At 43.9% G+C, this 57,671-nt stretch carries 60 protein-coding genes and 1 tRNA gene (1 of these 61 only partly in view); 28 read left to right on the forward strand and 33 right to left on the reverse strand.

Translation table 11 applies throughout. The features are described 5' to 3' along the window. The 25 genes from CXF62_RS10900 to CXF62_RS11020 form a co-directional block, all read right to left on the reverse strand. Positions 1-1,518 carry the 5' portion of a host specificity factor TipJ family phage tail protein gene (locus tag CXF62_RS10900; protein ID WP_102094364.1) on the reverse strand. Its footprint begins 1,239 nt before the window's first position, so only the first 1,518 of its 2,757 coding nucleotides appear in the window; it begins with the start codon at positions 1,516-1,518; its stop codon lies beyond the left edge, outside the window. After that, positions 1,463-1,861 (reverse strand): hypothetical protein, encoded by a 399-nt coding sequence (locus CXF62_RS10905; protein ID WP_102094365.1) that lies wholly within the window; start codon positions 1,859-1,861, stop codon positions 1,463-1,465. Before CXF62_RS10905 ends, CXF62_RS10900 begins: the two co-directional genes overlap by 56 nt. Continuing rightward, positions 1,854-2,369 carry a DUF1833 family protein gene (locus CXF62_RS10910; RefSeq protein ID WP_102094366.1) on the reverse strand — a complete coding sequence of 172 codons (516 nt, stop codon included), beginning with the start codon at positions 2,367-2,369 and terminating at the stop codon, positions 1,854-1,856. The genes CXF62_RS10905 and CXF62_RS10910 overlap by 8 nt, the downstream gene beginning before the upstream one ends. Next, the gene (locus CXF62_RS10915; RefSeq protein WP_102094367.1) at positions 2,366-2,854 is read right to left on the reverse strand and encodes a hypothetical protein; all 489 of its coding nucleotides are present in this window, start codon (positions 2,852-2,854) and stop codon (positions 2,366-2,368) included. Before CXF62_RS10915 ends, CXF62_RS10910 begins: the two co-directional genes overlap by 4 nt. Next, positions 2,854-6,066: a hypothetical protein gene (locus CXF62_RS10920; protein ID WP_102094368.1), complete on the reverse strand. Its 3,213-nt coding sequence runs from the start codon at positions 6,064-6,066 to the stop codon at positions 2,854-2,856. The genes CXF62_RS10915 and CXF62_RS10920 overlap by 1 nt, the downstream gene beginning before the upstream one ends. Before the next feature lie 95 nt (positions 6,067-6,161). After that, positions 6,162-6,659, reverse strand: a complete 498-nt coding sequence (locus CXF62_RS10925) for a hypothetical protein (protein ID WP_102094369.1) — start codon at positions 6,657-6,659, stop codon at positions 6,162-6,164. Between the two features lie 94 nt (positions 6,660-6,753). Next, a complete protein-coding gene (locus CXF62_RS10930) occupies positions 6,754-7,035 on the reverse strand; it encodes a phage tail assembly protein T (RefSeq protein WP_102094370.1) in 282 nt (93 codons plus the stop codon). Positions 7,036-7,109: 74 nt separating this feature from the next. Continuing rightward, on the reverse strand, positions 7,110-7,520 hold the full coding sequence (locus tag CXF62_RS10935; protein ID WP_102094371.1) for a hypothetical protein: 411 nt from the start codon (positions 7,518-7,520) through the stop codon (positions 7,110-7,112). A gap of 75 nt (positions 7,521-7,595) precedes the next feature. Next, positions 7,596-8,033, reverse strand: a complete 438-nt coding sequence (locus CXF62_RS10940; RefSeq protein ID WP_102094372.1) for a hypothetical protein — start codon at positions 8,031-8,033, stop codon at positions 7,596-7,598. Between the two features lie 20 nt (positions 8,034-8,053). After that, positions 8,054-8,416: a tail completion protein gp17 gene (gene gp17, locus CXF62_RS10945; protein WP_102094373.1), complete on the reverse strand. Its 363-nt coding sequence runs from the start codon at positions 8,414-8,416 to the stop codon at positions 8,054-8,056. Between the two features lie 2 nt (positions 8,417-8,418). After that, on the reverse strand, positions 8,419-8,901 hold the full coding sequence (locus CXF62_RS10950; protein WP_102094374.1) for an HK97-gp10 family putative phage morphogenesis protein: 483 nt from the start codon (positions 8,899-8,901) through the stop codon (positions 8,419-8,421). Beyond that, positions 8,898-9,233 (reverse strand): phage head closure protein, encoded by a 336-nt coding sequence (locus tag CXF62_RS10955; RefSeq protein ID WP_102094375.1) that lies wholly within the window; start codon positions 9,231-9,233, stop codon positions 8,898-8,900. Before CXF62_RS10955 ends, CXF62_RS10950 begins: the two co-directional genes overlap by 4 nt. 1 nt (position 9,234) lies before the next feature. Further along, positions 9,235-9,543 carry a head-tail connector protein gene (locus CXF62_RS10960; protein WP_228153223.1) on the reverse strand — a complete coding sequence of 103 codons (309 nt, stop codon included), beginning with the start codon at positions 9,541-9,543 and terminating at the stop codon, positions 9,235-9,237. A 94-nt stretch (positions 9,544-9,637) separates the two neighbouring features. Then, the gene (locus tag CXF62_RS10965; RefSeq protein ID WP_102094376.1) at positions 9,638-10,885 is read right to left on the reverse strand and encodes a phage major capsid protein; all 1,248 of its coding nucleotides are present in this window, start codon (positions 10,883-10,885) and stop codon (positions 9,638-9,640) included. Between the two features lie 78 nt (positions 10,886-10,963). Continuing rightward, positions 10,964-11,710, reverse strand: coding sequence for an HK97 family phage prohead protease (locus CXF62_RS10970; RefSeq protein WP_102094377.1), 747 nt, complete (start codon positions 11,708-11,710; stop codon positions 10,964-10,966). Next, on the reverse strand, positions 11,703-12,938 hold the full coding sequence (locus CXF62_RS10975; protein ID WP_102094378.1) for a phage portal protein: 1,236 nt from the start codon (positions 12,936-12,938) through the stop codon (positions 11,703-11,705). Before CXF62_RS10975 ends, CXF62_RS10970 begins: the two co-directional genes overlap by 8 nt. Before the next feature lies 1 nt (position 12,939). Further along, complete coding sequence (locus tag CXF62_RS10980; protein ID WP_102094379.1) at positions 12,940-14,685, reverse strand: terminase large subunit; 1,746 nt, start codon at positions 14,683-14,685, stop codon at positions 12,940-12,942. Between the two features lie 6 nt (positions 14,686-14,691). Then, on the reverse strand, positions 14,692-15,168 hold the full coding sequence (locus CXF62_RS10985) for a phage terminase small subunit P27 family (RefSeq protein WP_102094380.1): 477 nt from the start codon (positions 15,166-15,168) through the stop codon (positions 14,692-14,694). Between the two features lie 104 nt (positions 15,169-15,272). Further along, the gene (locus tag CXF62_RS10990) at positions 15,273-15,719 is read right to left on the reverse strand and encodes an HNH endonuclease (protein ID WP_102094381.1); all 447 of its coding nucleotides are present in this window, start codon (positions 15,717-15,719) and stop codon (positions 15,273-15,275) included. Positions 15,720-15,854: 135 nt separating this feature from the next. After that, positions 15,855-16,259: a hypothetical protein gene (locus tag CXF62_RS10995; RefSeq protein WP_102094382.1), complete on the reverse strand. Its 405-nt coding sequence runs from the start codon at positions 16,257-16,259 to the stop codon at positions 15,855-15,857. Between the two features lie 352 nt (positions 16,260-16,611). Then, positions 16,612-18,312, reverse strand: coding sequence for a primase-helicase family protein (locus CXF62_RS11000; RefSeq protein ID WP_102094383.1), 1,701 nt, complete (start codon positions 18,310-18,312; stop codon positions 16,612-16,614). Beyond that, positions 18,312-19,328, reverse strand: a complete 1,017-nt coding sequence (locus CXF62_RS11005; RefSeq protein ID WP_185156648.1) for a primase-helicase zinc-binding domain-containing protein — start codon at positions 19,326-19,328, stop codon at positions 18,312-18,314. The genes CXF62_RS11000 and CXF62_RS11005 overlap by 1 nt, the downstream gene beginning before the upstream one ends. Then, entirely contained in the window at positions 19,318-19,509 is a 192-nt protein-coding gene (locus CXF62_RS11010) for a hypothetical protein (RefSeq protein ID WP_102094385.1), read from the reverse strand. Before CXF62_RS11010 ends, CXF62_RS11005 begins: the two co-directional genes overlap by 11 nt. After that, entirely contained in the window at positions 19,496-19,999 is a 504-nt protein-coding gene (locus tag CXF62_RS11015) for a phage regulatory CII family protein (RefSeq protein WP_102094386.1), read from the reverse strand. The genes CXF62_RS11010 and CXF62_RS11015 overlap by 14 nt, the downstream gene beginning before the upstream one ends. 41 nt (positions 20,000-20,040) lie before the next feature. Beyond that, a complete protein-coding gene (locus CXF62_RS11020; protein ID WP_102094387.1) occupies positions 20,041-20,322 on the reverse strand; it encodes a transcriptional regulator in 282 nt (93 codons plus the stop codon). A gap of 127 nt (positions 20,323-20,449) precedes the next feature. Here CXF62_RS11020 and CXF62_RS11025 point away from each other — a divergent pair, with 127 nt between their 5' ends. From CXF62_RS11025 to CXF62_RS11070, 12 genes are all read left to right on the forward strand, one after another. Continuing rightward, positions 20,450-21,124 (forward strand): XRE family transcriptional regulator, encoded by a 675-nt coding sequence (locus tag CXF62_RS11025; RefSeq protein WP_102094388.1) that lies wholly within the window; start codon positions 20,450-20,452, stop codon positions 21,122-21,124. A gap of 2 nt (positions 21,125-21,126) precedes the next feature. Beyond that, positions 21,127-21,252 (forward strand): hypothetical protein, encoded by a 126-nt coding sequence (locus tag CXF62_RS14940; RefSeq protein WP_265734915.1) that lies wholly within the window; start codon positions 21,127-21,129, stop codon positions 21,250-21,252. Between the two features lie 135 nt (positions 21,253-21,387). Next, on the forward strand, positions 21,388-21,612 hold the full coding sequence (locus tag CXF62_RS11030) for a hypothetical protein (protein ID WP_102094389.1): 225 nt from the start codon (positions 21,388-21,390) through the stop codon (positions 21,610-21,612). Further along, on the forward strand, positions 21,609-22,247 hold the full coding sequence (locus tag CXF62_RS11035) for a hypothetical protein (RefSeq protein WP_102094390.1): 639 nt from the start codon (positions 21,609-21,611) through the stop codon (positions 22,245-22,247). Before CXF62_RS11030 ends, CXF62_RS11035 begins: the two co-directional genes overlap by 4 nt. Beyond that, a complete protein-coding gene (locus CXF62_RS11040) occupies positions 22,240-22,602 on the forward strand; it encodes a hypothetical protein (RefSeq protein WP_102094391.1) in 363 nt (120 codons plus the stop codon). The genes CXF62_RS11035 and CXF62_RS11040 overlap by 8 nt, the downstream gene beginning before the upstream one ends. Beyond that, the gene (locus CXF62_RS11045; protein ID WP_102094392.1) at positions 22,602-23,123 is read left to right on the forward strand and encodes a hypothetical protein; all 522 of its coding nucleotides are present in this window, start codon (positions 22,602-22,604) and stop codon (positions 23,121-23,123) included. Before CXF62_RS11040 ends, CXF62_RS11045 begins: the two co-directional genes overlap by 1 nt. Next, a complete protein-coding gene (locus CXF62_RS11050; protein WP_102094393.1) occupies positions 23,120-23,332 on the forward strand; it encodes a hypothetical protein in 213 nt (70 codons plus the stop codon). The genes CXF62_RS11045 and CXF62_RS11050 overlap by 4 nt, the downstream gene beginning before the upstream one ends. Continuing rightward, entirely contained in the window at positions 23,316-23,534 is a 219-nt protein-coding gene (locus CXF62_RS11055; RefSeq protein WP_102094394.1) for a hypothetical protein, read from the forward strand. Before CXF62_RS11050 ends, CXF62_RS11055 begins: the two co-directional genes overlap by 17 nt. A 3-nt stretch (positions 23,535-23,537) precedes the next feature. After that, positions 23,538-23,738: a TraR/DksA family transcriptional regulator gene (locus CXF62_RS11060; RefSeq protein WP_102094395.1), complete on the forward strand. Its 201-nt coding sequence runs from the start codon at positions 23,538-23,540 to the stop codon at positions 23,736-23,738. Then, positions 23,738-24,250, forward strand: coding sequence for a hypothetical protein (locus CXF62_RS11065; protein WP_102094396.1), 513 nt, complete (start codon positions 23,738-23,740; stop codon positions 24,248-24,250). The genes CXF62_RS11060 and CXF62_RS11065 overlap by 1 nt, the downstream gene beginning before the upstream one ends. Beyond that, positions 24,250-24,426, forward strand: a complete 177-nt coding sequence (locus CXF62_RS14755) for a hypothetical protein (protein ID WP_185156649.1) — start codon at positions 24,250-24,252, stop codon at positions 24,424-24,426. The genes CXF62_RS11065 and CXF62_RS14755 overlap by 1 nt, the downstream gene beginning before the upstream one ends. A gap of 301 nt (positions 24,427-24,727) precedes the next feature. Continuing rightward, positions 24,728-25,864: a site-specific integrase gene (locus CXF62_RS11070; RefSeq protein WP_145990557.1), complete on the forward strand. Its 1,137-nt coding sequence runs from the start codon at positions 24,728-24,730 to the stop codon at positions 25,862-25,864. A gap of 154 nt (positions 25,865-26,018) precedes the next feature. Here the strand turns inward: CXF62_RS11070 and CXF62_RS11075 are convergent. The 3 genes from CXF62_RS11075 to CXF62_RS11085 all read right to left on the reverse strand — a co-directional run bounded on the left by CXF62_RS11075 (position 26,019) and on the right by CXF62_RS11085 (position 29,566). After that, a tRNA-Leu gene (locus tag CXF62_RS11075) sits at positions 26,019-26,103 on the reverse strand. Positions 26,104-26,321: 218 nt separating this feature from the next. Next, on the reverse strand, positions 26,322-28,103 hold the full coding sequence (locus CXF62_RS11080) for a sigma 54-interacting transcriptional regulator (protein ID WP_102094398.1): 1,782 nt from the start codon (positions 28,101-28,103) through the stop codon (positions 26,322-26,324). Positions 28,104-28,201: 98 nt separating this feature from the next. After that, the gene (locus tag CXF62_RS11085) at positions 28,202-29,566 is read right to left on the reverse strand and encodes a two-component system sensor histidine kinase NtrB (RefSeq protein WP_102094399.1); all 1,365 of its coding nucleotides are present in this window, start codon (positions 29,564-29,566) and stop codon (positions 28,202-28,204) included. A 135-nt stretch (positions 29,567-29,701) separates the two neighbouring features. Between CXF62_RS11085 and rimO the strand changes: the two genes are divergently transcribed. The 12 genes from rimO (at position 29,702) to CXF62_RS11145 (ending at position 44,877) form a co-directional block, all read left to right on the forward strand. Beyond that, a complete protein-coding gene (gene rimO / locus CXF62_RS11090) occupies positions 29,702-31,288 on the forward strand; it encodes a 30S ribosomal protein S12 methylthiotransferase RimO (RefSeq protein ID WP_102094400.1) in 1,587 nt (528 codons plus the stop codon). A 172-nt stretch (positions 31,289-31,460) separates the two neighbouring features. Then, a complete protein-coding gene (gene pyrH / locus CXF62_RS11095) occupies positions 31,461-32,186 on the forward strand; it encodes a UMP kinase (RefSeq protein ID WP_057759121.1) in 726 nt (241 codons plus the stop codon). A 112-nt stretch (positions 32,187-32,298) separates the two neighbouring features. Next, positions 32,299-32,853, forward strand: a complete 555-nt coding sequence (gene frr / locus CXF62_RS11100) for a ribosome recycling factor (RefSeq protein ID WP_057759123.1) — start codon at positions 32,299-32,301, stop codon at positions 32,851-32,853. A gap of 389 nt (positions 32,854-33,242) precedes the next feature. Next, positions 33,243-34,001: a polyprenyl diphosphate synthase gene (uppS, locus tag CXF62_RS11105; RefSeq protein WP_102094401.1), complete on the forward strand. Its 759-nt coding sequence runs from the start codon at positions 33,243-33,245 to the stop codon at positions 33,999-34,001. Between the two features lie 189 nt (positions 34,002-34,190). Next, complete coding sequence (locus tag CXF62_RS11110; RefSeq protein ID WP_102094402.1) at positions 34,191-35,000, forward strand: phosphatidate cytidylyltransferase; 810 nt, start codon at positions 34,191-34,193, stop codon at positions 34,998-35,000. Positions 35,001-35,176: 176 nt separating this feature from the next. Further along, positions 35,177-36,385 (forward strand): 1-deoxy-D-xylulose-5-phosphate reductoisomerase, encoded by a 1,209-nt coding sequence (gene ispC / locus CXF62_RS11115; protein ID WP_102094403.1) that lies wholly within the window; start codon positions 35,177-35,179, stop codon positions 36,383-36,385. Between the two features lie 96 nt (positions 36,386-36,481). After that, positions 36,482-37,858, forward strand: a complete 1,377-nt coding sequence (gene rseP, locus CXF62_RS11120; RefSeq protein WP_102094404.1) for an RIP metalloprotease RseP — start codon at positions 36,482-36,484, stop codon at positions 37,856-37,858. Between the two features lie 262 nt (positions 37,859-38,120). Further along, positions 38,121-40,520, forward strand: a complete 2,400-nt coding sequence (bamA, locus tag CXF62_RS11125) for an outer membrane protein assembly factor BamA (protein WP_102094405.1) — start codon at positions 38,121-38,123, stop codon at positions 40,518-40,520. A gap of 146 nt (positions 40,521-40,666) precedes the next feature. Next, a complete protein-coding gene (gene lpxD, locus CXF62_RS11130) occupies positions 40,667-41,683 on the forward strand; it encodes a UDP-3-O-(3-hydroxymyristoyl)glucosamine N-acyltransferase (RefSeq protein WP_102094406.1) in 1,017 nt (338 codons plus the stop codon). Between the two features lie 52 nt (positions 41,684-41,735). Continuing rightward, positions 41,736-42,272, forward strand: coding sequence for a 3-hydroxyacyl-ACP dehydratase FabZ (gene fabZ / locus CXF62_RS11135; RefSeq protein ID WP_102094407.1), 537 nt, complete (start codon positions 41,736-41,738; stop codon positions 42,270-42,272). Positions 42,273-42,445: 173 nt separating this feature from the next. Next, on the forward strand, positions 42,446-43,225 hold the full coding sequence (gene lpxA, locus CXF62_RS11140) for an acyl-ACP--UDP-N-acetylglucosamine O-acyltransferase (protein ID WP_057759135.1): 780 nt from the start codon (positions 42,446-42,448) through the stop codon (positions 43,223-43,225). 299 nt (positions 43,226-43,524) lie between these two features. Then, positions 43,525-44,877, forward strand: a complete 1,353-nt coding sequence (locus CXF62_RS11145; protein ID WP_102094408.1) for a sodium-dependent transporter — start codon at positions 43,525-43,527, stop codon at positions 44,875-44,877. Between the two features lie 140 nt (positions 44,878-45,017). Here CXF62_RS11145 and tgt read toward each other — a convergent pair whose 3' ends face one another. After that, positions 45,018-46,169 (reverse strand): tRNA guanosine(34) transglycosylase Tgt, encoded by a 1,152-nt coding sequence (tgt, locus tag CXF62_RS11150; RefSeq protein ID WP_102094409.1) that lies wholly within the window; start codon positions 46,167-46,169, stop codon positions 45,018-45,020. Between the two features lie 417 nt (positions 46,170-46,586). Between tgt and CXF62_RS11160 the strand changes: the two genes are divergently transcribed. Next, positions 46,587-47,180: an SOUL family heme-binding protein gene (locus tag CXF62_RS11160; protein WP_228153224.1), complete on the forward strand. Its 594-nt coding sequence runs from the start codon at positions 46,587-46,589 to the stop codon at positions 47,178-47,180. 64 nt (positions 47,181-47,244) lie between these two features. Here CXF62_RS11160 and asd read toward each other — a convergent pair whose 3' ends face one another. Beyond that, positions 47,245-48,378, reverse strand: a complete 1,134-nt coding sequence (asd, locus tag CXF62_RS11165; protein WP_102094412.1) for an aspartate-semialdehyde dehydrogenase — start codon at positions 48,376-48,378, stop codon at positions 47,245-47,247. 412 nt (positions 48,379-48,790) lie between these two features. Here asd and CXF62_RS11170 point away from each other — a divergent pair, with 412 nt between their 5' ends. Continuing rightward, on the forward strand, positions 48,791-49,921 hold the full coding sequence (locus tag CXF62_RS11170) for an endonuclease/exonuclease/phosphatase family protein (protein WP_102094413.1): 1,131 nt from the start codon (positions 48,791-48,793) through the stop codon (positions 49,919-49,921). A gap of 474 nt (positions 49,922-50,395) precedes the next feature. Here CXF62_RS11170 and CXF62_RS11175 read toward each other — a convergent pair whose 3' ends face one another. Further along, the gene (locus CXF62_RS11175; RefSeq protein ID WP_102094414.1) at positions 50,396-51,787 is read right to left on the reverse strand and encodes a peptidylprolyl isomerase; all 1,392 of its coding nucleotides are present in this window, start codon (positions 51,785-51,787) and stop codon (positions 50,396-50,398) included. 156 nt (positions 51,788-51,943) lie between these two features. Beyond that, complete coding sequence (locus CXF62_RS11180; RefSeq protein WP_102094415.1) at positions 51,944-55,027, reverse strand: LPS-assembly protein LptD; 3,084 nt, start codon at positions 55,025-55,027, stop codon at positions 51,944-51,946. Positions 55,028-55,408: 381 nt separating this feature from the next. Here CXF62_RS11180 and CXF62_RS11185 point away from each other — a divergent pair, with 381 nt between their 5' ends. Further along, positions 55,409-56,512: an aminoglycoside phosphotransferase family protein gene (locus CXF62_RS11185; protein WP_371546792.1), complete on the forward strand. Its 1,104-nt coding sequence runs from the start codon at positions 55,409-55,411 to the stop codon at positions 56,510-56,512. A gap of 46 nt (positions 56,513-56,558) precedes the next feature. Then, complete coding sequence (gene murU, locus CXF62_RS11190; RefSeq protein WP_102094417.1) at positions 56,559-57,296, forward strand: N-acetylmuramate alpha-1-phosphate uridylyltransferase MurU; 738 nt, start codon at positions 56,559-56,561, stop codon at positions 57,294-57,296. Positions 57,297-57,479: 183 nt separating this feature from the next. Here murU and CXF62_RS11195 read toward each other — a convergent pair whose 3' ends face one another. Continuing rightward, positions 57,480-57,596: a DUF2474 domain-containing protein gene (locus CXF62_RS11195; protein ID WP_101206161.1), complete on the reverse strand. Its 117-nt coding sequence runs from the start codon at positions 57,594-57,596 to the stop codon at positions 57,480-57,482. Positions 57,597-57,671: the final 75 nt, after the last annotated feature.

A 57,671-nucleotide genomic window follows, 5' to 3' on the forward strand; every position in this document is an offset into this window, starting at 1 on the left:
GATTCGTTTAGTTAATCGGCGGTAGCGGACACGTAGATTGTCCCCTGGCTTAAGATAAGGGTTCGCCACTCTATAAGTTTTTGCGGCGGTGCGTCTAACCTCATCGTCAGATGTTGTGACATCGCCCCACAAATAACCTCGAATGCGGGTGCCTTGACCATTATTGATTGCATATTGCTCAAATGCTCTCGATTTTATCAGTTCGCTCGATGTGTGTAGTGTGCCTGCTACCGGATCGCCATTTTTATCAACTACTTGTGACTCGACCTCAAAATCTATACCGATAGCTTCCCACTTATCGCCGCCAGTGTTATATAGGCCGTTAGGCGATACTATGTTATACAGCACATCAGTATGTTCGCCGCCATTAGTATAAAAATAATCTGACCAGAGCGTTTGCGATTCTGTCGATAGCGTAATCTCTGTCGGGTTGGTAAAGTCGATATTGTCCGTCAATTGTTGCCAATCAGCATTGATCAGCTCTGGTGACTGCAGCGTGATTTGATTGGTAGAGATTGACTCAATAACATAGTCGCCGTTTAGATTATAAGTGACAGGCGTTGTGGTTGTGGCATCTGGGTCGGTGACGGTTAAGTTGTTGCCGCTAGGTAGGTCTATTGCTTGCTCTATTTTTATCGTCTCACCGACTTTAAACTGTGACGTTAGGTTGATATTGTCATTTGACTCGATAATGTTTGATCCAGAAAAACTGATTTGTTTAAGCGTCAAATAATTGTTTGGTGGCGGCAATACTTGGCCATTTACTGCATCATAACGTTTGGCCACAAGATAGGCATACTCGCGTTGATTAGCAGTCAGTGAGTTGCCAAATTGAGTGGAAGGGTCATCAAGACGTACATCTTGACCAGGGTTGTAAAACTCAGCGGTAGCACCACGTATACGAGAAAAATCAGTTGTGTCATCACGTGCACGCGTCACCTCATATCGCCCCATACCTAATGCCATGGTCGCAAACTCGATTTCGTCGTGGTCGTCATAGACAGAGTAGGTCACTGCTGCGAGGTCGGGATACATCCAGTTTTCACCATAAGCGTCAGCGACTCGGCCATTAATACGCTGCCGGTTGCCACGGCTAGATAGGCTATTATTAGGTGACGGTGGTTGCGAGCTGCCTGCGCTATTTGGTATTTCAGGCTTTGGCATTAACATAGTCACAGCAACAGCTGCTCCAATGCCAACTACGATTGCGATGGTTAATGGATCTGCTGGGTAAGTGACCGCATAAATACGACCAGTTTGCTGATATAGATGCGCCACCTCAGTAGCGTTGCTATCTGGGATGATGTTATCAGCGGTGAGTGTGTCTTTGTAAAACACAGTATTTGTGGGTAGGCCGTCCGAGTAAACCTGGCGCAATAGTTCATAGACTGATGCCCCGTGTAGGGTCTTATTGACACCACTGTCGGCAATATAATCAAACCAATCATTGATAACGATCAGCTCAACTGACTTTGGTTGCAGCAGCTGACGTATGCGGCGGGTGAGCGTTGTAATCATAGTATTTGACCGATTGATATTGATGTTTGGCGATATGAGGTGGTTGCGATTTGATGCCTGTTTCGTCTAAATGTACGATAGCGCCATTGATATAAACGCCGCAATGCACACTGACAGGGCTACGCATGACCGCGATGCACGGGGTTTTCGGGTCGTCAATCAAGACAAATCGACTAAGTTTGTCAGGACAGACATGCCGATGGCGGCGTGATTGACACAACTCAGTGACATCGGCTGATAGATCGACATCGGTCAAATCACGATAAACACTACATGCAAAATGCAAGCAATTGTAATTAGCATCGTCATATTTGACATTACTATATTTGGATAAATCAAGCATTTAAAAATCCTCTTAGCGCACGCCACTTGTCGAGCGTAAACGACCGACCAGACTTTTTATTGTTAAGTATCCGTTGTACAGCCTTGAATACTGCACCATGAACTTGTGGGGTGTTTTCAATAATTTTGAGATTGCGTGCTGTCTCATACGGCGCGGTTAAATTGCTGAGTAAGTAGCTTCGGTAAGTGAGCATTGGATACTCAAGCTCATAAGGACTGTTATAAAGGCGGTCAATCTCATGCGGAATTATCATGCCAAGGTCAGCGACGGTAACAGTAATCTCTTGTGATAGTTTTTCATTAGATTTGCCCCGTTGTAGCTTTAGCGGGGCGTACTCATAATGAGTGACAGCGCCGTCCTCATGCGTGACGGTCACGCCTTTAGTGTGGTTTCGCACATATTGATACACTTGACTAAACGCTGGGTGAGATATTTCAATACACTCAAGCAGGACGTCGTGGGCGTTACCAATTAAGTGATAGCGCTCTTGCTCTGGGGTTAGGTTCATATCAGGCCTCCAAGCGCATCGGGCAGACTTTCATTAACCAATTTACTTAACTGCGAAAAGTATTTGTGGCTTTGGCCGTCTGTCAGCTCATAAATAGCTGTTATAGTCATGTCAGTCTCGACGTCATAGTCAATCGGCTCAGCCTGCATCTCAAGCTGCGTAACAAATATCTGATCGCCTATCGATTGCATTGGTATTGGGCCTTGCGTGGTAATCATGCACTCATACCATTGATGATCGATATCATCTAATATCAGATAAGCCAAAAACCGTTGGCCGCAATACGCACGCAAAAATGAAAATAAGTACTGTTGCATTGGGCGTGTACATTTATACGTAGGACTAAGCACATGTACACCGCCCACACTATCGACACGGCCGCGCGAGAGTCCGGCTGCGGTAGGAGTGATAACGGTGGGGTTGGCTAAACCAAAGTTATACCCGTCGCGGTACGGCTTTAGCATCAGCTTGGGTAAACCTGCCATTAAAACCTCCGCTCAAGATTAAAGTTGTTGGTAAGTGCATTGCGCACGGGTGATGCTGGGGTGTTGATTTGCTGCGCCATCATCTGCGGCACACGTTCGTTGATGCGTTTGTCAATGCGCATCTCAATGCTGCCATCGTCATTAACGCTGGTAGTTATATCGACTGGGGCGTTGTTGGTGATGTTGATATTGACACCTTGATTTCGATATTTTTTATCATAACTACCATCGTGCATCGCCTCTAATTCTGGACGAAATCGCTTAGTCGTTGGAGCGTTGGCAACGAACTCTTCTTTATGCACAAGACCTGCAACATCAGATGTGCCCCCTGCGCCTGTGTAACCACCAACTTCAAAACCTGGCATTGAAGGTGGCTGCACCTGTTCAATCATCGCTTTTTGAGCAACTTGCAATGCAGCGGCAGCGATACCAGCAGCGGGTGCTAATGCGGGCCCAACAAAAGGAATGCCAACAACTGCATTAAAGGCTTTGCTATACGATTCTGGTATAGCGATGACTGCTTGGGCGATAGACATCGCTTTTTGACCGATGAATGCAGCTTGATAGAGTGCGTTTTGTTCACCAAACGCCATGCGCATTAGCTCTGTGACTGACCCAAATTGTTCTTGAGCGCCGCCTAGCATCATTTGCTGCGTTTGCTGTTGATACTGCTGTTGGGTAGCAAACTTAGCTTGCTCATAAGTCTCAACCGTCAGTAGCTCAGCTCTTTTAGCATTCTCAATGACTTCAAGCTGCTGTTTGAGCTGCTGATCAAGTCCGTACTGCTGAGAGTAGCCGCCTAGCTGTGCTTGCTGAGATTCAAACGCATCGCGTGGGCCTTTTTGCAGTTGATTGGTGTCGTATATCTGAGCGCCTGCCATTGCATTGCGTAGGCCGGATTTTTGACCGTCATCGATATCAGTTCGAGCATCAAGTACACGCCGTTGATCTGCATATGACTGGCGTAAAGCTGCCAGATCTGATTGGCCTATACTGGTTAAATCTCGCAATTCACGATCATATGCATAGCGGCGTTCATCAAGTGCCAGTTGCTCAGCTTGATTGAGTGCGTCAATCTTTGCTTTGCGCAGCTGCTCATCCATGTTGACTGTTAATTGGATTTCGCGGCGCTCTAGTGCGTACTGATTGCGTATGCGTTCAGCGTCTGTTTGCTCAGATTGCTGCGCGTATTGCATCTCTCGGTCATGCGTGAGCTGCATTTGTGCGAGTTTGGCATTGGCTACGTCGATAGCGTCATCGATGAACGCGGCACGCTCATCATCATTAAAACCGCTAGCATCAATCTTTAAGATTGCCGTCTTGAGCTGCTCTTCGATGCGAGTGACTTCGTCTGCATACTCTAGACGAATGGCAATTCGTTCCTTGTCCTGCTGTTCTGCGATGCGTGCTTGTTCGGCAGCAGCAGTGACTTCACTTTGCATTATTTGGCTGATTGACTGTTGAGCGATAGCGACGCCATCGCCGTAGTAGTCTTTGATATGCGCTTTAAAACGCTTACCAGTTACTGCTTCGCCTTTTGCGACGACACCGTCTTTATTGACATCCCATACTTTGTTTGATTCGTATCCTGCTGAGCCGCGCTTGTAGCCATATCCAGCAACAGCGTCGTATACTTCAGCGACATCAGCTCCAGGCTTAATGCCTCGGCCTTTCAGGTATGAGACGACATGTTCCATCTGCTGTAGAGGCAGTAAGTTGCCGAATTGATTGCGAGTCATGCCAAAGTATTTGCCGTCATCTTTACCGTCGCTGCCTTCCATAAACTGGATAAGGCCAGTGGCAGATGATATTGGATTGCGTGCGTTGGTGCTAAATGTACCTCCAGTTTCAAAAGAAATGACAGAAGCAAGGTCATTGGGGTTGATGCCTAGTTTTTTTGCGCCATCTAATATCGCATCACTCACTGCTTTTGGTATGAGTGCAGCGGCCTTGCTCGCTGCAGCGGCGGCGGAAGCTTGTTTTTTTGCATTGGCTTCAGCCGTTTTTGCAGCATCAGCCTCTGCTTGCGCATTTGCTTGTACAGCTTGACCAGTCAAGCCCAATTGCCTGCGCAACTCTTCTTGCTGTTTTGCGGCGGTAAGGAAGCGGCTTTCACGCTTACCACTACCTAGGTTGTCGATAAACTCTAACTGTTTAGCATAACCTGCTAAAGATGCAGAGATATCTTGATCTGCCAATCTTGCAATCTCATTTGCAGAGCCAAAGTTTTGGGCAATCTTAAGGGATGTAACCCACACACTGTCCATCATGCTAACGCCGTTGAGCAGCCCGCCAACAGTGGCAGCGACGCCGCCAATGCTGCTACCAACCACGTCAAACACTGCGGCGACACCGATACCGACCTTAGCCACGCTCTTAAAGACAACGACTAAGTCTTCGCCCATTTCGCGTGCTAGATCTGATGCGCCCGCTGTACCTACCAACTCATCAGCGACATCTGCCAGTACTGGGATAAATGCACTGGTAAACTGGGTTTTTGCACCTTCGACAGATAGCGTCAAAAGGCTATTTGCTGCTATTAAGTCTTGAGTAGCAGCGACTGTTTTTTCATCCATGATGACGCCAGCATTTTCAGCCGCTTCTGCCCACACATCAAACCCAGCGCCATTGTCATGGAGTAGTGGGATTAGCAACGATGCATCGGATGCAATAGACTCCATGTAAAAGATGAGTTCAGAATTGCTCAGATTGGCTTCCTGTAAGCCGTTGTAATACCGCTGCAAGGCATCAGGCCCTGATAAGTTGCGGAAGCTCTCAGCGGTCATGTCTACGCTAGGTGGCATACTTTCAAAAAAGTCTGCCATCGCACCGCCGCCGGTGGTTAGAAAATCACCGATTTTGTCTTGCGTGTCCTTATAGATATCACCTAACGTTTCTTGCTCAACGCCCATAGCACGCGCTGCTACGATGTGTTTTTGCATAACATCGATATTAGTGTTAGAGACTTTAGCGAGCTTGACGATTTCATTTGCCAGTTCTGTTTGCTCTTTAATCATCACGCCGATGGCCGCAGTCCCAGCTGCTGCCATACCAGCAAAAGCAGCTGCGCCGACCTTGGCCATGTTAGCAGCGTCGGCTTTGATAGCACCCATCATCGTGGTGGTGCTTTGCTGCGTATCGCGCATCTCGCTACGGTACTGCGCGGTGTTGGCAAAGAGTAAAATATCTAAGCGCTGTAATACCTTTGCCATGCCGTACTCCTAATTTTTGATAATAAAAAACCCCATCGGATGACGGGGTTTTTTCAATATGATTAAAAGCTATTTAATGGACGGCTGAGTGCTCGCTAGACTCCCAAACATGCACTGAACTGTTCCGCAAGCTCATTAATACTTTTGACAGTAATATCACCGCCCCCACCAAATATTGTACTGGGTTCTCGATACTTAACTTTATCATCTAGAGCCCCATCTTTTGCGTAAGCAAATCCCATCTTATAAAACTTTAGGTTGATAGTATTCGGCTCAATAGATAATTTGACATCATAACGAATGAGATGATCATTACCCCATCCGCTCTTATCAATTCTAATTTTACCCATCGCAATCATAGCAGTGTCTGTCTCTGCCTTTATGATCTCATCGCCATCATTATCAATGGTATCTGCCAGACATAATTTAATATCGTCTTTACTGACGTCATCTGCTTCAACGGTGTAACTCAAAGAATCTAGCAGCGTCATTCCGGGTTTTGTCTTAGTTTCTGCATTATCAGGGAACGTATAAGCCGCATTAGCTCCAAAACAAATAAAGCTGACAGCACCAGCTAGTAATAACTTTCTCATAAAACCCTCTAAATAATTGATTCCTCAATAGATAGTATTATGAAACAGTACAAATATCTAGTTTAATACGTTTTCTGACTCTTAAACGTAGCAACTACTTAGCCTTGGCACGTCGTTTCAGATTAGCTATTAGTGATTCTGTGTAGGCTTGGCTACGTTCAGCATCTGCTTTTGCGGTTTCAATAGCACGTTGCTCATTGGTCAACGGGAATGGGTCAACCACCAGCAGGTCTTTAAGGCTTGGCGCCTCCTTGCAGTAGCCTGACCAGGCAGCGATTTGTTGCGCAAGCTTGGCAAAGTTGAGGTCCATGCGATAGTCGCCAATAGGGTTGACGCGGTCAAACGCTTGCCACTCGCGTAGCTCATCGATGCCCATTGTTGCGTCAATCTCTGCGACTGTCTTTGACAGATGCCCAGCGAGTTTAAATTTAAAAAATTTATCCCGCTGGGTTAGGAGTTTTTTAAGTCTTCGTCTTCTTGTGGTTGGTCGGTGTCATCTTTTTTTTCAGGTTTTTTGATTACGAAGCGGTTAATGACATTAAACTCAAGTATCACAGCATCAGTCAGCACTGGTGGAATGGTTTTGACGATGTCGATATCATCTAGCGTAAATAACGGCTCGTTGTTCTCATCAACAAGAGCGATGATAAAAGCTTCAACATTACCTTTACCTTTGACTTCTTTCATAGCTTCAAAGTATTCATCACGCTCGCCGAGCGTCATACGCTTGACGAATACGTCAGCATCTAGCTCTTTGATAGGGAGTCGTGAAGGTGCGAGCATCGCTGATGAGGCGATAGCGGATAGTAGCTGTGTTTTGCCCAATACCGCGTTTTTGGTGTTTTTTTTAGTTAGAGCCATGATAGTTATCTCAAAATATGGGTGAAGAAAAGCCCACAATTAGGTGGGCAGTGATTAGTGCAACGTAGCTAGTTGTTATGGTGCAGATGTAATTTCGGTTACGTTGCTACCGATCACAATAGTACCTTTTTTGCGTAGTTTCTTTTTAGGATCAGTCACATTGCTGAACTCAGAAATTGTACCGTCGAAGGCGTAGCCTGATACATCTGGGTCATCAAAGTGAATTTCACATTGCACCACTTCGTTATTATCAAACGCGGCCTTTAATGCAATATGTTGTGGGTCTGTCGGTTTATAAACAAGCTCAAAAGCTGGGTCATTGATTTCTATAAAATCAACAACAACTTTTTGCGTATTGCGCGCATCAGTCGTGGTAATTTCATCGATAGCTTTTTTCATTTCAGGCATATCGATGTTAGTAAGAAGCGGCACTTTTATAAAAGTTGCTGCACCATCAGTACTGATTTTTAAGATATGTTGGCTGTCAGATAAGCCGTCGGTAATTGCTGCCATGTGTATCTCCTAGGGTGGGATTAGGTAAAAGGGGTGGTTTGCCAAAACTCAACATCAAGCGATTGTCTAAACAGCTTTGATTCGGTTTCGTAGCTTTGTTGCGAGTTTTCATATTCGCTAGGGTGGATGTTATCGCTAATAGAGCCAATGACTTTGTGAGCAAGGTCTGTGCATTCATCGTAGTCGTCGTGGTAGATATCTATTTGCACTCGAACCCATTCGTGGCCAGTTACGCCATCATCTGTGACTTCAGGGATTGAGCTAATAATTTGCCAAATAATATAGGGGCGTGTCTGGTCAGCAGATTCAGTAGCAATCATAGGATAGATTCGACCATCTACTAACGGGCCCAGTAGCGGGTATAATCGATCGCCTGCTTTCATGGTTACTCCGAATATTTATCAATATTTTCGTTCAGCTTTTGGCTAAATCGTTCAATCATTAGCTGTACATTGTTGTCAAAAGCAGGTCGGATAAACGGCGTAGCAGGTTGTGTTGATGTGCCACGTTCAATGAAGTGCCAATAATTTGGGTAAACTTTGTTTCTGCCAGTGCCTATATACATGCCCATAGCGGCACCTTGTGCAAATTCACCTTTCATTTCTGATTTTGGCACACGGCGCTTTTTGATAGCTGTGCGTAATAGCCCTGGCTTAACGTCTATTTTTTTGCCATTTGGATAAACAACGGTATGGGGCTCTTTAGCTTTGGCGGCGAACTTCTTAGCATCTTTTACGACAGGGGTAAGCGCGTAACCCAATGCGTTATATATGGCTTTACCGGCAAGTTTGTTGTCGAGCTCAGCAAGTTTATCTTCAAGCTCAGAAAGTCCTTGTACTTCTACAGTGCCCCAGTCGTCATTGGTCATTTTACTTTAGTCCTACATAAGACGATTTTCTTGTTGTCTTCAGGCACAGGCATAATACTTAAGACATCATATGTAGTATTACTTATGTCCAATGTCTGTAGACGGTCGCTAGTGTTGATGACAACCGATAAATCAAAATGTATTTTGGCGTCTATTGACGTTCCAGCTGCGTTTGCTTGTACAAAATCAGACGTGCTAACTGGTAATAACTGGCACCATGCTGTACCGACAACTGTTTCTGTTTCTTTAACTGCACCAGATGGAGATCGAGAAGTCGTTTTGCGCAATATATTAACTGGAGTATTTAGTTTGCCTCGACTGATCTTTGCCATGTCATACTCCCATTTTGCGATATTTATTCAGCAGTCTATCGAGTGCGTGGTTCATGTGCAGCTGCTCAGTTTGCTGTGCTTCACGGTTTTGGTACAAATCACCGATGACAAGCAGCGCGGCGTGTTTCAATGATTCAGATAATTGGCCAGACGGTGTTAAGCAGATATCCTCTGTTAGCTCGCGATCAAGCTCATCAGCGATTAATTGAAATGACGTAGGGATAAGCCCCGCAATATACGTATCATCTATCTCATGTGTGACACGCAGGTGAGATTTGGCTTGTTCAAGCGTGATAGATGCAGTAATCATAGATGATGCCTATATTGAGTTAGGATAAAAAAGACCGCTGGCAGACGTGCTACCAGCAGCTAGGAGAAGCGTTTCAACTAATAATTATCTAATCTTATGGTCCGACGTTGACTAGGTCGCCCGTTACAGCAGCATCTGGCATGACAACACCAAAAGCGGCGCGCATTTCAGCACGGACAGTTACCAAGTTTTTACGGAAGTTGTCAGCGTCTTCAGTAGATAGCTCAACTGTAGCATCTTGACGAAGATACCCTTCAGTCGCCATTGTGATGTTGCCTGTCCAATGTTTACCGATTGGCATTGCAGGAGACTGCATAACTTTGAGCCCCCATAGGATAGGCTGCACAGCAGAGCCCGGTGAGCCAAACAAGTAATGGCCGTCAGTACCTTTCGTCTGTTCGATTTCTGCCCAATCTTGTGGGTTTAGAATGACGGTCTCAGGTGGCAAAAAGTTAGCATAAGCTTTTGCTTTTGCAGTACTGATAGTGTCGATTGCATTATCAGCAGCAACTACAGTTAAGCTGTTACCTGCTTTCATTAAGCCTTTAAAGCTTTTGGTATCGCCGTTGATGACCAAATATTCAAGTTTTAAGCGCAAGCCGTAAGACATACGGCCTTCGATATAAGCGGCCAATGCTGGCGCATCGTCAAGAACCTGCTTACTGACACGCACCCAGTGAGCAATGACGTCAACTTCTAGTGAATCAGTTCCAAACTCAAGCGTAGACTCTGGTTTTAGTTCGCTTTCTGGGACGATATCAGCCATAAATGAGACGGCTGTTTCGCGTACATAAGGGATTAAATCGGCTGTTGTTGGTATCCAGTTGATCATATTAACGATGGTCAATGGATTTTCAGCTGTTGGTACCATCTTAGCGTTATTGATATTGACTGCATTATCAATACCGCTGATCATTATTGTATTGCGTGCTGATACACCGTCGATTTGTACTTTGCCACGGGCTTGTTTGATGGCTTTAATTTCATTCGATAAGCCTTCATTACGTGAAATTAGGCCGCCGATAGTATTGGCATCAAGCTCACCGTCTTGAACACCACGCACCATCGTTTGCTCGAACTCTGTAAAACGCGCTGATAAGTCATTGACGCTTTCAGCCGATTTTTGGAGTTCGGCGATAGCATTGCGCGTTTCAGTGTCATCTTTGTTTTCAGCAAGCAGTTTTTGCTTTTTTTCAATCAGCTCGTCGAGCGTGGCCAAGCGGGTTTTAAGCTGACCAGCTAACTTTTCATATTCATCTTTAGACGTGCCACCCGCATCACGGGTCATAACACCCATGCCAGACATAGCACCAGCGATTGCAGCAGTTTTAAAATCACGCATAATATTTTCCTTTAGGCAAAAAAATAGCTACCGATTGGTAGCATTGTTTAGGGTTTGATTGGTGTTAAAAGAGATGGTTTATTTGTCTAAAAACGCAAAGGGATCTTTAACTTCAGTAATATCACCAGCGCTGGTGCCCATGATACTGTCGAGTTTGGATATAAAGTGGCGGGCATCGGCTTGATCAAGCCCTAGCTTGGTCAGCATGTCACACGCATCGCGTTCATCAGCTAAGTTGTTGATGGTTTCTGCTTGGCGGTTGATGCGAGCACTGCGGTCGCTTGGCTCATCAACGACACTGATTTCAAATAAATCTGCGCGTTTGATTAAGATATGACCGTCTTGCTCTTCATAATCCATTTCAGTTGGGTTATAAAAACAAATAGATAAGCCATCAACAGTAAGGTGACGCATCATTGCAGCAACAGCAGTGGCCAACGGTAACCCTTGAGTGAGTTCGCCTTTGACACGTAAGCCGATATCATCCTCTTCAAATTCTACCCAGCGACCAACACGCATAGCTGCATTCGTGTCAAACATGTTGCGCCAACCGTGGTTGTAATACATATGTACGGTTTTTTCGCTATTGTTGAACGCACTAATCATATCGGCGAACGCACCACGGGCGAATTTCTCACCATGCAAGTTTATGCTATTCCACTGGACTGCATAGCCTTCAAATGTGTAAGTAGCAGCGCCGTCTTTGTCAGGTTCGGCAAAGCGTATCTTGGTATCGATGACTGGAATACGGCGGGTACTGACAGAGTGCAGTAGCTCACTGCGGCCATCGCGACAGTGCAGCGTTTGCAGTGAGTGTTTATTCATTGCTGGTATCCTTAGTTTGGTCTAGTGAAGATTGTTTAGCGACAACATTAAGAGGCGCAAAGCCCAGCTGCATATAGAGTTCGTCGCCCCCTTCTTGTGGCTTCCAGCCTTCAGCGCGTCGCACCTCGTTGGGCGTTCGCTGACCGGATGTGATCTCGGTGTTATACATCTCGACGCGTTCTTTTCGACTTGATCGCAAAATAGCATCAGCGTCAATTTCAAACTGGTATTTGTCCCAGTCTTTACGCGGTATTAGTGTGGTTAGCATTGATAATTCAAGGCGCTCAAGGTAGGGCCGCAAGTTGAATTTATGAAACGCCTCAATGATTGCTGAGATGCCGCTGCCCCAGTTGCTAGATTGCGTACTGTCGTTAATCAAAATACTAGGTACACCGAACATACGCGCAATCTCTTCTAAACTAAATCTGCGCGTGGCCAATAATTCAATGTCACTAGGCGTCAAACTAATGGCTTCAAACTTCATATCAAGTGGTAACACTGGCATAAAGGTTTCATCGCCGCTGGTTAATTCGCCCATTTCATCGCGAATTGCTTGGCGCTGTTCGGCAGTTGGTGAGCCCTTTGTCATTAATGCGCCCGTGGGCTTAGCGCCATTACGCATGAGCGACGTTATCTTATCGTCTGACGCATCTGCCACAGCGACGGCTTTGGCGGCGTGTTGCAATGGTGATAAGCCTTTTATACCGTTGCCAAATAGCTTTACATGCCAAATATCAGATTCCTTAAAGTCGCGACTGAAAGCTGACGTTATCTGGTGACGATAAGTAAGAACATCGTCTTTCAAAATAACCGTCATATTCGATGAGTTGATAATATCCAGACTAAGAATACGAGAGTTTTTGTCACCTGCGCGTGTAATTCTGACGTATGCATTGCCGTCACTGACCAAGTTGAGCATCAGTTGTTCCATAAACTCAATGCGGTTTTGACGTTTATTGGGTTTATATCTCAGCAGTTTCATGACGTCATGATCTGCTTTGGTGTCTAAATACCCATCTTTGTCTTTGGTATATAAATCAATAGGCATACTAGCAATGGTTTCAGCAAGCAATCTGATTGATGCGAAGACCGCCGTGACGGTCATTGCTGTATCAAAGGTGACGGGCTTGGCTGTTTTAGTGACAGTACGAGTAGCGTTTTGATTGCCGTCCACGGGGTCACGCGGCGCGTAACCAAACCATGCGGCGACGGTTTGTATGATTGCCATGTTATCCCCTGAAGCTTACAAAGTCGTTTAAATAATCACCAAGTTGTGTCTCAAAATCTTGGCTAGGTAGGTCGCCAGTTTCGTCATAATACTGGGCGCGGTTGGTCGCGATGATTGCAGCGACCGCGCCGTCAATTTTACTGGCGTCAGATTCCTTACGCGGGAATATATTATCGTTTGCATCTTTTTTGACAGTGACGTTGCCCATACACCAGCGCAATATTGGATTGCCATCGTGATGTACCCGCTTTGAAGTCAAGAGAGCTTGTAAATGTTTCATTGGCTCGCTTAGATAAGCAACGCGCTGCGGCACTTCGACCATATTGAGACCTTGCTCATTTAGACGCATTGCCAAATATGTTGCGTTAAAAGGATCGTAACCCGTTTCCTGCATGTCGTATTTTGATGAGTCGTGAATGATATCGCGCTCAATCTTTTCAAAGTCAGTGATGTTGCCGTCAGTGACTGTGAGCCAGCCTTGGCGCTCCCATTCAATAAAACGTTTCTGATTTGGGTTGTTGGCATTGTCCAGCTGCGCACGGTTGATGTAGAAGTTTGCAAATAAGTAATAGTGAGATATATCGTCTACTTTTTTGACAAATAATTTCACGCGTGATGCCAGATCCACTTTAGATGCTAAATCAAGGCCGCCAAAGCAAGGGTATTTATCGAAAAGCCCAGAGACTAATAGCTTATCAGCAGCATCGTCCCAGTCTTGCATGTTGAGCCAACCGCTACGCGCAGCGACCCAGACGCATAAATGCTTAGTTAAGAAGTCAGCTTGTGCATCAGGACTAACAGCAGCGCGTTGGTACTCCGCTTCGAGCGCAGATTTATAAACCGAAACACCATAATTTGGGTTAGCTTTACGCCAACTCTTTGGGTCACGCCAATCATCAGCATCGTCAATCGTGTAGATAATGCCAAAGTAACGGTCATGTGTTTCAAGACCAGATAAGACTTTAGTGACTAAGGTGCGCTGTTCATAGCAAACGCCATCTAAGATAAACCCAGCTGTAGTGATAGCAAATAGCAGGGGCTGCTCACGTGCGCCCATGCCGGTCGCCATGACCTCGTAGGTATCGTTTGATTTATGCGCATGAAGTTCGTCAATAATAGCGCCTTGAACGTTTAGACCGTCCAAGTTGCCCCCGTAATCACGACTGACAGCTTTAAATGTTGATGTGGTGGCAATGGAGCTGACAGCGTGTGCAGTCACTTCTATGCGCATGGCCTTTTGCATATCGGGGCGTTTTCGTACCATGCTTTGCGCGGTTTCAAATACAATGCGTGCCTGGTCACGGGTGGTGGCGGCCGAATAAACTTCCGCACCCATCTCCCCATCAGCAAAACATAGGTATAAGCCGATACCAGCAGCCAATGTAGACTTGGCGTTCTTGCGTGGCACTTCAACATAGGCATAGCGATAGCGACGTTTACCATCAAAATCTACCCAGCCAAACAAGTTGGCCACGATGAATATTTGCCAAGGCTCAAGTAGTATCAATTCGCGCTTGTTTGCCAGCTCACCCTTAACATGAGGCAGTAGCTCTATAAATCGGCAAGCTTTTGCAGCCAACTGACTGTCAAATTCAAACTCAAATGCAGATTCATTCTTTGCGCGTTTAAGATCCGTCAAGTGTCGTTGGCACGCTTGACGCACATAGACGCACGCATCGATAGTGCCGTCGATTACATCCGTTGCGTATTGCGCCGCGATATTAGCGTAGGCAATAGCATCTGACATAGTTTCTTAACCTTGTTTATTAAACTCTCCAAACTCATCATCGCCAAACAAATTGCCTTGAGCGACATCTACTTTGATACTGGAGCGAGCAGCGGGAGATAGACCAAACTCGCGGCCTAATGATATGAGCTGTTTTTGTAATGTGTTACGGATACTGACCAGTGCGGTCTGGACCATAAAACCGTTTGGTGTTTTACCAATCCAAGTATCGATATCTTCGAGCTTAGTGCAGACATCGCCATAACGCGCAGAGGTTTCGGCATACGCGCCAAACAAATCTCCATCGATAACTGATAGCAATCCGAGTGCGACCAATTGTGGTGCTATCTTGTCCCACTGCTTGCGTGATTTGGCGTCGAGCCAGTCGGGGCAGGGTGGTATAGCCAGTGTTGGTTGAGCGGCGTTGCTGGCAGCTTCACGGTCGCTACGGACACGACTGCCTTGCAACACTTTGAGCTGCGTCGGTTTACGTGGACGAGACATAGTGTCACCTGAGAATAGTTATTGATTGAGGGGGTATACCCCCTACAGAGTTTTGACCATGCGAAAATTCTCTTGGGGGCGGTGGTCTCTGTGGGAAATTTTATTTACTTTTTACCCCACCCTCCCTGCCTGAGCTGGGCAATTTCGTAGTCAGATAATTTATTATCGACTGTAGTTGTTTTGATTGAGTGACATGAGTAGCACAGTGGTTGCCAGTTCGACTGATCCCAAAACAATTCCTGATTGCCGCGATGCGGTAGGATGTGATCGACTACGTCAGCACCTCTGGTGATGCCTTGCATCATGCAATATCTGCATAATGGTTCATCGTTAAGAAACCCTAACCGTGCTGAGCGCCATCTGGCATCGTAACCGCGCTGAGCAGATGACGGTCTGTTGTCTATCCGTTTGAGCTTTGCGGGTTCGGCTTGCTTGACTTGGGGTTCTGCTTGGCGTTTAGGTTTGGGTTTATGTATCCTGCAAAAGCCATTGGCACCAGCACTGGCGTTGCAACCTGTATGGCTGCAAAGTGTGGTAGGCATCGATGGCATAAGGATTGCTCAAAAAGAAAGCCCACTGCGGGGGCAATGGGCTTAACTAGTAATGTTTGGTTGATGCTGCCGTGTGCTTTACGATTAGGCAGGAACTTCGAATATGAGAAATCTTAGGTGAATCTGTCCGAAAAATCAAGAAGCCTCTGAGTAGCCTAGCAATTGTAATCTTATCTCAACCCTTACTATGTTTGCGTTCTGCGCCATATCATTTAGCATAAAATTAACATGATCTGATAGCTTGTTGTCCGACCAAGTTTGTTTTGCAATACCAGCAAATGCTGAACGTTCGATATCATTCCAAGCATAGCCAGTTGTTTCATTGATTGGATACTGACATTCAGCCAATGCTGTGCGAACAACCTTATCGATATATCTGATTCTTATAGCTTTAGTAGCCAGTTGAGATGTATAGGTTGCAGACAGACGCTCTTGAATTATTGTATTAAAACCATCGTTTAAATAGTGATAGCAATCAGCTTGCATTGGTGTGATGTTTGCATAGGCTTCAGCAGCAGCTCTTAAGTATTCTTGACGCATGATAAATATCCCCCGTTATTTAGACTCAATATAGGAGCGTGTGCATAGTTACGTCAAGATGTGCATAGTTGATTTTAAACTATGCACGTCTGAATCCTTTGGTATTACTGGCTTATAAGGCTGATGTTCATAGTGTGCATAGTGTGCATAGTTATATTTACGCACGAGGATAAAAATATTTTGTTGTTATCTTAGGTTGATAATAAAAATAAATTATTTCCCGCGCGCGCATACGAAAAAACCCTGCACACTATGCACAGGGTCGCTATAAGCTATATTGGGTAAGGTCTGTAGACGTGCATAGTTGTATTTTGAACTATGCACGTGGGGTGCACACTATGCACATGGTTGGCTATTTGGGTTCGAGTTTCTGACCGATAGCGTTCTTCATAAGCTGTATTTCTTTGCCAAGCCATATTTGTTGGTTGGCTGCTGTAGGTGTTGGATAGCTTGTTGGCATCTTAACAGCAATAATCGTGGACTGGACAGGTTTGCTGTTATTAGGTAGTTGGTATCTTAGCCGCTCTTTGTGCTCACGTCTACCAATATATGTCATTAATTTGGTTTTAGTGGTACCGCGCTCGCCACCTTTACGGCACCAGTACTGGTAATAGTCGTAAAGATCGTCAGTTAAGCAGCTGCAATAAGGTATACCAGCTTCGCCTATCACCCAATCATCATAGAAAACCTCCCAATTTGGTTGGCTTAGGCGAATAAGCTGACGCTTGCTGTTGGTCATGATTGCTGGTGTGTGTGATGTTTGGCCATTAAGTTCTATTTTCATGAGATAAGTGTAGAAAGCACGCAGCATATTGTTATTAGTGCTATCTAAGGCATCTGCGACTTCCTTTAATAAGGGTGCGGGAATCTTTTGCTTTGGATAGCAGACAACATGGCGACGGTCATTCTGTTCAAGAGATAAAGGCATCATATTGTTTGATAAAAATATCGCATTGACGTAGTTATCTTGCTTCCAACCACTCATGAATTTCTGATTGATATAGATAGTGTTGCCTGTAATCAGTTGCTTGACCATACCCATTTGAGAGTATCTATCAGAGCCGCTAAATATCTCTTCAAAAAGTGCGTAGAGTTTATTTGATACCCAGTCGTTATACTGAGACTCAAGCTGACCTTGACCTAATATCACGCTATAGTCACCATAGATGCGTGTCATAATGCGGTCAAAGAATAGAGACTTACCCGCGCCTTGTATCTCACCATGAACTATCAACGCCGTATCAAGCTTAGTACCAGGGCGTTGTAATGGTATCGCAAGCCATCTAATAACCCAGTCATAGATTGCCTGGTCGCCTTCGCATAAGTGCAAAAGTAAATCAGTGATAGGTTTGCACATAGCAGCCGCTTCTTCTGTTTCAATTTCAACAGGTTTAAGCGGTAACCCATCGAATGTATTGATAGCAATATCGTTTGGGTTCTTAGGCTCTTTGGTGCGAGTAGGGTCGAACCAGATATTATCTGATTTGACCGTAATACGAGAGTCTGATTTGAGCCAGATATCATACTCGTTTGGTCGTGCAAGTTTGATAGTATCGACAGGCAAGCGAATACGCTCAACGTCATCCCATACTTCTTTGGTGCCATAGATGAGGAAGTAACGGTCGAACATCGACTGGGCTTCGACCGCCATCATAACGTCTAAGTCTTTAGCGACTTCTGATTTTGTAATCTTACGATGCTTCGTTTCCCACCAACGTACGGCTAACTTCTTATTGCCAATTTCATTAGCAAACTGAGTCTTTGTATATTCAATCTTTTGCTCTGTGTCGTAAACTTTATTCGTTACTTTACCAATGTCAGTGATTTGAGCGTAACGTTTAAGCATATTAGCCAAGCGCATATCTTGCTCAACGTCAGCAGGTACACTGCCGTTGTGCTGCGCAATAGGCGCGTCAGTAGCACTGTGATCATCATTGGCAGCTTGGGTCACTATTGATTGGTTCGCCAGTGCGTACTTGATTTGACGTGATACCTCGTTGAGTCCTGCAGCTGCTGCAAGGTCATTAAAATCTGTATGTTGTTTGCCTTGCATTACGCTGCATCCTTATCTATGTCTAATATGTCGAAGCTTGGCGTGACCATTTCGCCGCCAATGGTAGCTGCTGCTTGTTTGGCCTTGTAGATTCCAGCGTTGTACTCAATTAGTGGCTTGGGTTCTTTGCCCTCTGATATGTCCTTATCGCGCATCTTGATCGCTGTTGCACTATCATTATCAGCGCAGATAATGATGCGATGATCAGGGTATTGGGCTCGTATTGACTGTGCGACTGGGATTAAGTTGTTTGCATTAAAAGCAACAATCACTGGCAAGCTATAGCTCATCGCATCAAATATGGTAGCGCCTGTGGCGTAACCTTCACATATAAGAACAATACCCCCGGCGAACATCGTAGTATTGCCAATCAGATGGTAAGCGCCATTCACCAATCCACCCTTTAAGAATAGCTTTTCGCTATCAGGCGCTATGGTCTGAATATTAACTAACGTCACAACTTTAGTGTCTTTATTATAGTAATTCATAGGAATGACTAGATTGTCATTAGCATCTTGGCGCAGATTGATAGACGCGATATTTTTGCGCAGCAGATACGGATGATCGTTTGTAGCTGATTTTGCATTGTCCCAAATACTAGTAGCACGCGCTGCGGCATCAATACGAGCTTGGCGCTTTTCAGCTTTCTCTACTGCTTCACGCTCGACTTGCTGTGACTGCCACTGTGCACGCTGCTCGTCTGTCACTTCGCTAGTCGTATCAAGTCCGATAGCGCCTGCAATCAGCTTATTGGTTTCGTAAACATCAAGCCCAGTGTATTGCTGCACAAGCATAAAGCCATTGCCAGCACCACACTGCGAGCATATCCAAGTGCCTTCACCGCGCTTGTCATCACAACGGAATCTATTAGAGCCACCGCACATCGGGCATGCTTGATGCTGATGGGCAGCTTTGCTGAAGCTAATGCCAGCAGCAGGGAATATAGTCGAGACATAGTTACCGATAGCTGCTGCGCGAATGGCGTCGAAATCAAGCGGTGTGCGTTTATCTGTCATTGTCGGCATCCTTTTGCTCAATTTGATCATCAACGAAACGCTGTATTATTGAAATAACTACGTCATGTGCTTTCTGGTCTTTTGTTTCATTATCATTCATGAAAGCCCAATAGCCGCCATATTCAACAACTTCAACAATCATATCTTTGTAAGCTTGGTCAGAAATTCTAAGCGTTGCCATTATTTCTCTCCATATTGCGTTCGGCATTTTTTAAGATTGTTTGAATATGACTGATCAATGCATAGCCGTCTTTTTGCATGCTCGCATATTCATCAGGCTCAATAACCTTGTCAGCATAAGCGTCCAATGAGGTGCTATTGAGATCTGCGAACTTTTGACCAAGTAAGGCAATATCAACCATCTCATCGCACTGGTTGTTTTCATCAGGCAGCAAAAACCATCCAGCGTTGCCATGTGCACGGCAAACAGCGTCCATGATTAAAGATGACTGGGTAGCACTTAGGACTTGCTCAATGAGCAATGGTGATAGTGTGTGACAAGTGCGCTTTGGGTTAACTTGCAGCACTGCTGTGTTGTACGTCAGACCAAATGTCTCACAGATACCGCCAAGCGTACCGCGTGGCTTCATCGCAGCTTGATAGACTGCTGCTTCCAAATCTAATACGCAGTTTTCAGCACGCTGTGCGGCTGTGTATTTTTGCTTCGACATATTGCCCCCGTTATTGTCGTTCTTTTATCGCAGTGCTGTTGCTATGCTAGATGTTGTTGATTACTTGGATCGTTGGCTGGTTCGGGAGTGGGGAATATGTCAGGACGTAGTGCATGACATGGGACACCAGTTATCTTTGAAACTTTAACCACCCATTTAGCAGAGGTTTTTTTGTCGCGGTTAAGCCAAGTCCATATGTTTTGTTGCTTTAGCTTCTTTTGCGTGGGATCGATACTTTTAGCTAGTTCAGTTTGACCGCCAGCAGTATCAACTGCTTTCTGTAAAGCTTCTAAAGGACTAAGCGGTTTAATTATCTGATTCATGATGTAAATCCTTTGTTGTTAATTTTAATGTATTTAATCATTTGTTGTTAATTATGTCAAATCTTTTGTTGTTAGCTTTGCAACATCATTTGTTTTAAATTGATAGAAATTACCGGAGGGCGATACCATGGCACTTGGACAGCGAGTTAAAGAAGCTAGAGAGTTTAGAGGTCTTAAACAAGGAGAGCTTGCTGAGCTTATTGGATGGACTCAGCAGGCGCTATCCACATTAGAAAATAGAGATAGCAAGAAGAGCTCATATTCTGCACAAATAGCAAAAGCACTTGATATAGATATCGATTGGTTGATGAGTGGTGCTGGCGAAATGATCAGTACGGAAGAAAAAGATAAACCCAATAGGAAGCTAATTAAGTACGTTCCGGTTAAAGGTTCAGCTCAAATGGGCGATAATGGATATTGGCTGGAGCTAGATTATATGGGTAACGGTGGGGATGGATACTTAGAAGTAAACAATGCTAGTGATTCAGCTTATGTAATACGTGCTGTGGGCGACAGTATGTTTCCTGCATTGCGTTCAGGGTGGTATATAGTATTCGATCCTAAAAGAGACCCATGTGCAGGTGAGTATGTTCATATTGTATTAGCAGACGGTCGAAATATGATAAAAGAATTTGTCAGCTGTCAACATGGCATCATTACTGTGATATCTGTTAATGGAATGGAGAGAATGTCTTTCAACTGTGAAGATGTAAATGTGCTGAATCCATTTGTAGAAATACAGCCGCCAAGTAGATTGCGTGATGAGCTACACTTGTTGGATAACGAATGTACGGGAATATGACAATGGCTAGTAGACCATGGGTAGAATACTGGATTGAGCATTACTTTGCGCATGCTAAGCCAGTCTCGAAAGACAACCCTTTAGTGCGCGGGTGGTGTGTTTATATAGAAGTTTACGAGTTCGATTAATTAAAACCCCTCATTTTTTAACGTGTTTTGTTGTTATAATTTACCTTTTTTCAATATAAACAACAAAAGATTTGACATTATTAACAACAAATGATTAATATATACCCGTGATCAACAACAAACGGGTATATCGCCATGTCAGACATCCATCGCACCGACCGCTTAAAAATGATGCGTTCTCAGTACGAGAACACACGCCTCAAAAGTACGCTCGCTGAACGTAACCAGCAGCTGCACACCACTGAACAGCAACTGACGAATACACAAATCAACTATAAGCATGCGTGCAAAAACACTCGCATGCTTATGGTTTTTTGCGTTTTGTTGATTGCCGTTATGTCATTGGGAGGTGTTGCGTGAGCAAATTAATAAGCACTTTCCAAATACGCTTTGATGACGAAACCAAAGCTGAAATAGCAGCGCTAAAAGGCAAATTAGATACCGTGGCGCATCGTCTGAACGTTGGCCATGCTATGCCGACTGGTGGTCTGCTAGCGGTCGTGGCTGGTGAAGCGGCTAATGACTCAAATAGCGTGATTGACCGAGAAACCGTCAATGATGTCGATTATCTAAGTACCTCATTAGATGAAAGCGTGCCTCATATCGATGATGTATTGGCGTATCCAAACTGGCTATCTGAGTCAGTGCCACAAATTACTGATGCTGATATGCAGCTTATCTTTATTAAAAACCTATCTGAAGTTCTAATCCAGCGTATGCATAGCATGGACCGCTTTAGTGAAGACGACTATGCGGTTGGTGGTGACAAGTTAATAGCATGGGATATTTTGATTTACGAACCTTTGGGTGCTTACGCGATTTTAATGCGCGGACCTGGCCGAATTAATGTTGCGGACTTATTGCTCATTAGGGAGGGTGGGCCGATGGCAGATGCGGGATGGAACACTGAGAGCGAAGCATTTGCAACTTTGCGGACAATAACCGAAGCCGAACTACCAGCATTTCGTGCGGCGTTGGAGGCTTGCTATGCGTAAAATTCAATCATTCAATATCACTGCACAGCTTGCGCTTATCCAATCTAAAGCGCAATTGAGCAATAGCGTAAGCCGTCAAGCGCTAACTGACGCCATCAATACATGGTCGGAGCATCAAGCCAAGTACGACTACGAGCGTAACCAAAATGATTTGGTCGTTATCAATCGAAATATCAGCTTGATCGTGACACAGGTAACCAATCGTATATGTCGCATTAACCCACTGGTTTGGACTGAGTTGCTAAAGTTAAATGCTGCGCTCAATGTCGGCATCATTAGCAACATCAACTTTGAGCCACGCCCAGTGCCAGTTGTGGCTGCGAACACTGATGCCAACCACAGCGAGGTGGCGTAATGTCAAAACAATCGAAAAAACAGCCTTTATTAGTCAATATTAATGGCGCAGCACATATCGGCGTGACAACAGCCTGTCAACGTGTCGCTATGTGCCTGAACGCTCAAGCAATCAGTACCGAAGTGATCAATGTCCGCAGAGGTATCGAAGCTGTTGAATTTGAAGACGACTACATACTTGATAAATACAAGCATCTAGATGTGATCTTGCTAGACCGTCATCACTATACAGCATCGGCTATCAAGCGCCGGTTACACCAGCCGCTTTGGGCTTGGCAAGAAGATAGCGTAATGCCAAGTCTTAGCGTGCTGCTTAGCTGTCATGGCACTGTATACAAGCGCTTTATTAAATCTAATGAAGATAAGCGCACAGCACTGGGACATCACGAGGCGCATCTGTCATGCATAAAAGAGCATTACGGCACACCAAATCATTATGTGCTTGATATAGATGGTAAAAATGGCCATCTGTACGCAGCTGGTACGCTTAAGAGTTTGATATTACGGGAGTTGAAACGATGAGTAAAACATTATCACTTAGCCGTCGTGCTCATCTATTTGTCAAAGACGGACAGTTTTTTATCAAGCTGCAACGTCAAAATCAGCGTGATCCAAAACGCGACGATTATTACATCATGAAAAAGTTTGAGCTGGAACGCCTAAAAGAGATCCATGAGTGGTTAAGCAAAATGATCAAAGAAAGTGAGGCTATAGATGTCAAAGCAGATTAAACGAGTTACTTTTGTGCTAAACAACTATGGCTTAAGTTGGTTAGACGTGAACATGCGCAGTTGGGAAATAGTCAGTGCATGTGCGGAAGGGCGTCACTTGGTGGGCCGAGCATGTCGCTTGGCTGACCGTGGCAATAAAATTGAGTATCGCACTGGGTCAACCTACACGACGATCAATGCGACTATTGAGAAGATGGGGTAGATAATGGCTGATGATGCGGATCGCGCAAACGACTATGTTGATTTAACAATGACTCAGTATCTGAGTCGAGCGCCAAAGTTTGATAAGCCGTCATTGGCTGAATGTTTGGAATGTGGAGAGGATATACCTGCTAAACGCCAATCAGTGGGTGGGGTAACGCTCTGTGTAGATTGCCAAAGCGTATTTGAGAAAAGGGGACGGTGATGCTAAGACTGAATAACAGCTCAGTAGTTCGAGAGTCAGTCAATGGCGGTGTTACAGTCCGAATGTCCGCTGTGTTTGATGATGTGACCAAATCAGGAAGTATCAAGTATAAGGACGCACAGCGCTTTGCTATTAAAGACAGCCTGCTAACGCTTAATGGTGTAAAGCATTGCTTATCTGAACCAATCGACTTAAACGCTGATCCTGAAGACTTGATTCAATACTTTGAGGCTCGGTTTGCTAGTGTTCAGCCAGATATGTTTGTAGAGCCGCCAAGGTCAAGAGGTGGTATTCAATTACCCAAATCGGTCAAAGAAGTGCGCTGGGAATATTTAGACATGGCGTGGCGGGCAATCGATAAGAGTGGCGCGGTTGCATACTTCGAGCGTAGACCAGTACTAGATAAAGCGGGTTATTGGGTGTCAACAATGGATGGTATTTTGGCTAAGTATGGCAAATCATTATGTATCGCTGACAACTATCAGTGCAGCGTTGAGAAAAGGGGACGGTGATGAGCACAACAGGTTTGTTTGCTGGGCTTCTGTACTTTGTATTATTGATGGCTAGTATGATTTTATTAAAAATATGGGCAGATGGCGATACTCTTTTAATCTGCTTTGGGGGCGCTACTTGGTTGGTGTCAATAGTTTATTGGAGTTGGTCTTTCAAAAAAAAGGGGTTTGCCTAAATGCTCACTAATAACGAACAACTTCTAGTTATCACTGGCACGGCTATCTTGCTTGGCATGTTGATTGTCGCAGTGATTTGGCTAGTGTCGATTGAATTGAATAAAGGGGAGTGATTAATATGGAAGTTATTGAAATTATCAAATCAAATGTGCCTTTAGACTGGGTAACGCTCCCCCAATTTGCTAAACTTATCGGTCTACCGCACACACGTCTATATATCGCCAAAGATAAATGGCCTGAAGGTGTGGTGTGGCAAAAGATTGATAACAAGTTATATTTTAGCCTGCGGGGGTGGAATCAGTGGCTGGACCAACAAAGTATCCAACGGGCGTCCGAGTACGAGGCGACAGCGTCCAAATTAATATCCCAATCAGTGGGACGCGTAAATACGTCACTATCCCGCAGCCGCCAACGCCGAAAGGCATCAGCGAAGCGGGTAAATTACGAGCTTACTTAAAAGATGCAGCAAAGTGGGGCACGCTGACGCAAGCCGATGTTGACGCAGCGTGCAATGTAAAGACTAATATAATAGATGATAATAGGGCGCTATTTGCAGACTATGCACAAACATATTTAGACAATCTTAGCAGTGACAACACTGGTACCAGACGAAAATATAAAGGCATCCTAACTAAGCATTGGATGCCTTTTTTTGCGGCTGTGCCCATTGCCGATATTGATGCAGCAATGGTGCGCAGTGCGCTGAACTCTATTAGTTTTAATGCACCGCGTACCTATAACGATGCACTTATACCATTGCGCGGGGTGTTTGACCTTGCGTTTTTGGATGGCGAAATAGATGATATGCCGACTAAGCGCATACGTAATAAGAAAGTGCAGCGCGATGATCCTGATCCATTTCTCCCAGCTGAGCGTGCTGCGATATTAGACTGGATGAAATCTAACTGGACTGGCAAAAAAGAAATCTGGTATTTGTACTATAAATGGCAGTTTTGGACAGGATGTCGTCCCAGTGAGACATTGGCCATTGATTGGCACGATGTAGATTGGTCACATAACACGGTAAAAATCAGCAAAACACTGACTGGTGGCAAGGTTAGCCACGCAACTAAGACCTATCACATGCGTAATATCCATATAAATGACGTGGCCAAAGATGTTTTACTCAGATTAAAACAGCTCACAGGCCACCAGACGCGTGTTTTTATCAGTTTACATACTGATGAGGCATGGACGCGCGATCAAAAACTGTCTGAAAAGTTTGCTGATGCGCTGTCTGGTACTGATATGCGAGTACGACCGGCATATAATTGTCGCCATACTTATGCAACAACGATGCTTAATTCAATGATCGAGCCTTCAGCAGCCGCTTATCAAATGGGCCACGATATACAAACATTCAAAACTATCTATGCTAAATGGATAAATACCGAGCGCATGAGCAAAGAGATGATGAAGCTAGATTATAGCGATTGACTTGGTACCCTCATCAGTGAGGGAACCAAACTACTGCGTCAAAACCGTGTCAGAAATTGACGCGGTTTTTATTTATCAAATTTTAGGCAATAAAAAAACCTGCCCGAAGGCAGGTTTAGTATAGGTTTGAGACAATTTATTCACTATCCGAAAATGGTGGGGCTGGAGAGACTCGAACTCTCACACCTTGCGGCGCCAGAACCTAAATCTGGTGCGTCTACCAATTCCGCCACAGCCCCATTTTCGTTACTCTATCATCAAAAGCGGTTAAACTCAAACGCTATCTAGATAGTTAACTGATTCGGTAGTGCGTCTCAGTGGTTGGCTATTATATAGAGTTTTAATTGTTTGGCAACCCCTATTTGCAATTATTTTTAATTATTTATCATTTATTTTCGGTACTAATTTTAAGTGATTGATATTAATAATAATTTATTATCATGTTTTATGCGTTTATTTACTCTTTAGTTGGTACTCTCGGGGCAGAGATATCCAATTGCTGCAATTTGCGTGTCAGAGTATTGCGTCCCCAACCAAGTAAGCTTGCGGCTTCTATCTTTTTGCCGCCACTATGATTGAGTGCTGCTGTTAATAAAACGCGCTCAAACTCAGGGGTTGCTGTTTGTAAAATATCAGTTTCACCCGTGCTTAGCGACTGCTCAGCCCAATCAGCCAATGCTTGTTGCCAACTTTGGTTCTTAGGCAACGGGCTACTTTGATTATTTTGATGACTGTTTAACGCACTACTATTTAATACATCGCCATTTTGTACCAAGTTCTCTTGAGCGTCTTCCTGTGATGAGCAATGCTCTTCATAAAGCACCGTATTAGGTGAGATGTTTTCAAGTAGCTCTGGTGGCAAATCTGTCGCCATCACAGTATCACCAGTAGCCATAACCGTGAGCCACAAGCAGACGTTTTCTAATTGACGCACGTTACCACGCCAGTCAAACGTCTGCATGATTTGCAATGCGGCAGGATGTAGATGCTTTGGAGTGGTATTCATTTGCTCTGCGGCAGACTGCATAAAGTAGAGGGCCAATGCAGGAATGTCTTCAGGGCGTGTACGTAGTGGTGGTAGGGGTAATCGAATGACATTAAGGCGATAAAACAAATCTTCGCGGAATCGGCTTTGTTTTACCAGCTCTTCTAAGTTTTGGTGGGTGGCTGCGATGATACGTACATCGACCTTTATTGGCTGTTGACCACCAACACGATAAAATTCACCATTGGCCAGTACGCGTAACAGCCTTGTCTGAGTGCTAAAAGGCATGTCACCGATTTCATCTAAGAATAGAGTACCGCCGTCTGCCTGCTCAAAACGGCCTTGACGCATCGTTGTTGCACCAGTGAACGCGCCTTTTTCGTGACCGAATAGCTCAGACTCGATCAAGTCATGCGGTATGGCTGCCATATTAAGTGCAATAAACGGTTGCTGCTTACGAGGGGAGTGTTGGTGCAATGCACTGGCTACCAACTCTTTACCCGTTCCAGACTCTCCAGTAATTAAGACGGAAATGGGGGATTGAGCCAGTCTGCCAATGGCACGAAACACCGTTTGCATGGCTGGTGACTGTCCAATGATGCCGCTAGGGTTACCATTATCCTTGGTTACGGCGGCACCTTTGCTCTTATTGTCTTTGGTTGTCTTACTAGCAGGTGCTACTTTAGGTTTTATCAGGTCTTCAGTGAAAGTATCAGACGTTATATTGTTATTGGATTCATCTAAAAGGGAAACAGTCGTTGTTTCTAGATTGGGCTGATAATTGATGGCTTTATAAATCGTCGCAACCGCGTCATCTAAGTCAAAAGGCTTGGGCAGGTATTCAAAAGCCCCTGTCTGATAGCTATTGATAGCAGAGGTCAGGTCTGAGTGTGCTGTCATAATTACGATTGGCATTTTAGGGAAATGCTGATGAACCCAGTCGCTAAAAGATAATCCATCCATCATTGGCATGCGTATATCGGTCAATATGACGTCTGGTAATTGCTCGGCTGACTCTTGCTGTTTTAAAACATCATTAAGGCGAGTCCATGCTGCTTGTGCTTGAGTAAAACTGATAACGGTCAATCCAGCATCTTCAAACGTGTCTGCCAACACCATGCGTAGGGCTGCATCGTCATCGATTAACCACAATGTTGCAGGGTGGTCGCTGGGTGCATTATTCACAGTTACTATTTGTGATTGTGGTGATTGATCATCGCTTTTAGGTTGGAGGTCGTCGCTATATTCAGTCATGTATTGGGCCTAATCAGCAATTATTGATGGTAAGTTGGGGATTGGGAGTTGGCGTTATGAAACTTAGCAGCCTTTAATTCATAAATTCATAATTTGTTTTATGTCTCAGTGATGGGTTGAGTAAATGGTAGATATAGCGTAAATCGGGTTTGCTTATCTTCTTGCTCTTTTGTCGAGCTCACATCAATCATACCATGATGATGACTGATAATATCTTGGACGATGGATAATCCAAGACCTGTACCGGCTGCACGGCTAGTGACCATCGGGAAAAATATCTGACCGATCAATGCTGGATCAATACCTGAGCCATTATCAGTAATAGTAACTTGCATCACTTGCTTGTGCTGCTGTCCGACGATTGTATGCTGAAAAGCAACCCGCGTTTGAATATTCAATGTCGGTTGATAGTCAGAATTGCTCTCAGTTTGCATGGCAGCTTGTGGTGATTCTTGAGACTCTGAGATTTGATTCTGTTGTAGCGTTTGTTCGAACTCAGTCATCGACTCACAAGCATTATTGATAAGGTTTAAAAACACTTGAATCAGCTGATCTTTGTCAGCGCACAACTCTGGCAATGATAAATCATAATCACGCTGTAACACTACCTGTGGATACTGATTGGTCACTAAGGTTAAGACATGCTCTAGAGGCTCATGGATATTAAGCGTTTGCCAGTTTGGTAGTTGATTGGAACCCAGAAGCTGCCCAATAAGATGGGTCAATCGATCAGTTTCTGAAATAATAATGTCCGTATAGTTGCGCAGCTTTTGATTCATTTTTTGCAAATCATGCTGAGTGTCAGTGTTAGTGGTTGTCAAAGCATTATCAGCGCTAGAGGTGTTAGTAGTAGATGCGTCGCTGAATTTAATAAACTGCCGTTGCAACAGCTGGGCTGCCCCGCGAATACCAGCAAGAGGGTTTTTTATTTCGTGTGCGACCGACCGTAGCATATGACGGGCCACTGTATACTGCTGTTGTTGGCGCTGCTCCTCAGAGATACGACTTTGCCGATCTTTACCCCACATCTCGATAATAAAATAAGGCTGCTGTTCATAGATGACAGGCGTGACGCTATAGTCGACTGACAATGATAAATTACCGTTTAGCGGTGTTTTGATAATGTGATCATGGTCGATAAAAGGCTGCTGATAGTTTTGCGCTTGCACAAAGCGCTCGGTCAAAGAGTAAGCTGGCTCGCTTGAAGACTCATTTTCATTTGTATCATTACTATCATTATCTATAGATACCGTATCTTTAGTCTTTAATTCATCAGGTGCTAGCAGTGTCAAGATGGATTGATTGATTAATCTGCCGCTACTAATGGCAAGTAGCTGCTCGGCTTGAGCATTCAACCGCGTGATTGATAGCTCATCGTTGACCCATAAAATAGCGGTGAATAAATGCTGAGATATAAATGCGAGGTCAGGGGTTGTTTTGGCGGTTATAAAATCAGCGTTCATCAGTAGGGCCCAAAAAAGTCAGATGCTTGAGATAATATTTAACCACAAATCAAGACTATAGAGCGGCAAAACTGGTGATTTTTGCAAAAAAAACGTACAATGCGCTCAGCCAATTTATCTCTAGCAAGGTCAGCCATGTCCAAAACTTCTACCGAGTCAGTGAATACGACAGCAACAGCTCCTCTATCTGCCGTAAAAGACACTGCCACTATCTTCAATCCTGCCGCGCCTACCATAGTACAAGCGCAGAGTCAGGCAGATGCCAGTCAAACAGATACTAAACAGCCTTACCATCACAAAGCCAACCACAACCAAAACCGTAGTGTAGCCCAAAGCAGCGATGTTACGACTGCCAACGCCACTGCTACGATGCCAGTTAGTGCAGCGCCAAAGATTGGTTTTGTGTCACTAGGTTGTCCAAAAGCATTGGTGGATAGTGAGCGTATTATCACTGAGCTAAGCCGTGACGGCTATCAAGTAGCCAGTGATTATGACGGTGCTGACTTAGTCGTGGTAAACACTTGCGGCTTTATTGAATCAGCGGTACAAGAGTCCCTTGATGCGATCGGCGAGGCCATTAGCAAAAACGGTAAAGTGATTGTTACTGGTTGCTTAGGTAAAGAAGCAGACAAAATCCGTGAGATGCATCCGGCCGTACTAGCAGTGACGGGCGCGCATGCCTATGACGAAGTAATTACGGCAGTGGCGCAGCATGTGCCTAAGCCAAATCGTAGTCAGGACGCTAACTATGATCCAAAAATAGATTTGATTAATGAAGCGGGTATCAAACTGACCCCAAGCCATTATGCTTATCTAAAAATATCAGAAGGCTGTAATCACCGTTGTACGTTCTGCATTATTCCAAGCTTGCGCGGTGATTTGGTATCGCGCCCGATTGATAATGTGATGAACGAAGCACTGGCACTCAAAAAAGCTGGCGTGAAAGAATTACTTATCATCTCGCAAGATACTTCGGCATATGGCCTTGACCTAAAGTATAAGACCAGTTTTTGGAATGGCATGCCGCTCAAGTCTAAGTTTTATGACTTATGCCAAGCATTGAACGATTTGGGCATTTGGGTACGCCTGCATTATGTCTATCCGTATCCACACGTAGACAAAGTCGTTGAGTTGATGGGTGAGAAGAAACTGCTTCCTTATCTGGACATTCCGTTCCAGCATGCCAGTCATCGTATCCTAAAAGCGATGAAACGTCCTGCGCATAGCGAAAACACCTTGGCCCGTATCAAAGCGTGGCGTGATATCTGTCCTGATATCGTGATTCGTTCAACCTTTGTGGTTGGCTTCCCTGGCGAGACAGAAGAAGATTTTCAGTGCTTGCTTGATTGGCTGGTTGAAGCACGCCTCGATCGCGTGGGCGCATTTACTTATTCAGAAGTAGAAGGCGCAGTTGCTAATGACTTGCCTGATCATGTTCCTGAAGACGTCAAGCAGTCTCGCTATGAGCGTTTAATGGCGCTACAGCAAGATATTTCAGCGCAAAAGCTACAAGAAAAAGTCGGCAAAACCTTAACGGTATTGGTCGATGAAATTGATAGCGATGAAAATATTGCTATCTGCCGTAGTTATGCTGATGCACCTGAAATTGATGGTCATGTCTATGTTGATGACATCAACGCTCAAGTTAAAATAGGGCAGTTCTTAACCGTGACTATCGATGATGCTAGCGAATACGATCTATTCGCCAGTTATCAAGGCTAGATATCCAATAAGATATGCGAGTGAAAATTGCCCAATGGCGGGCAGTTTTTGCTACAATTAGCGCAATTTAGCCTTTTTAATACGCTTAGCTGTAAGTGTGGCGTTGTGGGCAAACTCGATTTGTATTTTACCGATAATTTTCTTTATAATTTCATGATAACAAGGTGACCTCATGTCTGACAAAAACCCGCGTTACGCTCGTATCTTGCTGAAACTCTCCGGTGAAGCCTTAGCTGGTAGTAAAGACATGGGTATTGATACCGAAGTGCTTGATAAAATGAGCTTGTCTATCGCTCACTTGCGTGGACTTGGTGTCCAAGTGGGTATCGTAGTCGGTGGTGGTAATTTATATCGCGGTGCACAGTTACAAAAAGAAGGTCTCGTTGGCCGTGTGACTGGTGATCAGATGGGCATGCTAGCGACCGTTATGAACGGACTGGCAATGCGTGATGCGCTTGAGCGTCGCAATATCAAAACGCGCTTGATGTCAGCGTTACCGATTGGTGAAGTCACCGAAAGCTATAGCAGTCGTAATGCCATTCGTTATCTCAAAAACGGCGAAGTTTGTATCTTTGTGGCAGGCACGGGTAACCCATTCTTTACCACTGACACCGCTGCATGTTTGCGCGGTATCGAAATCGAAGCTGGTTTGATTTTAAAAGCGACTAAGGTCGATGGCGTTTATGACAAAGACCCGAGCCTACATGACGATGCAGTCAAGTATGACGGTCTGACTTTTGACGAAGTACTAGAGCAAAAGCTAGGCGTCATGGATTTAACGGCTATTGCACTGTGCCGTGAGCATAACGTACCGCTGCAAGTGTTTGATATGACTAAACCCAATGCATTATTGAATGTCATCATGGGTGAGAATGAAGGCACACGAGTTTTTCATTAATTGATGCGATACTGGCAACTAACGTCAGTAAATAGCTAATGATTAGCAACAAATAATTAATATCCCAATAGCAAATAAAAAATTTGTCGGTAACGATAAATAAGGATACACAATGATTAAAGAGATTAAGCAAGACGGCGAAGCACGCATGCAAAAAACGTTGGAAGCGCTTGAAAGCACTTTCAGTAAAGTTCGTACTGGCCGTGCGCATCCAGGTATGTTGTCAGGTGTGATGGTCAGCTACTACGGTTCTGATACACCATTGAACCAAGTAGCAAGCGTCAACGTTGAAGACTCACGTACCTTGCTGGTTCAACCATTTGACCGTACGATGGTACAAGCAGTAGATAAGGCCATTCGTGAAGCAGATTTGGGTCTAAACCCAATGTCTGCCGATGTAATTCGTGTGCCGATGCCAGCATTAACAGAAGATACTCGTCGCGATATGCAAAAACTTGCACGTGGTGAAGCTGAGAGCAGCCGAGTTTCTATCCGTAACATTCGCCGTGACATGATGAATGACATCAAAGACTTGGCAAAGGAAAAAGAAATCTCAGAAGATGATGAGCGCCGCGCTAGTGATGATATTCAAAAAATCACTGACAAATATATCGAAACAATCGATGCTCGCTTGAGTAAGAAAGAAAGCGATCTGATGGAAGTTTAATACTGATATATTTGGTGTTGAGAGCAAGAATGAGTTCGTAAGATTATCTGTAATTGAGCAGCCAATACTTTATAGCTATTGGCTGTTTATTATTGTGTAGACTGATATAGTCAATCCTTTCTAAAAGAGTAACAGCGTTAACTTCGCTTGAAGTATCACAGTTACATCTGCACTCGGTTGTGCTGTCTCTTTTTTAAACTGAATTAACTATATAAAGCCATATCTAAGGCAAGCCAAAGATGTGGTTGATTGAACTGGATCCATCGTATTCTGAGCACTAAAAACTAACAATGTAATTGTGATAAGTTAGTGAATTATATAAATGGCGCTTTTTAATCGCTGTTGCACACGTTATTATTATTTTACCTCAACAATAAGCAAGTTCGCCTATGTCCATTTCAGCCGTTTTGGCGCCCGCTATTCTTCCTCGTCATATCGCCATCATTATGGATGGTAATAATCGCTATGGTAAGGCCAATGATTTGCGCCACGGTCAAGGGCATGTGGCTGGCAAAGACGCGCTCGATCCTATCGTTGAGTATTGTGTCAATACAGGCATTGAAGTGCTGACCGTATTTGCGTTTTCTAGCGAAAATTGGCAGAGACCACCTAGTGAAGTGGCACTGTTGATGCAGCTGCTTACATCGACGATTCATGAGCAAATGCCGCGCATGAATGAGTATCGTATTCGCTTGCGTTTCATCGGTGACCGTAGTCAACTTAGTGAGTCATTACAAACGCTAATGGCTGATGCAGAAGAAAAAACGGCGAAGTTTGACGCAATGACGCTAGTGATTGCGATTAGTTACGGTGGGCAGTGGGATATTGCAAATGCAGCAAAACAGCTGGCTCAACAAGTTCAAGCTGGCGAATTAAAAGCTGAAGATGTCAGCGAAGAGTTGTTAGGTAATTACGTACAGTTAGCCGATACGCCAGCAGTAGATATGCTAGTGCGTACGGGCGGCGAGTATCGTATTTCTAATTTCTTATTGTGGCAATCTGCTTATGCTGAGCTATTTTTTACTCCCACATTATGGCCAAATTTTACAGCAGAAGAGCTGGCTTTGATGATCGCAGAGTTTGCAAAACGTCAACGCCGCTTTGGCAAAACCAGCGAGCAGGTAGTAATAGAGCAGCAAGGGCACTGAGCAATGAGTTGATAGGTAAGTTCAGTCGGTTCAGTTCAGTTAGTATTGTATAACTGGTCAATAGGGTTGGTTTATGCAATGATAAATGGCTTGAATTAGTATTGAATGCTATCACTAGGCCATCGTTAGTTAGCTGCTATAATGCATTTTTTGAACATCTGTTCTTCATTATTATAAGGCTCGATAAGTATGTGGCAACGAATTAAAACGGCAATTGTTCTCGTTATTATCGTTGGTATTGCAATGTTTGCGAGCCAAACACCTATTTTATTTGCACCACTGTTGGCCATTGGGGTCATTATCGCCGCTCATGAGTGGGCTAAATTGATGCCTAAGTGGCGCCAACCTGCGGTATTTGTTCTATTGATTTTAGCGCTCACTATATTCTCACTGATGTTCAAGGTGACTTGGCTGTTTTGGTGGGTGGCGTCACTCGTTATATGGCTAATGGCGCTGTCTTGGGTTCGAGTCTTCCCAACACAAACAAGATGGTACGGCAACCAATTGGCAATGATGGGCGCGGTTATTTTGACGGCATCTATTACGGCAATGTTCTATCTCTGGCAACTGTCGGCATGGTGGCTGCTGTATGTGTTCTTATTAGTATGGTGTGCAGATAGCGGTGCGTATTTCGTTGGACGCAAGCTTGGTCGCCGAAAAATGGCACCCAATGTTTCGCCCAATAAGAGCATGGAAGGGTTGGCTGGTGGCCTCCTCACAGGGCTGTTAGTTGTGATAGCTATCAGCGTCTTTAAATTACAGCTGACGGGTGTACCGTTGATCGCATTTGTAGCGTTATCGGCCATCACTATTCTTGCCTCTGTACTTGGAGACTTGTTTGAGTCGATGCTCAAGCGCCGTGCTGATGTAAAAGATTCAGGCACTATCTTGCCAGGTCACGGTGGTATCCTTGATCGTATTGATTCGCTTCTGTCTGCAACACCGATATTTGCCCTTGGTTTTTGGGCGATACAGCAGCTTGGTTTGATAGTGGTATAAGGTTTTATAGCAGCACTGTTCTATTTAAACCTACTCTGTCGTTTATTCTCAGTAATATTGATATAAGTCAGCCGAGCGCGAGTAATACATTAGTATGGCAAGCGTGGCTACTAGCATGACAATATAGTTAACAGACGATATTCTATTTTTATTATTTTTAAGTATCATGGGCATTGATGGTTATGACGCAACGCATCGCCGTACTAGGCGCGACAGGCTCGATTGGCGATAGCACCTTAGCAATATTGGCGGCGCAACCGCACACTTATGAAGTCTATGCTTTATCAGGCTATCATCGCTTAGATAAACTATTTGCACTTTGTCAGCAATTTCTGCCGAAGCGAGTCAGTGTGCCGACGTCAGCCGTAGATGATTTTGCTCACAGGCTTAAAACAGCAGGAATTGCTAGTGAGGTCGTAGGGGGCGAGGCAGGATTGGTAGATATTGCCACTGACTCACAGACTGATACGGTGGTAGCAGCGATTGTAGGGGCGGCAGGGTTGCCGTCTACATTGGCAGCAGCACGTGCAGGCAAACGTATCTTATTGGCCAATAAAGAAGCCTTAGTCATGGCAGGTAAGGTCATGATTGATGCGGTCAAGACGTACAACGCTACTTTGCTGCCGCTGGACTCTGAACACAATGCTATTTTTCAATGCTTGCCACTTGCTATTCAGCAAGACAATACGCAAATTCATCAGCCAAATCATGGTGTCCGTAAACTGTGGTTAACAGCCTCTGGTGGGCCATTTTTGCAGCAGTCGTTTGAGCAGATGCAGCAGGCAAGCGTCGCAGAAGCGGTCAAACACCCTAACTGGTCAATGGGTCAAAAGATATCTGTCGATTCGGCGACGATGATGAACAAGGGGCTTGAGCTGATAGAAGCCTGTCACTTATTTGATTTGCCTGAAGATAAGATAAATGTGGTCATTCATCCACAAAGTATCATTCACTCAATGGTAGAATATAGCGATGGCAGCTTTTTAGCGCAGCTGGGCAGTCCAGACATGAAAACCCCCATTGCGCACGCGCTGAGCTATCCTGATCGAATTGATAGTGGCTCGCAGCCGTTAGACTTATTTGCACTTAGTGGTTTGGAGTTTATTGAGCCAGATCTACAAAAATTTGCCTGTTTGCGTTTGGCTCGCCAAGCTATGCAAGCAGGGACGCAAGCCACAATTGTGCTCAATGCGGCAAACGAAATTGCAGTAGCAGCGTTCCTCGATGGCAAAATACGTTTGACTGATATTGCTGATATTAACGAACAAGCCTTAAATGACATACAGCTGCCACCATTGAACGAAACCGCTGACATAGAAGATATATTGGCAATCGATAAGATTGCACGCCACTTGACTGATAAGTTGGTAGCAAAGCTGACATAATCGTAGCAAGCGTCTCTTAGCTGATACGTGACATTGATAAACGATATTAGCGAAGATGTTGATGAAAATGCTGAGAGACAATACTGAGAAAAAATCATGACGTTTTTACTAACACTTCTTGCCGCCATATTTGTTTTAGGCCCGCTTATTGCCTTACACGAGTGGGGACATTATATTGTGGCGCGGCTTTGCGGTGTCAAAGTACTAACGTACTCTATCGGTTTTGGCCCTAAAGTTTTTGGTTGGACCAGCAAAAAGAGCGGTATCGATTATCGTATCTCAGCATTGCCACTCGGCGGTTATGTAAAAATGCTGGATGAGCGTGAAGGTAATGTCGCAAAAGATGAGCAGCATCTTGCATTTAATCGGCAGCATCCGCTCAAGAAAATTGCTATCGTTGCAGCTGGCCCTATCATGAATTTTGTCATCGCTATCGCGCTATTTTGGGTACTATTTATGACCCCATCTGAGCAGTTGGCGACTAAGATTGGACAGGTACTACCAGATACGCCTGCTGCAATGGCACAGTTACCAGTCGGTGATAAGATTGTTGCGATTGATGGCCACGATGTGCAGACATGGGAAAATATTAACTATCGTCTTGCAGGACGTATGGGTGAGACGGATAATGTCAGCATTACCTTGCTGTCAGACGCCCAAACCAATCAGTCGACTAAAACATATCAAGCCCCCGTCACACAGTTTATGCAAGGTGAGGCTCAAGGCAAAGACGCATTGACTAGCTTTGGTATGTTGCCATGGCAGCCGCAGATTGCGCCGATTGTAGGCGGTTTGGCTCCCGATGGTGCCGCTAGCCGCCAAGGTCTAAAGGTTGGTGACCGCATTACTGCTATTAATAATGAGTCAATCGAAGATTGGATTACTGCGACGCGTATCATTCGTGATAATCCTGAAACGCTGTTGAACTTTACAGTGTTGCGTGATGACAAGCCTGTACAGTTGCAGATTATGCCCCAAGGTAAAAAAGACAACTTGGGTAATGATTACGGACAGATTGGTGCAATGGTGGATCAGACTGAGATTATTATCCCTGACGATTACAAGACCACTGTGGTCTACGGTCCTAGTGAGTCGTTAGTTAAGTCGTTTGAAAAGACTGAGCAGCTAGCAGTAATGACCGTAAGCTCAATGGGAAAAATGCTGTCAGGTATGATTGGTTTAGACAATCTATCAGGGCCAATTACCATTGCCAAAGTCGCCAAACAAAGCTTTGATATCAGTTGGCAGATGGTATTATCGACAGCGGCGCTTATTAGCTTAAGTCTTGCCGTCTTAAACCTTTTGCCGATTCCAGTATTAGATGGTGGTCATATTGTCTATCATTTTATTGAGCTGATTCGCGGTAAGCCACTGTCTGAAGGTGTGCAAATGGTCGGTCTAAATATCGGTTTACTCTTGCTAGCAGGTTTCATGGTGTTAGCAATTGGTAATGACATCAGCCGGCTCTTTTAGTCAGCTGATGAGCAATATGGCTGATAAAGCACGATATACTAATGGTTTTACGCCTATTATAGGCTGATTATTGTTATGATAGGCATGCTACTCTGTGTCGCAGCCTCTGTACTAATCGTAATTTTTAGTTTATTTTGTGATGCAATTTATATAAAGTGTTCTGAGTTACCCTTGCATGGGTTTATAACCTTATGCGCACGGGTTAGACAATACGTGCCTTTTAACTTAACTTAAGCAATTTTTTTATTGACGGATAGTGTTTATGCGTACGCCTTTAATTATGAGCGCGGCTGGGTTGCCGTTAGTTGTAGCGATGATGAGTATGCCAGTACAGGCTGCAGAATTTGTAGTAACTGACATCGGTTTTAATGGCTTACAACGCCTAACCCCTGATAGCCTCTATCCGGTCTTACCTGTTACGGTAGGCGATACGGTGAATGATAGTAGCTTAGCTGCCAGTATTAAGGCGCTATATGCAACTGAAAACTTCGCTGATATTCAAAGTCGTGTCGAAGGTGGCAAGCTGCGCTTTGATGTCGTCGAGCGTCCTATCATCGCTGAAGTCAACTTTGAAGGCAATAAACTTATCCCAAAAGAAGGGCTTGAGCAAGGGCTTGGTAACGCTGGTTTGTCTGTGGGTGATGTGCTAAAGCAAGCGACCTTGCAAGGTGTTGCCAACGAGCTACAACAGCAATATATTAGTCAAGGTTATTACAATAGCAATATCGAAGTCGATCAGACATTATTAGATGGTAACCGCGTGAAACTTGACGTGCGCTTTGTAGAAGGCAAGCCTGCTAAAGTTGTCGATATCAATATCATTGGTAACAAGCACTTTAGTGATGAAGAGATTAAAGACGTTTTCGCGGTAAAAGAATCTTCATGGACGCGTCTATTATCTAAGTCAGATCGCTACGCCAAAGAAAAACTAGGCGCAAGTTTAGAGAACCTAAAAGCGCTGTACCAGAACGATGGTTATGTGCGCTTTAACGTTGACAACGCCATACTCAATATTAGTGAAGATAAAAAAAGCGTCTTTATTGAAATCAGCTTAACCGAAGGCGACCAATACCAGTTTGGGGATATTAGCTTTTTGGGCGATCCCAAATTCGATGTCAATGATCTAAGCGAGCTTGTGACCTTTAATGCTGATGAGCAGTACTCGCAAGCTAAGCTTGATGCAACAACTGCTGCGCTCAAAAACCGTTATGGCAATGAAGGCTATTATCTAGCACAAATTCGCCCAGTACCGCGTATTAATGACGACACCAAAATCGTCGATGTTGACTATTATATCGATCCGGTAAGACCTATCTATGTACGCCGTATCAACTTTAACGGCAATATAAAAACCCAAGACGAAGTACTGCGCCGAGAGATGCGTCAGTTAGAAGGTTCGCTGGCCTCTAACGAAAAAATCCAGCTATCGCGCACGCGTTTATTGCGCACCGGTTTTTTTAAAACCGTTAACGTTGATGTTAAATCGGTGCCCAATCAGCCAGACCAAGTCGATGTGAACTATACCGTTGAAGAACAACCCTCAGGTAGCTCAACGATTGCCGCTGGTTACTCTCAAAGTGGCGGGGTAACTTTCCAATTGGATCTGACTCAAAATAACTTCATGGGTACCGGTAACCGTGTAAAGGCTGCGCTTTCTCGTTCAGAAACACGCGACTCTTATAGCCTAGGTTATACCGATCCGTACTTTACAGAAAACGGTGTCTCTCAAGGCATCAGCGGTTATTATCGCAAAACCAAATATGATGACGACAACGTTAGTAACTATGTGACCGATTCATATGGTGCGACGCTGAATTATAGTTATCCTATTGATGAAACCAAACGTCTGAGTGCGGGTCTGAATGTGGACAACACAAAGGTTCGTGGTGGTCGTTATCTGGGTATATCTAATGTTCAAGAAATTCTAGACGAGGGCGGTACGAAAACGCCTGAAGTTGATACTGATGGTGTTGCCACTTTCAAGAATGACTATCAGACTTACAATCTATTGTTTGGTTGGGACTACAGCACTTTAGACCGTCCAGTATTTCCTACCAAAGGGATGAGCCATGCGGTTGATGCAACCATCGGTCTTGGCGATGCCAACTACCAAAAGCTAACTTATAGCGGCAATATATATTACCCTATTTATAAAGATGTGATCGCACGTGGTTATACCAAGCTTGGCTATGGTAATGATTTGCCATTCTATGAAAACTTCTATGCTGGTGGTTATGGTTCGGTTCGTGGTTATAAATCATCTACTCTGGGACCTAAATCACAAGTCTATTATGATGCGGTCAATGATCCAGACAACCAAACCTTTACCGCAGAAGAGGTTGGTGGTAATGCACTAGCAACGTTTGGTGCTGAACTAATTTTACCAATGCCGTTTAAAGGTGATTGGGCAGATCAAGTACGCCCAGTATTGTTTGCTGAAGGTGGTCAGGTCTTTGACACGTCTGATAAAGAAGATCGTACTTTTAATGATTCAGATGTTCCATTACTGACCCAAGATAATGACTTCCGCTACAGTGCGGGTGCTGGTATCACTTGGTATACGCCTATCGGACCTATTTCGATCAGTTATGCGGTACCTATTGGCGACAAAGAAGACGACAAGACCGAAAAAGTCCAGTTCCAAATTGGTAATACATTCTAAATTAATGACATCATTCTCATCTATTTGAGCAGTTTTAGAGATTGTCTCAAATAGACGGAAATATCATTAGAGCTTAGTAGGTCGTCAAAACGCATTGTTATTTTGGCGACCGTTTCATTTATAACCATATTTTATTAATAGTCATTATGATAACGATTGAGCAACTCATTACTCGAATTGAGCAGCGGCAGCCTATTATTAATAAGGCCGAGATTGATACTGAGCAATTGTGTCAACCATTCAGTAGCGTCGGTAGTTTGACGACAGCCAGTCAGCAGCAGTTAAGCTTTTTGGCAGATCCTCACTATATCTCTAGCTTGGCTAGCAGTGACGCAGGCGCGGTGTTGGTAACGGAAGCATATCGTGACCAAGTGCCTACCTCAGCGATAGCGCTAGTCGTCTCAAATCCATATTTGGCTTATGCCAGTGCCAGTCAGCTGTTTGCACGTCATTCTTTATCTAATGGGATTCATCCTAGTGCTGTGATTGCAGACAGTGCTGTTATTGGCGAGCAAGTCAATATCGGCCCTTTTTGTGTGATTAGTGACAATGTGCAAATAGGAGCGCGTAGCTCACTCGATGCTCATGTCGTGGTTGAGGCCAATACTAGTATCGGTACCGATTGTGTCATTAAGTCGCAAGTCGTTGTTGGGCCTGAGTGTGTTATTGGCAATCACGTAAGATTGCATGCAGGGGTCAGTATCGGATCTGAAGGGTTCGGGTTCGCTCCTACTAAAGATCCTAGTAACACAGGTTGGGAGCGCATTGCCCAGTTAGGCCGTGTCATTATTGGTGATCATGTGCGAGTTGGTAGCCAGACGTGTATCGATCGTGGCGCTATTGATGATACTGTTATTGGTAATCACGTGATTATTGATAATTTGGTACAAGTTGCCCATAACGTCCGTATCGGTGACGGCACTGCTATTGCTGCTCAAACCGGTATTGCGGGTAGTACTACGATAGGTAAGCGCTGTATAATAGGCGGCGCTGTCGGTATCACAGGGCATATCGAGATTACAGACGATGTTGTTTTATCTGGCATGACCATGGTAACCAAATCCATTAAAACCGCTGGCTCATATTCATCTGGTACGGCTGCAATGCCAACTGCTAATTGGCGACGTGCTGCTGTACGTTTTCGTCAGCTAGGCAATAACTAATGCAAACACAAACGAATAATAGATATTCAAAACACAGCAAGGAAGCGTCATTATGAGCAATAACAATATAGATGTCCCAACTGATGAAGACGTTAAAAGCTTAGCTGAGCAAGGTCTTACGCTACCATTGACGTATAATACGATTAAGCATTACTTACCGCATCGTTATCCTTTTATGCTGGTAGATCGTATTGTAGCTTGTACGCCAGGCGAGTGTATTACTGGTATCAAAAACGTGACTATTAATGAAGAGTTTTTTAACGGTCACTTTCCTGATGAGCCGATTATGCCAGGGGTATTGATGGTGGAGTCAATGGCACAGGTGTCAGGTATGCTTGGTTTTATTAGTGCAGGGCTAACGGCAGAAGACGGTTACCTCTATCTGTTTGCAGGTGTGGATAAAGTCCGTTTTAAACGCCGTGTGATTCCTGGTGATCAGCTTATCATTCGTGCAAAGACCGTGATGCAAAGACACGGTATCTATAAATTTGATTGTACTGTTCATGTCGAAGATGAACTGGCTGCTAGTGCTCAAATCATGATTGCACGTCAAGAGCAGCAAAAACCTGCTAACACGAAGGGTGCTTAAGTTTTCAATAAGCCATACTGTACAAAGAGCGATATTGAAATCGCTCACTATCACTCCAATAAACAGCTATATGTAAACTCAACAACATAACTGGTATTAGCTTCGTTAGTAACACTGAAATAGCGATACTTTTTTATTATTTACTCGCATCAAATGATACAAGGGCCCATCTTATGAGTCAGATTCATCCTACAGCACTCATCTCACCGTCCGCGCAGATTGACGAGACTGCTATCATCGGACCCTATTGTATCGTTGGTGATGAAGTATCAATTGGTGCGCATACGGTTTTGCATAGACATGTCGTTGTGACTAAACTGACTCGTATTGGTCAACACAATGAGTTTTATCAGTTTGCGAGTATCGGTGAAGATCCTCAAGATTTGAAATATGCAGGTGAGCGTACTTGGCTTGAAATCGGCGATCACAATACGATTCGTGAAGCCTGTAGTTTACACCGTGGTACAGCGCAAGACGGCGAGCTGACTAAAATCGGCAGTCATAATCTACTGATGGTAAACACCCATGTCGCACATGATTGTGTCATTGGCGATCATAACGTACTGGCTAACAATGTCGGTGTAGCGGGGCATGTGACTATCGGCGATCATACCATTATTGGTGGTAACTCAGGCATACATCAGTTTTGTACAGTAGATGACTATAGCTTGATTGGCGGAGCAAGCCTTATTTTAAAAGATGTGGCTGCATTTACGATGGTGTCTGGCAATCCGGCAAAGGCCCATGGACTCAATATCGAAGGTATGCGCCGTAAAGGTTGGTCAAAAGAAACGATTAATGTATTACGTCAAGCGTACCGTACGATTTTCAGATCAGGTTTGACCACTGCGCAAGCGTTGGAAGTCTTACATAGTGAGCTATTGGCTAAAGAGCCAAAAATTCAGCTACTTATTGATTCATTACAAAATAGCAGCCGCGGTGTTGTGCGCTAAAAAAACAACTCGATTAATGATGAGTTTGATACTTTTAATCAGCTAAATTCTTATGGAATGAAGGCGAATTAGATGAAAGCCATAACTATTTGTTATGGCTTTTTATATTTATGAGCACTTGACTTTTTTGGTCGCTTAGCAGAAACTGAGCGTTTACGATATTGTAATCAATTCTTTCTTAATGTTGCTGGGCGTTTCACATCGAAGCGTTTACTAAATAGTCCAACGGTAAAGCCGACTATTTATGTTGATCAAGGAAGATTATCAGTAACGTTAATTGAAGCACGAGGACGGAAAAAATGGCTATCAATAAACAAGAACATGCCCAATGGAGCTCAAGCTTTGGCTTCGTATTGGCAGCAGTAGGCTCAGCAGTTGGTTTAGGAAACATATGGAAATTTCCATACATGGTTGGCGAAAGCGGTGGTTCAGCTTTCGTTATTGCCTATTTGTTCTGTATCGCGCTGGTCGGTTTTCCGATATTAGTTGCTGAATGGTTAATTGGTCGACGTGGTCAAAAAAACCCAGTCAATACTTTTTCAGACGTAGCAGCGACTGAAGGTAAGTCGCGTAGTTGGGGCATCGTTGGTGCTACTGGTATCTTAGGTGGTTTCTTAATTCTATCGTTCTATAGTGTGATCGGTGGTTGGGCGCTTAACTATATTACTAAAGTTGCAACAGGTAGCTTTGCTGGTCAAGACAGTGATTCTGTTGCTGCAACCTTTGATGCTATGCTTGCATCAGCTGGTACATTGACGATCTGGCATACGGTATTTATGATTTTAACCGCTGTCATCGTTGGTATTGGTGTGACAAGTGGTATCGAAAAAACAGCTAAGATTTTAATGCCATTATTGGGTGTGATTCTGTTCGTTATCGTTGGTTACAACGTGATGAACGGTGGATTCGGTGAAGCAGTTGCTTACCTATTTACGCCAGATCTTAGCAAACTAACGGCTGATGTTATGCTTGCAGCATTAGGCCATGCATTCTTCACCTTATCAATTGGTATGGGTATCATGGTCGCTTATGGTTCGTATTTGGGCCGTGAAGTGAACTTGCTAAAAACAGCACGTACCGTTGTTATTTTGGATACGGTTATTGCGTTGGCTGCTGGTCTTGCCATCTTCCCAATTATCTTCAGCAATGGTCTAGATCCTGCATCAGGTCCTGGTCTTATCTTTGTAAGTTTACCAATTGCTTTCGGTAGCATGGGTGCGGGTACTATCATTGGTGCATTGTTCTTCTTGCTTATTACCTTTGCCGCTATCACCTCATCTATCTCGTTGCTTGAGCCAACCGTTGAGTTGTTAGAAGAGCGTACGTCGATGAGTCGTACTGTATCTACTATCGTGGCAAGTACAGTAATCTGGTTGTTAGGTATTGCAGCATTGCTATCGTTCAACCTATGGTCTGACTTCACTATCATGGGTAATGGTATCTTTGATGCATTAGATAAGCTTACTAGTAAGTTCCTATTGCCTCTAACAGGTCTGGCTGCAATCGTATTTGTTGGTTGGAAAATGGATCAACGTAACATTCAGCAAGAGCTTGGTTTATCTAATGGTACATGGCAGCTTTGGCAAATCGTTGCGAAATTCATCGCACCAATCGCTGTTATTGTAGTATTTGTGACGTCATTGATGGGATAGTAGTCAAGATTGACACTATATTAATCATTAGTTGATAATCATTAAATAATAAAAGCAGCACAGAAAAAGGGCTTAAGATTATTCTTAAGCCCTTTTTTATTTCAACAGATTCGTTACACAGTCGTGAATGTTAAACAGGATTAGCGCAAGTTTAACTCAGGAACCGTTTGACCGCGTTTGGCATAAAACTCGCTGACAAACTCATCAAATTTATCTTGCTCGATAGCATCTCTAATACCCTGCATCAAACGTTGGTAATAGCGTAAATTATGAATAGTCGCTAACTGAGCACCTAGCATCTCTTTACACTTATTAAGATGGTACAGATAAGCACGGCTAAAGTTTTGGCAAGTATAGCAGTCACATTCAGGATCTAATGGGCCTTCATCATTGCGATATTGGCTATTACGGATACGTACCACGCCAGCATTATCTGCATCGCCCGTCACAAAGTAATGGCCATTACGCGCGTTACGCGTTGGCATCACGCAGTCGAACATATCCACACCGCGACGTACGCCTTCAACTAAATCCTCAGGCTTACCAACACCCATAAGATAGCGCGGTTTATCTGCTGGCATATCGTCAGGCAGGTAGTCTAGGACATCTATCATCTCTTCTTTAGGCTCGCCAACTGATAGACCGCCAATAGCATAACCATCGAAGCCAATCTCTAACAGACCTTCAAGTGACTGCTGACGCAAATCAGGATACATACTGCCTTGTACAATACCGAATAATGCGTTGGTACTGCCCAGTCTGTTGTGCTCATCGATACAGCGCTGTCCCCAACGTAATGATAGCTCTAACGACTTTTTCGCTTCATCATGAGTGGCTGGATACGGCGTACACTCATCGAACTGCATGACGATGTCTGAGTTCAAACTATACTGAATTTGCATAGATTTTTCTGGTGAGAGAAATACCTTTGCGCCATCGATAGGAGATTTAAAATTGACGCCTTCTTCGGTGATTTTACGCATTGCGCCGAGGCTGAATACTTGGAAACCGCCCGAATCGGTCAAGATAGGTTTGTCCCAATGCATAAACTTATGCAAGCCACCGAATTTATCAATGACTTCGGTACCTGGACGTAACCAAAGATGGAAGGTATTGCCCAAAATAATATCAGCACCGATGGCTTCGATATCACGTGGCAGCATGCCTTTGACCGTACCATAAGTACCAACAGGCATAAAAGCAGGCGTTTGCACGTCGCCATGATTGAGATGAACCGTACCACGGCGTGCACGCGTTACACCGCTGGCCGTTTTATGTAAGACAAATTGCATATGATAACCGCTATTTAAGCTATGAAAATGGCGCTAATTATAGCATTGTTAGCGGTTTTTTGGACATATAGTCAGAGAATCACTGAACTGCTACGGCGTTACCCTCCCTAAATGTACTACTTGTCCAATTTTTAGTTGGCTACCTTGTACCCGTTTTAGCGTTTTTTAACTATAGATATTAGGTGTCATCGATATACGTGCAATATATACTTTGGTCAATACCGCTTTACCATAACCAAAAAACACAGATAGCACGCCAAAAGACACAGATAGTGCTAGAGGTCTGTTGATACAGTAGAAGTTATACAGGTGAGGTGATAAATATTGCCACATCATGCTTTTAGATGCTGGAGACATGACATGAAAAAGACAGCTTACTTATTATTGAGTGGTTCATTATTGATATCAGGAGGAGCTATGGCTACCGAAGAGCCGAAATATACGGTGTTGACCCAAGTAGACGACTTTGAGCTGCGTCGTTATGATGAGCAGCTAGTAGCGCAAACGTGGGTGAGTGGTGACCAAGACTCAGCAAGTCGTGAAGGATTTAAGGTTTTAGCGGACTATATTTTTGGTAATAACACCGCACCAAGTGGAGACAGTAGTAAAATTAGTATGACGGCACCTGTTACGATGCAAGCTGATAACAAAAAAAGTGATAATGAGTCACAAAAAATTGCCATGACAGCACCAGTCAGTATGCAACAAGACAATGGTAAGTGGCGCGTACAATTTACGATGCCTAGTAAATATACGATGCAAACACTGCCTAAACCAAATAATCCAAACGTTGAGATTATAGAAGTACCTGCACAGACGTACGGTGTGATTAAGTTCTCTTGGCTCGCAGGAGAAGATAAAGTAGCGGAAAAAACCGAAGCGCTGCAAACATGGATGCAAGACCAGAATTTGACGCCTATAGGCGAGCCTGAATTGGCCCGTTATAACCCACCTTGGACGCTACCATTTTTACGTCGTAATGAGGTGATGATTGCGTATCAACCTAACTAGTAATCAGCCTATAAAAAAAGACAGCAATCGCTGTCTTTTTCGTGCTTTATTTAAGGTATCTGAGTTAGACGTTTTGCTCACGGATGATATTAAGCATACGACGTAATGGTTCTGCTGCGCCCCACAATAACTGATCACCAACGGTAAATGCGCCTAGATACTCAGGGCCCATATTCAACTTACGTAAGCGACCTAGTGCAACGGTTAGGGTCCCAGTCACGGCTACTGGCGTTAGGCGGTTCATGGTAGCTTCTTTGTCATCTTCGACCAAGTCCAACCATTCGTTACCACTATTTTTGAGTGCAGCTTCGATTTCTTCTAGCGGAATGTCTTTTTTCAGCTTGATCGTTAGGCCTTGCGCATGACAGCGCATAGCCCCGACGCGTACACACATACCATCGATAGGAATCGTACTGGCTTCATCGTTACCCAAAATCTTATTGGTCTCGACGCCGCCTTTCCATTCCTCTTTTGACTGTTTGTTTTCTAGCTGCACATCGATATAAGGAATCAAGCTACCTGCCAATGGTACACCGAAGTATTGTGTAGGGAAGTCTGCTGAGCGCTGAGTCTGAGCGATTTTTTTATCAATCTCAAGAATAGCACTAGCAGGGTCAGCCAATTCGTCTTGGACGGCATCACGTAACACACCCATACCGTTGATGAGCTCGCGCATGTTGTTTGCGCCAGAGCCACTAGCAGCTTGATATGTCATCGCGCTGACCCATTCGACCCAGCCTTTATTAAACAGCTCACCGATAGCCATCAGCATCAATGATACGGTACAGTTACCGCCGATAAAGTCCTTTTTACCGTTGGCTAGGGCACTATCAATAACGTTACGGTTGACTGGATCAAGAATGATGATGCTGTCATCTTTCATTCGCAGCGTACTTGCCGCATCAACCCAATAGCCGTTCCAACCACTATCACGTAGTGGTTGATGGACTTTTGACGTATAGTCACCACCTTGGCAAGTAATAACGACATCACAAGCAGCAAGTGCTTCAATATCATGAGCGTCTTTTAGTTGGCCGGTTTCAATACCGTCGAATTTTGGTGCATCACCACCAGCATTACTGGTAGAAAAAAACACCGGCGTGATACCGTTGAAGTCATTTTCTTCGTGCATACGTTGTATCAATACTGACCCTACCATACCGCGCCAGCCTACCAAACCTACTGTTAAATCACTCATGAAGTTCAATCCTATTTACAATTATTTGTTGCATCGTCAACCGATAACAATGCCGTGAATGGCGCGAAAAAGCAAGGCGTTTTGGCTATTATTTGGTCGTTTTCCATACACTATTAACTATGTCGGCTATAACTTTAAGTTATTACTATTGAAGAGGTACTTGGCTATCTGACGACCTCAAAAATATAATGTTAATAAATCACGCATTACATTGAATGAGCCAACATTGTAACGTTTTATGATAGTTGTCGCATAATTGAGACTCACCAGTAGGCGAGAATCTTCTGAAATGCTAAAGTAAGTCTCAAACACAATTACTCGACGTTAGTTATTTGACGTCAGGTGAGTTAAAGCTTAACCAATATACATCATCAGCTCTATCGACACTTTAATCAACGGTTAGTACCTACTTATGGATCTCTCACTATTGTATTACGCCTTACAAGGTCTAGCAGGATTCATCGCCTTTGTCACAATCTGGGGCTGGTTGCCGCTAGATAACTGGTGGGTGCGCGGTGTTGAGTTTCCACGTATTCAAATCATGGTGCTTGGTATTATCGCTTGGGTCGGCATGATAATGTTTTTCTCAGAGTGGGAATTAGGGCAGTGGATATTATTTGTTGTACTGAGCGGTACGTTAGCATTTCAGCTGAGAATGGTACTGCCATATACTAAATTGTGGAAAAAAGAAGTTCAAAAGGCAAAAGATAAGCCAGAAGGGCAAGCGCATCAAATAAAAATCATGGTATCAAACGTATTGACGCCCAATGATGAAACGCAAAAGCTGGTCGATTTGGTTAAGCAAAAGCAGCCTGATATCTTAATTACATTAGAGAGTGATAAAAAATGGGAGCAAGTCTTACAACAAGTCGAGTCTGACTATCCCTATACCGTGAAAGTGCCACTAGATAATTTATATGGTATGCACTTGTATTCTAAGCTTGAGCTAATTGATCCTGAAGTTAAGTACTTGATGATAGATGATATACCGTCTATCCATACTCAATTGCGTTTGCAAGGAGGCCGCGTCATTTGGTTATATTGCTTGCATCCCATGCCGCCTAGTCCAACTGAAGCTGATAAGTCCACCACGCGTGATGCTGAGCTGCTCATGGTAGGTAAACACATAAAAGAAAACGACCAAACGGCGATACTGGCAGGTGATCTTAATGATGTCGCATGGTCAAAAACCACGCGTCGCTTTCAACGTATTTCTGGTCTGTTAGATCCTCGTATTGGTCGACATTTCATTAATACCTTTCATGTTAAATATCCATTTCTGCGTTGGGCTTTGGACCATATCTTTCATAGTGCCTGCTTTACGGTAGTTGATATTCAGCGTATGCCATCCGTAGGATCTGATCACTTTCCTGTGATGACTACCTTGCAATATGAGCCAGAAGAGGCAAGCAATCAAGAAGGCAATGCGCCTACGGCACAAGCAGAAGATATCCAAGAAACTGATAACAAAATCGAAGAAGGCAAGAAAGAAGGCGAAAAAGTGTCAGAAGAGCACAGACAAGAGCAGCGCAGTTTTGGTTAATAAAAGAGGCTGTTTATTAACGGTAATGCATAGAAATGATGTAAGCATATGCTTACGCAAAATAGAGTCTTTAGCTTCTATCGGCACCAAATCCATTGGCCTATAATACATCCATCAACACAAGGATACGCATGGATGTAGTGTTGAGACAGTACCAATAAAAGTACAGGTCAGCCCGCTGTCTTATATAATACTGTTAAATGACTTAGGATGAGTCAGCACGGAAGAGAGATAATAACAATAACACGAAGTATTGAAACCCTGAACCAATCGCCCTAGGTTCGGGGTTTTTCTTTGTGTGGATTTTGGTTTAATAAAGTTTAAAATGCTTAACTCCGATATTTTTTTAAAGCTTCCAGTTAAATATCTAACTGCGCAAAATAAAGAAGGGTATATGCAATAGCATATACCCTTCTTTGTTTAAATCGATTCAGTGCTTTCGCTAACTTAATACTACTAGCTTATTGCAACATATCAGCCAAGTATCTGAATATAAGCGCCAGCACGTAGCTCTTGTAACCAGTCTTCTTGAGCTTGTGGCGCTAAACGTTGATACAATGCTTGACGTGCCATATTGCGACGATATTGCTCGCTAATATCTTGATCGCGCTTACCGTCGACTTTTAGGATATGCCAACCAAATTTTGTCTTAAATGGTGCAGAGTAGTCACCAACCGCTGTATTTTTCATGGTGGCTTCAAATGAACCAACCATATCTTCTTCGCTAACCCAATCAAGATCACCGCCACGTCCCGCAGAACCTGGATCATCTGAATACGTTGAAGCTAAACTAGCAAAGTCAGCGCCGCCACGAAGTTGCTCGTATAGATCATTGATTTTTTGTTCAGCAAGCGCGTCAGTCTGTAGGTCATCGACTTTGACTAGAATATGGCGAGTATGCCATTGTGGTATCAGCATCGTATTGCTGGCTTTTTTATCAGCAAGCTTGATGATATCAATCCCTTCAGGAGTCAATAGTGGCTCGCTTACAGTACCAACGTCTAGCTTGGTAATTTTGCTAGACAGTTCTGTCGGTAAAGAAGCAGCCTTGTGAAAGCCCATATCTCCACCTTGCAATGGAATCGGATAGCTACCTTGGCTAGCAGCAACGGCTTCAGCGACGTTGACATTTGGCTCAAGCAAACGCGTACGTAATGCTTGCGCGACTTTTAATGCTTCTTCACGTTGAGCGGCTGATAGGCGACTATAGTCATCTATATAAGGCACACGTACGTGAATGGTTTGATATTCGCTTTGATTCAGACGTTTGGCTTCAGGTGAGGCCAAAAATGCATCAATATCTTGCTCGCTAATACGTACTCGGCGAGTAATTTGACGCTGCTGTAGCGCTTGGATAGAAGCCTCTTCGATCAGTTTGGCACGTAGATTGGCATAACTACCAGGTTGTGCGGCATCTAGACGTTGCTGCAATGCTGCAATGCTATTAAGGCCTTCAGCTTGAGCGATTTGACCAAGACGTTGATTGATTTCTGCTTCATCGGCAGACAGTCCCGCACGTTTGACCATAGACAGTTGTAGTTCACGCAAAATAAGCGCGTTTAATACTTCAGACTGTAGTTGTGCTGAGTTTGCGATAGGCTCACCAGCAGCTTTGGCACGTGCTTGGGTTTGCTCGATAGCATCAACCAGTTCGCTTTTTAAAATAGCATTTTCATTAACTAGGGCAATAATACCGTCTGTGCTATTGGCTGGTGTTAAGCGATCAACTGAGCTTTGCGCAGCAGAAGTAGAAGCTTGAGCTGCTGCAGGTTTGACAGTAGCAGCGTTGGCACTTAACGTAAGCGTAAGGCCTGCCATAGATAGCAATACTGCTCTGCTAGTCTGACGTAAAGAAAAAAATCTCATGATGCTCCTCATCAATGTCATTGCATCGGATGGTAGTTGGTCAACTCTATCCGATACCCTTAATAATAAAATATTCGACAGCGTTTCCCATAATAGGGGTTTAAATAGTGTCTTATAAATATTTACGTAAATAACTCTAATCTAGCAAAAAACTGGTTAGTCTTTCCATGCCGTCTGTACAGGTTCAAAGCCCAAAATCTTATCAGCGAGCAATCGTGTCAAGCGGCTACTACCGCTGCCAAGACCATTTAATCTAACTTCTGCCATAATAGCTTGTGTTGGCTCGTCTTTTACGTTTAGGTCATTGTAATAGCGGCGACCATAAACAGCAAAGCCGAAACAGCAGTCTTCGTAATCAACGCCGATGAGTGAATCAAGCATCTTGTTACGATTATAATCGTACTGACCTTGAGCCAATATACGCCAGCTGTTATTGATAGGGAAAACAGCGGAAGCGGTAAACGCAGATAATGGCAACTGATCGGTATTGTCATCACGCTGACGCTTAACATAACCCACATTAAATAAGCTGTTGTCTGATGGCTGATAACGAAGTTCAGTAGTAATGTAGTTCAAATCATAATTACTGGTTAGGGCACCGCTGACATCAACCCAAAAATTATTATAAGGCTGAGTGCTGGTATCCCATACCATACCTGAAGAAGACGAGGTAAAAACAGGCTGATCGTCGTCAAGTGTTACACGTCCATCATCTAGATAGAACTGTTCTGCAATGCTACCATCAAAACGTGTCACACCCGTTGCATCGATGTAACGATAATTGACGCCAGGCGTAATAGAATGCAGATCCTGCAAACGATCATGACCTAAGAACCAACTGTCCGAAAACAGCTGCTCATAGTTAATAGAGGCAATACGCGTATTAAAGTTAGGAATGTCGTTTTGGTTCTCATACGGTGAATACGTATATTTTACGCGTGGGCTAAGTAAACGATAGCCGCCCATCGTATCGTCAAACGCACCAAATGGTGAGCCCGCTTGATAGAAGTGTAGACCTGCATCGATACTGGCTTGCGGAACAAACACAGACTGACTGCCATCTTCTTCACTAAGCTGATTATCTTCTAAACTATCTTCATCATATGACGTATATAGATGCTGCAAGCTGAGCTTAGGTTTGATATAGCCCCAAGATTTTTCCATCGGATAAACGGCGCTTAATTTATTATAAAAACGCGTGCCACTTTTTTCATTTTCATAGCCATCATCGATGGATTTTTTAAAATAAGCCGAGTCACTTACGCCTGTGATATCAAAGCTTTTTGCCCATGGTAGACGATAGTCAAGTTTAAGCTGTGGCAAGCGCGAGTACGGCTTGTCTTTATCTTGTAAAGGCTGTCCGTTATTGTTAAATGCATCGAGCGTTTGGAAAGTCTCGACTTTTAATTCACCATTGACATAATCGTTATAATAATTCACCCGCGCACGGCGTGGTAGGTTTAACGTATTGTCTGACAAACCCAAGGTATCGAAGTCGTTGAGATAATCGGCATCTGACACATAGCTATATTTTGCGTCGCCACTTAAGCGCGGAATACTGGTAGATGACCAATAATGATCGTAAAAAAAGCTGCTACGATCTTCGCCATCATATTTTTTATCATTGGGCAAATAAGAGCCGTTAAAAATTCCTTCGCCGTACTCCTCAGTTAGATAACGAAACTCACCGGAGAGCATGGGGTTACGGTTGGTATAAACGCGAGTATTAAGGGTGGCATCGTAGTTCGGCGCTAAATTAAAATAATAAGGTACGTCAACTTCAAGGCCGCTTTTACTACCGACACTCGCGCTCGGTAATAAAAACCCACTACTACGGCGACTGTCTATCGGGAAGTTAAAGTAGGGGAGATAAAATACGGGTATATCAGCCACACGGAAAGTGGTGTTATACGCTTCGCCGCGCCCTGTATCGGTATTTAGATCGATACTTTTCGCTTCAAACTGCCATTTGCGGTTGGTAGGTGGACAGGTACTAAACATCACCTGATCCAGCTCGTATTCACTCTCATTCGGTTTGTTTAAGCGTTTGGCATAGCCGTGCGCTTGTAGTCCAACACTAGCAAATGCCACATCATTGGCCGTTGATTGACCAGTCTCAGTATTGTAATTTAAGCTGTCTGCAACGCCAATTAGGCCGCCTTGTGCTGCTCTATCATTAAAGCTGGCTTGGCCATTATTTGTAGCGGCATTGTTTGTAGAGACGTTGCTTGTACGCTGTCCAGTCGCATTATCTGTAAACATGACTTTGCCTTGAGCAGCCGCAACGCCATTGCTCAAGTCAATCATGACTTTTTCTGCTTCGATATGCTGAGTGCCTTGGTCAATTTTTACATTGCCAGATAGCTCGGCATAATTAATATTGTTGTAATAACCGTAATCTGACTCGGTAAATAAAGGGGCTTGATTGTTCGGAACGCTAGCCACATTTGGTGCTGGTTGTCCGTTTGCCGTACCAGCTTCGTTTACAGCGCGTTGATAGTTGGGGTTACTCTGCGGATATACCCATTGACCTTCACAGCGCTGGGCACTGTCCACGGCATTTGGCAACAGACGTAAGTCTCTACCGACCTTTGGAATCGTCTGTGCAGCAGGCATCGCATTATTATGAGAATTGTCCGCCTCAGTGCTGACAGCCTCATTGTTTAATGTTGACGCATCGGTATCTGGTGTTAGCTCATAAAACTCTGCTAAGCGCATTAAGCTGGCTTGAATACTCTCATCATTAAGATCTAGCTTGCCATTTTCCGTTGTCACCGCTTTAGGGACAAAGGCACTGCTATCTGGTGTATTACTGATTGGTTGGTTGCTGGTTTCTGTATTTAGATTAGCAGTATTAGACACTTCGTTGCTAAAAGCTTCAGAGTCAGCAGCCTCATTAATCTCTGTAATATTTAGGTCATTGTTCTCAGAGAATCTGCTATCTAACGCAGTATCATTTAATAAAGTAGCGTTGTTCGTATTAGCAGAATTAGCATCGTCTGGATAGCTATCATTTAGAATATCTGCTTCTTGATAGCCATCATTACTTTGAGTACGACTAATACTATTGGCGTCAGTCGCCACACTATTAGACGCATAGCTGCCTGTACTGTCCGTAGTGAGTGGTTCAGTTTTTTGCGTATTGGCATCACCAATGGCAGCACTGACAGTTAGGCTAGATAAACCTAAGGCACCAAATAAGATCAAGCGGATGCTTTGGTAAAGCGGAGAATATAACAAGGGCACACCTATGATTGCAGAGCTTATTGGATTGCATGACTGAGTTTAGTAGCGGTATCACCGAACGACATAAAGCAGTGAACGAGCGACTAAAATATGACTAATGTATTCTCAAAAATTTGGATGTTTTACATATAATGACGACTAATCATAGTCAAAAAAAACCAAATCAGCTACACTATTTACCAAAATTTATAATATAGCCATGCTGATTTTTAAGTAGCGATAGCGATTCTATCCGACATCAAGTATTGAATGATATAGCAATACGTCTGTGACAGCTTGTAGAGCACCGACACATATCGCTATTTTAGCAAGTATTTGTCCGACTTATCACTACTTTAATTATTTATGACTTATATTTAACCAGCGATGCCCAATATGACTGACAAAACGACTTTAGAGACTGATATGATCGATGAAAATAACAACCGCCAACAGCAATTAGAACAATGGTTACAGCAAGTATTTTTAGATCAAACCTTTAGTCTAGATAGCTTACCTGGTGACGCTAGTGCCCGCCGATATCATCGTATCGAACTATCAGAGACAGACAATAGCGCCAACAAGCATTATATCGTCATGGACTCCGCTGACGAGCAAGATGCGATGCTGCAGTTTATCAGTGTGGCTAAGCTGATGGCACCTGCTGTCAACGTGCCGACACTGGCTGCACAAAATGTAGAAAAAGGATTCTTGGTATTACAAGATTTTGGCACAGTAGAATTTGCTCATTTGCTTGTCGATGCCACTGCAGACCAAATCAATGACTACTATCAACTAGCAATGCAGACACTAGTCGCGCTACAAACGGTACCAGTAGAAACGGCAAAGTCGCAACACCAGCTACCAGATTATGACACAGCACTATTAGACCGCGAGATGGATTTATTTAGCGAATGGTTTATGCCTTATATTGGTATAGCGCTAGATGAGCAGGTTTGGGGAAACCTAAAAACAGCGTTAATGAATGAGATTTTGCGACAGCCACAAGTGGTGGTACATCGTGATTATCACAGCCGCAACCTCATGCAAGATCAAGCAGATAAATCTCAGTTGGGCGTGATTGATTTTCAAGATGCTGTTATTGGTTCGTATGCTTATGATTTAGTGTCGTTAGTCCGCGATGCTTATGTTGAATGGCCAGAGAGCCAAATATCTACATGGATTAATGACTTTTGGCAGCTACAAAAACAAAAATCACTAACCACTGCTGATAGCGCGGTGCAGTTTGAAAACGATGTAAATGTCATAGGCGTACAACGTCACTTAAAGGTATTAGGGATTTTTATTCGTTTGTCTGAGCGTGATGGGAAAGACCGCTATTTGGCGGATATTCCTAAAGTCATGCGTGATTTGATTATTGAATTAAACTGGCTTGCCGAACATGGCAATGATGAACTAAAGCAATCAATTATATCGTTTAATCAATGGCTACAAGAGGCAGTGCTACCTGCTTATAAAGAGAAGTTTGCTTCAGCGTAGATGACGCTCAGCTAAATTAATTTAAATAATAAAGATAGGAGCGCAGATGTCTACCTCTACGATTACACAAGCCATGATTTTGGCAGCGGGCAAGGGTACACGCCTACGTCCATTAACGCTTGAGACGCCCAAGCCTTTGGTTGAAGTCGCAGGTCAACCGCTTATTGTATGGCATATTAAAGCACTACAAGCAGCAGGCATTACTGATATCACGGTCAATGCCTCATGGTTGGCAGATAAGCTAATGGACGCCCTAGGTGATGGTTCACAATATGGCGTAAATCTGCATTGGTCAGTAGAAGACGATGAGCCACTTGAGACTGCAGGCGGCATTTTTCAGGCATTACAATCAGGTAAACTAAAAGATGAGCCGTTCATTCTGGTAAATTCTGACGTCTGGACTACCTATGATTTCTCTCGATTAACAGACTATACATTGGGAGCGGATCAGCGCGCGCATTTGTTATTGATTGATAATCCAGAGCACAATAATGGCGGCGATTTCGCGATTAATAATGGCCTTGCTAGTGAACAACCGGTTGGCGATGCAGATAAGTATACCTTTGCAGGTATTAGCGTAATGTCACCAAAATTGGTAGAAGGTCTGGTATCAGGACAGCCTGCGGCATTAGCACCACTACTAAAGCAAGCAATGATAAAGTTTCAGATTACTGCTGAAGTGACGACAGATAATTGGATAGACGTGGGGACCCCAGAGCGTCTAACACAGGTTAATGAGTTTATCGAACAGAATGATATCAAGCATGCAGGTAGGCCAAGCTGATAAATTTAAGATAAATAAAAAGCAGCGTTGATTATTCAACGCTGCTTTTTTTATGCATATAGAGTTACTTTTTACGACATTCTTAAAAGAGGTATTTGCAAGACAAAAATGCAAATTTAGCATCTAGCAAGCTATTTATTAGCTAACTAACCAACTACTCAATCGTATGATTAGGCAGTTACGCTAAACACCCATGGCCAGTTTAATTAGCTGAGCAATGGTAAATACCACTAAGAACCCTGCCAAATATAGACCCACGAACCATGCCCATTGCGATTGTTTTTTACTGAACTTTTTCATAGAGATCTCCTGATTAGCGTATGAAGTGTGACTACCATCTATAAACGATGATAGCCATCCTTTTTAGCTGATCCG

The sequence above is a fragment of the Psychrobacter sp. MES7-P7E genome (genome assembly GCF_002863645.1).
GTDB lineage: Bacteria > Pseudomonadota > Gammaproteobacteria > Pseudomonadales > Moraxellaceae > Psychrobacter.

Excerpts from the sequence above, each read along its gene's own strand:
- CXF62_RS10905 (WP_102094365.1), bottom strand. The coding sequence starts at position 1,861 with ATGCTTGATTTATCCAAATATAGTAATGTCAAATATGACGATGCTAAT.
- CXF62_RS10910 (WP_102094366.1), bottom strand. The coding sequence starts at position 2,369 with ATGAACCTAACCCCAGAGCAAGAGCGCTATCACTTAATTGGTAACGCC.
- CXF62_RS10915 (WP_102094367.1), bottom strand. The coding sequence starts at position 2,854 with ATGGCAGGTTTACCCAAGCTGATGCTAAAGCCGTACCGCGACGGGTAT.
- CXF62_RS10920 (WP_102094368.1), bottom strand. The coding sequence starts at position 6,066 with ATGGCAAAGGTATTACAGCGCTTAGATATTTTACTCTTTGCCAACACC.
- CXF62_RS10925 (WP_102094369.1), bottom strand. The coding sequence starts at position 6,659 with ATGAGAAAGTTATTACTAGCTGGTGCTGTCAGCTTTATTTGTTTTGGA.
- CXF62_RS10930 (WP_102094370.1), bottom strand. The coding sequence starts at position 7,035 with ATGGGCATCGATGAGCTACGCGAGTGGCAAGCGTTTGACCGCGTCAAC.
- CXF62_RS10935 (WP_102094371.1), bottom strand. The coding sequence starts at position 7,520 with ATGGCTCTAACTAAAAAAAACACCAAAAACGCGGTATTGGGCAAAACA.
- CXF62_RS10940 (WP_102094372.1), bottom strand. The coding sequence starts at position 8,033 with ATGGCAGCAATTACCGACGGCTTATCTGACAGCCAACATATCTTAAAA.
- gp17 (WP_102094373.1), bottom strand. The coding sequence starts at position 8,416 with ATGAAAGCAGGCGATCGATTATACCCGCTACTGGGCCCGTTAGTAGAT.
- CXF62_RS10950 (WP_102094374.1), bottom strand. The coding sequence starts at position 8,901 with ATGACCAATGACGACTGGGGCACTGTAGAAGTACAAGGACTTTCTGAG.
- CXF62_RS10955 (WP_102094375.1), bottom strand. The coding sequence starts at position 9,233 with ATGGCAAAGATCAGTCGAGGCAAACTAAATACTCCAGTTAATATATTG.
- CXF62_RS10960 (WP_228153223.1), bottom strand. The coding sequence starts at position 9,543 with ATGATTACTGCATCTATCACGCTTGAACAAGCCAAATCTCACCTGCGT.
- CXF62_RS10965 (WP_102094376.1), bottom strand. The coding sequence starts at position 10,885 with ATGCGTGATTTTAAAACTGCTGCAATCGCTGGTGCTATGTCTGGCATG.
- CXF62_RS10970 (WP_102094377.1), bottom strand. The coding sequence starts at position 11,710 with ATGAATAAACACTCACTGCAAACGCTGCACTGTCGCGATGGCCGCAGT.
- CXF62_RS10975 (WP_102094378.1), bottom strand. The coding sequence starts at position 12,938 with ATGGCAATCATACAAACCGTCGCCGCATGGTTTGGTTACGCGCCGCGT.
- CXF62_RS10980 (WP_102094379.1), bottom strand. The coding sequence starts at position 14,685 with ATGTCAGATGCTATTGCCTACGCTAATATCGCGGCGCAATACGCAACG.
- CXF62_RS10985 (WP_102094380.1), bottom strand. The coding sequence starts at position 15,168 with ATGTCTCGTCCACGTAAACCGACGCAGCTCAAAGTGTTGCAAGGCAGT.
- CXF62_RS10990 (WP_102094381.1), bottom strand. The coding sequence starts at position 15,719 with ATGCCATCGATGCCTACCACACTTTGCAGCCATACAGGTTGCAACGCC.
- CXF62_RS10995 (WP_102094382.1), bottom strand. The coding sequence starts at position 16,259 with ATGCGTCAAGAATACTTAAGAGCTGCTGCTGAAGCCTATGCAAACATC.
- CXF62_RS11000 (WP_102094383.1), bottom strand. The coding sequence starts at position 18,312 with ATGCAAGGCAAACAACATACAGATTTTAATGACCTTGCAGCAGCTGCA.
- CXF62_RS11005 (WP_185156648.1), bottom strand. The coding sequence starts at position 19,328 with ATGACAGATAAACGCACACCGCTTGATTTCGACGCCATTCGCGCAGCA.
- CXF62_RS11010 (WP_102094385.1), bottom strand. The coding sequence starts at position 19,509 with ATGGCAACGCTTAGAATTTCTGACCAAGCTTACAAAGATATGATTGTT.
- CXF62_RS11015 (WP_102094386.1), bottom strand. The coding sequence starts at position 19,999 with ATGTCGAAGCAAAAATACACAGCCGCACAGCGTGCTGAAAACTGCGTA.
- CXF62_RS11020 (WP_102094387.1), bottom strand. The coding sequence starts at position 20,322 with ATGAATCAGATAATTAAACCGCTTAGTCCTTTAGAAGCTTTACAGAAA.
- CXF62_RS11025 (WP_102094388.1), top strand. The coding sequence starts at position 20,450 with ATGGCACTTGGACAGCGAGTTAAAGAAGCTAGAGAGTTTAGAGGTCTT.
- CXF62_RS14940 (WP_265734915.1), top strand. The coding sequence starts at position 21,127 with ATGGCTAGTAGACCATGGGTAGAATACTGGATTGAGCATTACTTTGCG.
- CXF62_RS11030 (WP_102094389.1), top strand. The coding sequence starts at position 21,388 with ATGTCAGACATCCATCGCACCGACCGCTTAAAAATGATGCGTTCTCAG.
- CXF62_RS11040 (WP_102094391.1), top strand. The coding sequence starts at position 22,240 with ATGCGTAAAATTCAATCATTCAATATCACTGCACAGCTTGCGCTTATC.
- CXF62_RS11045 (WP_102094392.1), top strand. The coding sequence starts at position 22,602 with ATGTCAAAACAATCGAAAAAACAGCCTTTATTAGTCAATATTAATGGC.
- CXF62_RS11050 (WP_102094393.1), top strand. The coding sequence starts at position 23,120 with ATGAGTAAAACATTATCACTTAGCCGTCGTGCTCATCTATTTGTCAAA.
- CXF62_RS11055 (WP_102094394.1), top strand. The coding sequence starts at position 23,316 with ATGTCAAAGCAGATTAAACGAGTTACTTTTGTGCTAAACAACTATGGC.
- CXF62_RS11060 (WP_102094395.1), top strand. The coding sequence starts at position 23,538 with ATGGCTGATGATGCGGATCGCGCAAACGACTATGTTGATTTAACAATG.
- CXF62_RS11065 (WP_102094396.1), top strand. The coding sequence starts at position 23,738 with ATGCTAAGACTGAATAACAGCTCAGTAGTTCGAGAGTCAGTCAATGGC.
- CXF62_RS14755 (WP_185156649.1), top strand. The coding sequence starts at position 24,250 with ATGAGCACAACAGGTTTGTTTGCTGGGCTTCTGTACTTTGTATTATTG.
- CXF62_RS11080 (WP_102094398.1), bottom strand. The coding sequence starts at position 28,103 with ATGACTGAATATAGCGACGACCTCCAACCTAAAAGCGATGATCAATCA.
- CXF62_RS11085 (WP_102094399.1), bottom strand. The coding sequence starts at position 29,566 with ATGAACGCTGATTTTATAACCGCCAAAACAACCCCTGACCTCGCATTT.
- rimO (WP_102094400.1), top strand. The coding sequence starts at position 29,702 with ATGTCCAAAACTTCTACCGAGTCAGTGAATACGACAGCAACAGCTCCT.
- pyrH (WP_057759121.1), top strand. The coding sequence starts at position 31,461 with ATGTCTGACAAAAACCCGCGTTACGCTCGTATCTTGCTGAAACTCTCC.
- frr (WP_057759123.1), top strand. The coding sequence starts at position 32,299 with ATGATTAAAGAGATTAAGCAAGACGGCGAAGCACGCATGCAAAAAACG.
- uppS (WP_102094401.1), top strand. The coding sequence starts at position 33,243 with ATGTCCATTTCAGCCGTTTTGGCGCCCGCTATTCTTCCTCGTCATATC.
- CXF62_RS11110 (WP_102094402.1), top strand. The coding sequence starts at position 34,191 with ATGTGGCAACGAATTAAAACGGCAATTGTTCTCGTTATTATCGTTGGT.
- ispC (WP_102094403.1), top strand. The coding sequence starts at position 35,177 with ATGGTTATGACGCAACGCATCGCCGTACTAGGCGCGACAGGCTCGATT.
- rseP (WP_102094404.1), top strand. The coding sequence starts at position 36,482 with ATGACGTTTTTACTAACACTTCTTGCCGCCATATTTGTTTTAGGCCCG.
- bamA (WP_102094405.1), top strand. The coding sequence starts at position 38,121 with ATGCGTACGCCTTTAATTATGAGCGCGGCTGGGTTGCCGTTAGTTGTA.
- lpxD (WP_102094406.1), top strand. The coding sequence starts at position 40,667 with ATGATAACGATTGAGCAACTCATTACTCGAATTGAGCAGCGGCAGCCT.
- fabZ (WP_102094407.1), top strand. The coding sequence starts at position 41,736 with ATGAGCAATAACAATATAGATGTCCCAACTGATGAAGACGTTAAAAGC.
- lpxA (WP_057759135.1), top strand. The coding sequence starts at position 42,446 with ATGAGTCAGATTCATCCTACAGCACTCATCTCACCGTCCGCGCAGATT.
- CXF62_RS11145 (WP_102094408.1), top strand. The coding sequence starts at position 43,525 with ATGGCTATCAATAAACAAGAACATGCCCAATGGAGCTCAAGCTTTGGC.
- tgt (WP_102094409.1), bottom strand. The coding sequence starts at position 46,169 with ATGCAATTTGTCTTACATAAAACGGCCAGCGGTGTAACGCGTGCACGC.
- CXF62_RS11160 (WP_228153224.1), top strand. The coding sequence starts at position 46,587 with ATGGCTACCGAAGAGCCGAAATATACGGTGTTGACCCAAGTAGACGAC.
- asd (WP_102094412.1), bottom strand. The coding sequence starts at position 48,378 with ATGAGTGATTTAACAGTAGGTTTGGTAGGCTGGCGCGGTATGGTAGGG.
- CXF62_RS11170 (WP_102094413.1), top strand. The coding sequence starts at position 48,791 with ATGGATCTCTCACTATTGTATTACGCCTTACAAGGTCTAGCAGGATTC.
- CXF62_RS11175 (WP_102094414.1), bottom strand. The coding sequence starts at position 51,787 with ATGAGATTTTTTTCTTTACGTCAGACTAGCAGAGCAGTATTGCTATCT.
- CXF62_RS11185 (WP_371546792.1), top strand. The coding sequence starts at position 55,409 with ATGACTGACAAAACGACTTTAGAGACTGATATGATCGATGAAAATAAC.
- murU (WP_102094417.1), top strand. The coding sequence starts at position 56,559 with ATGTCTACCTCTACGATTACACAAGCCATGATTTTGGCAGCGGGCAAG.
- CXF62_RS11195 (WP_101206161.1), bottom strand. The coding sequence starts at position 57,596 with ATGAAAAAGTTCAGTAAAAAACAATCGCAATGGGCATGGTTCGTGGGT.